Source organism: Faecalibacterium butyricigenerans (genome assembly GCF_020687345.1).
In the GTDB taxonomy this organism is placed as follows: Bacteria; Bacillota; Clostridia; order Oscillospirales; family Ruminococcaceae; genus Faecalibacterium; species Faecalibacterium butyricigenerans.
Genome location: NZ_JAJEQL010000019.1, coordinates 1 through 41,509, shown reverse-complemented (window position 1 = coordinate 41,509; position 41,509 = coordinate 1). Strand labels below are relative to the sequence as shown.

41 protein-coding genes, 2 tRNA genes and 1 pseudogene are annotated in these 41,509 nt (G+C 56.5%); 32 read left to right on the top strand and 12 right to left on the bottom strand.

The annotated features are described in order from the left end of the window. Positions 1-282, top strand: a 282-nt coding sequence (locus tag LKD23_RS08500) for a hypothetical protein (RefSeq protein ID WP_227621268.1), incomplete at its 5' end; no start/stop codon positions are given. A 139-nt stretch (positions 283-421) separates the two neighbouring features. Here the strand turns inward: LKD23_RS08500 and LKD23_RS08495 are convergent. Both LKD23_RS08495 and LKD23_RS08490 read right to left on the bottom strand, forming a co-directional pair. Further along, entirely contained in the window at positions 422-1,105 is a 684-nt protein-coding gene (locus LKD23_RS08495; protein WP_227621267.1) for a gamma-glutamyl-gamma-aminobutyrate hydrolase family protein, read from the bottom strand. A gap of 85 nt (positions 1,106-1,190) precedes the next feature. Next, a tRNA-Ser gene (locus tag LKD23_RS08490) sits at positions 1,191-1,282 on the bottom strand. Between the two features lie 253 nt (positions 1,283-1,535). Here LKD23_RS08490 and LKD23_RS08485 point away from each other — a divergent pair. Together LKD23_RS08485 and LKD23_RS08480 are read left to right on the top strand one after the other, a co-directional pair. After that, a complete protein-coding gene (locus tag LKD23_RS08485; protein ID WP_227621266.1) occupies positions 1,536-2,555 on the top strand; it encodes an alpha-hydroxy-acid oxidizing protein in 1,020 nt (339 codons plus the stop codon). A 5-nt stretch (positions 2,556-2,560) separates the two neighbouring features. Continuing rightward, positions 2,561-3,199 (top strand): nuclease-related domain-containing protein, encoded by a 639-nt coding sequence (locus tag LKD23_RS08480; protein ID WP_227621265.1) that lies wholly within the window; start codon positions 2,561-2,563, stop codon positions 3,197-3,199. A 59-nt stretch (positions 3,200-3,258) separates the two neighbouring features. Here LKD23_RS08480 and LKD23_RS08475 read toward each other — a convergent pair whose 3' ends face one another. Beyond that, a complete protein-coding gene (locus LKD23_RS08475) occupies positions 3,259-4,209 on the bottom strand; it encodes an RluA family pseudouridine synthase (RefSeq protein ID WP_227621264.1) in 951 nt (316 codons plus the stop codon). Between the two features lie 173 nt (positions 4,210-4,382). Between LKD23_RS08475 and LKD23_RS08470 the strand changes: the two genes are divergently transcribed. The 8 genes from LKD23_RS08470 (at position 4,383) to LKD23_RS08435 (ending at position 14,628) form a co-directional block, all read left to right on the top strand. Further along, positions 4,383-5,117: a hypothetical protein gene (locus tag LKD23_RS08470; protein WP_227621263.1), complete on the top strand. Its 735-nt coding sequence runs from the start codon at positions 4,383-4,385 to the stop codon at positions 5,115-5,117. A gap of 420 nt (positions 5,118-5,537) precedes the next feature. Further along, positions 5,538-8,198: an alanine--tRNA ligase gene (alaS, locus tag LKD23_RS08465; RefSeq protein ID WP_227621262.1), complete on the top strand. Its 2,661-nt coding sequence runs from the start codon at positions 5,538-5,540 to the stop codon at positions 8,196-8,198. Positions 8,199-8,371: 173 nt separating this feature from the next. Then, complete coding sequence (locus LKD23_RS08460) at positions 8,372-8,704, top strand: histidine triad nucleotide-binding protein (RefSeq protein ID WP_227621261.1); 333 nt, start codon at positions 8,372-8,374, stop codon at positions 8,702-8,704. 28 nt (positions 8,705-8,732) lie between these two features. Further along, positions 8,733-9,272: a phosphoribosyltransferase family protein gene (locus tag LKD23_RS08455; protein WP_227621260.1), complete on the top strand. Its 540-nt coding sequence runs from the start codon at positions 8,733-8,735 to the stop codon at positions 9,270-9,272. Between the two features lie 87 nt (positions 9,273-9,359). Next, positions 9,360-11,387 carry a ComEC/Rec2 family competence protein gene (locus tag LKD23_RS08450; RefSeq protein ID WP_227621259.1) on the top strand — a complete coding sequence of 676 codons (2,028 nt, stop codon included), beginning with the start codon at positions 9,360-9,362 and terminating at the stop codon, positions 11,385-11,387. Between the two features lie 69 nt (positions 11,388-11,456). Beyond that, on the top strand, positions 11,457-12,485 hold the full coding sequence (holA, locus tag LKD23_RS08445; RefSeq protein ID WP_227621258.1) for a DNA polymerase III subunit delta: 1,029 nt from the start codon (positions 11,457-11,459) through the stop codon (positions 12,483-12,485). After that, complete coding sequence (locus LKD23_RS08440) at positions 12,482-13,099, top strand: ribonuclease M5 (RefSeq protein ID WP_227621257.1); 618 nt, start codon at positions 12,482-12,484, stop codon at positions 13,097-13,099. Before holA ends, LKD23_RS08440 begins: the two co-directional genes overlap by 4 nt. Before the next feature lie 158 nt (positions 13,100-13,257). After that, the gene (locus LKD23_RS08435) at positions 13,258-14,628 is read left to right on the top strand and encodes a sodium-dependent transporter (RefSeq protein ID WP_227621256.1); all 1,371 of its coding nucleotides are present in this window, start codon (positions 13,258-13,260) and stop codon (positions 14,626-14,628) included. Between the two features lie 116 nt (positions 14,629-14,744). Here LKD23_RS08435 and LKD23_RS08430 read toward each other — a convergent pair whose 3' ends face one another. After that, entirely contained in the window at positions 14,745-15,149 is a 405-nt protein-coding gene (locus tag LKD23_RS08430) for a DUF1284 domain-containing protein (RefSeq protein ID WP_227621255.1), read from the bottom strand. Then, on the bottom strand, positions 15,146-15,718 hold the full coding sequence (locus LKD23_RS08425) for a biotin transporter BioY (RefSeq protein WP_227621254.1): 573 nt from the start codon (positions 15,716-15,718) through the stop codon (positions 15,146-15,148). Before LKD23_RS08425 ends, LKD23_RS08430 begins: the two co-directional genes overlap by 4 nt. Before the next feature lie 239 nt (positions 15,719-15,957). Here LKD23_RS08425 and guaA point away from each other — a divergent pair, with 239 nt between their 5' ends. Then, a complete protein-coding gene (guaA, locus tag LKD23_RS08420) occupies positions 15,958-17,508 on the top strand; it encodes a glutamine-hydrolyzing GMP synthase (RefSeq protein WP_227621253.1) in 1,551 nt (516 codons plus the stop codon). 157 nt (positions 17,509-17,665) lie between these two features. Here the strand turns inward: guaA and LKD23_RS08415 are convergent, their stop codons facing one another. Then, complete coding sequence (locus tag LKD23_RS08415) at positions 17,666-18,169, bottom strand: helix-turn-helix domain-containing protein (RefSeq protein ID WP_227621252.1); 504 nt, start codon at positions 18,167-18,169, stop codon at positions 17,666-17,668. A 333-nt stretch (positions 18,170-18,502) separates the two neighbouring features. Between LKD23_RS08415 and LKD23_RS08410 the strand changes: the two genes are divergently transcribed. The 16 genes and pseudogenes from LKD23_RS08410 (at position 18,503) to LKD23_RS08335 (ending at position 31,492) form a co-directional block, all read left to right on the top strand. Beyond that, positions 18,503-18,688, top strand: coding sequence for a hypothetical protein (locus LKD23_RS08410; protein ID WP_015538532.1), 186 nt, complete (start codon positions 18,503-18,505; stop codon positions 18,686-18,688). Between the two features lie 4 nt (positions 18,689-18,692). Continuing rightward, a pseudogene (locus LKD23_RS08405) lies at positions 18,693-19,768 on the top strand (site-specific integrase). Continuing rightward, the gene (locus LKD23_RS08400; protein WP_015538530.1) at positions 19,765-20,094 is read left to right on the top strand and encodes a plasmid mobilization protein; all 330 of its coding nucleotides are present in this window, start codon (positions 19,765-19,767) and stop codon (positions 20,092-20,094) included. Before LKD23_RS08405 ends, LKD23_RS08400 begins: the two are co-directional and overlap by 4 nt. Then, a complete protein-coding gene (locus tag LKD23_RS08395; RefSeq protein WP_227621251.1) occupies positions 20,091-21,215 on the top strand; it encodes an AAA family ATPase in 1,125 nt (374 codons plus the stop codon). Before LKD23_RS08400 ends, LKD23_RS08395 begins: the two co-directional genes overlap by 4 nt. An 85-nt stretch (positions 21,216-21,300) precedes the next feature. Further along, positions 21,301-21,534: a complexin-2 gene (locus LKD23_RS08390; RefSeq protein ID WP_158390751.1), complete on the top strand. Its 234-nt coding sequence runs from the start codon at positions 21,301-21,303 to the stop codon at positions 21,532-21,534. 253 nt (positions 21,535-21,787) lie between these two features. After that, the gene (locus tag LKD23_RS08385) at positions 21,788-23,056 is read left to right on the top strand and encodes a plasmid recombination protein (protein ID WP_227621250.1); all 1,269 of its coding nucleotides are present in this window, start codon (positions 21,788-21,790) and stop codon (positions 23,054-23,056) included. A 211-nt stretch (positions 23,057-23,267) separates the two neighbouring features. Further along, positions 23,268-24,368 carry a DNA cytosine methyltransferase gene (locus LKD23_RS08380; protein WP_227611272.1) on the top strand — a complete coding sequence of 367 codons (1,101 nt, stop codon included), beginning with the start codon at positions 23,268-23,270 and terminating at the stop codon, positions 24,366-24,368. Beyond that, a complete protein-coding gene (locus LKD23_RS08375) occupies positions 24,365-25,300 on the top strand; it encodes a DUF4928 family protein (protein ID WP_227621249.1) in 936 nt (311 codons plus the stop codon). Before LKD23_RS08380 ends, LKD23_RS08375 begins: the two co-directional genes overlap by 4 nt. 48 nt (positions 25,301-25,348) lie before the next feature. Further along, a complete protein-coding gene (locus LKD23_RS08370) occupies positions 25,349-26,401 on the top strand; it encodes a DNA cytosine methyltransferase (protein WP_227611274.1) in 1,053 nt (350 codons plus the stop codon). Then, complete coding sequence (locus LKD23_RS08365; RefSeq protein WP_227611275.1) at positions 26,398-27,450, top strand: DUF262 domain-containing protein; 1,053 nt, start codon at positions 26,398-26,400, stop codon at positions 27,448-27,450. The genes LKD23_RS08370 and LKD23_RS08365 overlap by 4 nt, the downstream gene beginning before the upstream one ends. Further along, positions 27,450-28,136 (top strand): MAE_28990/MAE_18760 family HEPN-like nuclease, encoded by a 687-nt coding sequence (locus tag LKD23_RS08360; protein ID WP_227611276.1) that lies wholly within the window; start codon positions 27,450-27,452, stop codon positions 28,134-28,136. The genes LKD23_RS08365 and LKD23_RS08360 overlap by 1 nt, the downstream gene beginning before the upstream one ends. Before the next feature lie 553 nt (positions 28,137-28,689). Further along, positions 28,690-28,854, top strand: coding sequence for a cation:dicarboxylate symporter family transporter (locus tag LKD23_RS08355; RefSeq protein WP_227621248.1), 165 nt, complete (start codon positions 28,690-28,692; stop codon positions 28,852-28,854). Between the two features lie 49 nt (positions 28,855-28,903). Continuing rightward, positions 28,904-29,671: a threonine/serine exporter family protein gene (locus LKD23_RS08350; protein WP_227621247.1), complete on the top strand. Its 768-nt coding sequence runs from the start codon at positions 28,904-28,906 to the stop codon at positions 29,669-29,671. After that, positions 29,671-30,108, top strand: coding sequence for a threonine/serine exporter family protein (locus tag LKD23_RS08345; RefSeq protein ID WP_227621246.1), 438 nt, complete (start codon positions 29,671-29,673; stop codon positions 30,106-30,108). Before LKD23_RS08350 ends, LKD23_RS08345 begins: the two co-directional genes overlap by 1 nt. Positions 30,109-30,325: 217 nt before the next feature. Then, complete coding sequence (locus LKD23_RS08340; RefSeq protein ID WP_227621245.1) at positions 30,326-30,976, top strand: DNA-3-methyladenine glycosylase family protein; 651 nt, start codon at positions 30,326-30,328, stop codon at positions 30,974-30,976. A 6-nt stretch (positions 30,977-30,982) separates the two neighbouring features. Beyond that, on the top strand, positions 30,983-31,492 hold the full coding sequence (locus LKD23_RS08335) for a methylated-DNA--[protein]-cysteine S-methyltransferase (protein ID WP_227621244.1): 510 nt from the start codon (positions 30,983-30,985) through the stop codon (positions 31,490-31,492). A 47-nt stretch (positions 31,493-31,539) separates the two neighbouring features. Here LKD23_RS08335 and gltA read toward each other — a convergent pair whose 3' ends face one another. The 3 genes from gltA to LKD23_RS08320 all read right to left on the bottom strand — a co-directional run bounded on the left by gltA (position 31,540) and on the right by LKD23_RS08320 (position 34,112). Then, positions 31,540-32,934: an NADPH-dependent glutamate synthase gene (gene gltA, locus LKD23_RS08330; RefSeq protein ID WP_227621243.1), complete on the bottom strand. Its 1,395-nt coding sequence runs from the start codon at positions 32,932-32,934 to the stop codon at positions 31,540-31,542. A 1-nt stretch (position 32,935) separates the two neighbouring features. Further along, the gene (locus LKD23_RS08325; protein ID WP_227621242.1) at positions 32,936-33,781 is read right to left on the bottom strand and encodes a sulfide/dihydroorotate dehydrogenase-like FAD/NAD-binding protein; all 846 of its coding nucleotides are present in this window, start codon (positions 33,779-33,781) and stop codon (positions 32,936-32,938) included. A 112-nt stretch (positions 33,782-33,893) separates the two neighbouring features. Beyond that, positions 33,894-34,112, bottom strand: coding sequence for a hypothetical protein (locus tag LKD23_RS08320; protein WP_227621241.1), 219 nt, complete (start codon positions 34,110-34,112; stop codon positions 33,894-33,896). Here LKD23_RS08320 and LKD23_RS08315 point away from each other — a divergent pair. From LKD23_RS08315 to LKD23_RS08305, 3 genes are all read left to right on the top strand, one after another. Continuing rightward, positions 34,098-34,173: transfer RNA gene (locus LKD23_RS08315), tRNA-Gly, on the top strand. The two genes, LKD23_RS08320 and LKD23_RS08315, sit on opposite strands and share 15 nt — an antisense overlap. Before the next feature lie 198 nt (positions 34,174-34,371). Beyond that, entirely contained in the window at positions 34,372-36,153 is a 1,782-nt protein-coding gene (locus tag LKD23_RS08310; RefSeq protein WP_227621240.1) for an ABC transporter ATP-binding protein, read from the top strand. Next, positions 36,150-38,036: an ABC transporter ATP-binding protein gene (locus LKD23_RS08305; RefSeq protein ID WP_227621239.1), complete on the top strand. Its 1,887-nt coding sequence runs from the start codon at positions 36,150-36,152 to the stop codon at positions 38,034-38,036. Before LKD23_RS08310 ends, LKD23_RS08305 begins: the two co-directional genes overlap by 4 nt. A gap of 50 nt (positions 38,037-38,086) precedes the next feature. Here the strand turns inward: LKD23_RS08305 and LKD23_RS08300 are convergent, their stop codons facing one another. The 3 genes from LKD23_RS08300 to LKD23_RS08290 form a co-directional block, all read right to left on the bottom strand. After that, a complete protein-coding gene (locus tag LKD23_RS08300) occupies positions 38,087-38,647 on the bottom strand; it encodes a GNAT family N-acetyltransferase (protein ID WP_227621238.1) in 561 nt (186 codons plus the stop codon). Between the two features lie 97 nt (positions 38,648-38,744). Further along, on the bottom strand, positions 38,745-39,674 hold the full coding sequence (locus LKD23_RS08295) for an AEC family transporter (RefSeq protein ID WP_227621237.1): 930 nt from the start codon (positions 39,672-39,674) through the stop codon (positions 38,745-38,747). An 18-nt stretch (positions 39,675-39,692) separates the two neighbouring features. Beyond that, positions 39,693-40,688 carry a nucleoid-associated protein gene (locus tag LKD23_RS08290; RefSeq protein ID WP_227621236.1) on the bottom strand — a complete coding sequence of 332 codons (996 nt, stop codon included), beginning with the start codon at positions 40,686-40,688 and terminating at the stop codon, positions 39,693-39,695. A gap of 399 nt (positions 40,689-41,087) precedes the next feature. Between LKD23_RS08290 and LKD23_RS08285 the strand changes: the two genes are divergently transcribed. Beyond that, a complete protein-coding gene (locus tag LKD23_RS08285; RefSeq protein ID WP_227621235.1) occupies positions 41,088-41,465 on the top strand; it encodes a PH domain-containing protein in 378 nt (125 codons plus the stop codon). Positions 41,466-41,509: the final 44 nt, after the last annotated feature.

Here is a 41,509-nt window from a genome sequence, read left to right as displayed (position 1 = left end):
CCCTACCTCTGGACTCCACTCTCCCCGCAACGAGTTAAGGGCTGCTCGCCCTTAACAATTCCAAAGAAGAAGTCGAAGCCCAAAAATGCTAGCCGCTTCGCTAAACGCATTTTTTGTGCTTCTCCTATTTACGGCTCCGCCGAAGATTTCACGTCGTCGCTGAACTTCACGCCCTGCGAAAACGTAACACCAGCTGCGAAGCAGCAAATCGGAGAAACGAGAAAAAAGCGTTTAGCGAAGCGGCTAGCTTTTTTCCGTTTCGACCTCTCCTTCGGGGTCTGAAAGGGGCGAGCAGCCCCTTTCTCGTGGATCCAGCGCGTCGAAATCGCTGGTGCTTTTCTGGTTCTCTTTTGGCACGCAAAAGAGAACATTAGCCTTAATGAAAAAGCGCTTTGCCCCGCGCCACCAGCGCGAGAACCATTTACCCTCTGCAAGCCTCCACAAACGCATCAAACAACCCCTGCTGCACCGGGTCTGCATCGCTGAGCCACTCCGGATGCCACTGGACGCCGAGGCAGAAACGTGCGTCCGGCTTTTCCAGCGCTTCCACGATGCCGTCCTCGCTGAGGGCGGCGACCTCCAATCCGGGGGCGGCGCGGTCGGCGGCCTGATGGTGCTGGCTGTTCACGAGGACGGTGTCCTGCTCCAGCAGGCGGGAGAGCAGAGTGCCCCGCCGCACCGTGACGGTGTGGACTTTCGCCCAGTGGTCGTTGTGGGGGACGTGCTCGAAGGGCTTGATGTCCTGATACAGGGTGCCGCCCAGCACGGCGTTCATCACCTGAATGCCCCGGCAGATGCCCAGCACCGGCTTGTCTGCGGCGAGGAAAGCCCGCAGCAGCTTCGGTTCGGCGGCATCCCGCAGAAGATTCGGCTCACCGCAGGCGGGGATGCGCTCCTGCCCATAAAAAGCGGGGTCCATGTCACCGCCGCCCGGGAGCAGCAGGCCGTCACAGGTCAGCGCTTCGGCCACGGCGGCGTCCGGGTCAGAAAGCTCTACCCAGTGCACCTCGGCCCCGGCCCGGGCCAGACTCTCCAGATATTTCGACTGCGCGGTGGTAAGCTCCGGGTCGGTGCTCATCCGGGGCATGGCGATGCTGATAGACATATAGACTATCCTTTCTGTCCTCTCCCTTTGGGAGAGCCTCTTTCGGAACAAAACAAAAACCCAGAACCATCGGTTCTGGGTTTTGTGGCGGAAAGATGGGGATTCGAACCCCAGAACGCTTTTGACACGTTACACGATTTCCAGTCGTGCGCCTTAGACCAACTCAGCCATCTTTCCACATCTTCAGTTTTCACCGCTTCAGGCCGTGGCCCTCAGCGCTCCACTATAATACCTGAAAGAAGGTCTTTTGTCAAGCTTTTTTTCAAAAAAGTTTGTATTTTTTCAAAAATGACGAAGCAGCGAATGCGGTGGAGCCGAGAGCGTCGAAAAAGCTCTTGACGCAGGCGCGAAACGGGACTATGATGAGGGCAGAGAGTATGCAGGGCGCAGAAGCTCCGCGAAAGACAAGGAAAATCAGGAGGAAAAACAGATGAATTATTCAGATGTTTTGGCCAATGCCCGCCAGTGCATCGGCAAATACTGCAAGGCCTGCCCCGTGTGCAACGGCGTGGCCTGCAAGAACCAGATCCCCGGCCCCGGTGCAAAGGGCGTGGGCGACACGGCCATCCGCAATTATAATAAGTGGGCCGACATCCGGGTGAACATGGACACCCTGTGCGAGAACGGCACCCCCGACACCCACGTCGAGCTGTTTGGCCGCAGTTTTAAGTATCCCTTCTTCGCCGGCCCGGTGGGCGCGGTGAACCTCCACTACTCCGATACCTACACCGACATGACCTACAACGACGTGCTGGTGCGGGCCTGCGCCGAGAGCGGCATCGCCGCCTTCACCGGCGACGGCACCAACCCTGACGTCATGACCATGGCCACCAAGGCCATCGGCAATGCCGACGGCTGCGGCGTGCCCACCATCAAGCCGTGGAACATCGACACCATCAAGGAGAAGATGGCGCAGGCCAAGGCCAGCGGCTGCTTTGCCGTGGCCATGGATGTGGACGCCGCCGGCCTGCCCTTCCTCAAGAACATGACCCCTCCGGCGGGCAGCAAGAGCGTGGCCGAGCTGGCCGAGATCGTTAAGCTGGCCGAGCGGCCCTTCATCGTCAAGGGCGTCATGACCGTCAAGGGCGCGCTGAAGGCCAAGGAGGCCGGTGCCGCTGCCATCGTGGTGTCCAACCACGGCGGCCGCGTCCTCGACCAGTGCCCCGCTACCGCCGAGGTCCTGCCTGAGATCGCCGCCGCCCTCAAGGGCACCGGCGTCAAGGTCCTCGTGGACGGCGGCATCCGCACCGGTGTCGATGTCTTCAAGGCACTGGCTCTGGGCGCCGATGGCGTCCTCATCTGCCGCCCCTTCGTCACGGCTGTCTACGGCGGCGGCGAGGAAGGCGTCAAGTGCTACATCGACAAACTGGCCGGTGAGCTGGCTGACACCATGCAGATGTGCGGCGCGCACTCCATTGAGGAGATCACCGCAGATATGGTGCGGATCTAAAATTTATGATTTGGGTTATTGTGCTTGTCCTGATATGCTATGTCATAGTGAGCTTTGGAGGCCGGAACAGAGGTCAGTGCGGCGAAAACAAAATCTATGACACACTGGAAAAACTAAGCGGCTGTAAGGCGATGCTTCCGAATTGCTATCTCCCGACAGAAAATGGAGACGTTACAGAAGTGGATTTGATTCTGATTCATGAATCGGGAATCTATGTGATTGAATCCAAAAACTACAGCGGTTGGATATTCGGAAGTGAGAATCAGAGATATTGGACGCAAAGCTTTTCTGATGGAAAGGGCGGCAGCCAGAAGTATAAATTTTATAACCCAATCTGGCAGAATGATACGCATATAAAGGCGCTTCAATGGGTTCTGGGAGATACACGAGTCAATATTTACTCTTACATTGTGTTCGGAGACGAATGCAGGCTGATGGATATTAGACAAAATACGGATAACTATTATGTGGTACAAAGAAAAGAACTTCTGTCGAGCGTAAAGGCAAATGCGGAAGCGTACGGAAGCCTATTGTCCGACGAAATGATTGACTGGTACTATCGTGAACTGTATCCCTATACACAGGTATCAGAAGAACAGAAAATGGAACACGCCAGAAAGATACACGAAAGGTATCATATGTAAACAAAAAGCGGCGTCACAGTCTATCACTGCGACGCCGCTTTTGTTTGTATGATCAAAAATTACTTCAGCGTCCCATCCAGCACCTGCTGATAGTACCACGGTTTCGGGGCGTGGAAGGTCTTGCCGCTGAGGAACTCGAAATCGGGCTGATTGAAGTGAGGCATGGTCAGCTCCCACGCGCAGAGGGCCTGATACTTCAGCTTCAGCTCACGGTTAGCAGTATTGTTGCCGTACTTGCTGTCGCCGAGGATGGGGCAGCCGATGCTGGCCATGTGGGCGCGGATCTGGTGGGTGCGGCCGGTGATGAGCCGCACCTTCAGCAGGGCCAGACGGCCCGAGACGGCGATGGTCTCATACTGGGTCTCCACATCCTTTGCGCCGGGCTGCTTGTCCTCCACGATCTTGACGATGCCGCGGTCGGCGTCCTTGAGCAGATAGCCGCCGAGGGTGGCGTCCGGGGGCGTAGGACGGCCAAAGGTGACGCAGAGGTAGGTCTTTTTTACCTCGCGGCTTTTGATGGCGGCGAGGAACAGCTCCTCGGCCTCGGGGGTCTTGGCGATGATGACAAGGCCGCTGGTGCCGGTGTCGAGACGGTGGCAGAGGGCGGGGGTGTAGATGTCGTTCTCCTTATACTCGCCCTGCTGGCTGAGGTAGAGCAGAGCGCGGTTGAGCAGGGTGTCGTCGTCCGGGCCGTCCACAGCGAGGCCGGCGGGCTTGTTGACGATGAGGATCTGAGGGCAGTCGTAGACCACCTGTGCCGGGCCGCGGGCATTCTTCCACGCTGGGCCTTCCACCCGCTTGTCGGCGTCCAGCACATCGTCGAGGATGAACAGCTTGATCTCATCGCCCGCCATGACACGGGTGGAGAGGGGCTGCTTTTTGCCGTTGAGCTTGATCTTGTTTTCGCGCAGGGCCTTGTTCAGCCGACCGGGGTTCAGCGCGGGGAACTGCTGCATCAGATAGTTGTCCAGCCGGGTGGGGGCGAGACATTTTACTTTCAATATTTTCACGGAAGTTTCCTCTCTAAGGTTAAGAATGAGTTAAGATTTGCTTTTATTGTAGCGAATCCAACTTCCTGCGTCAAGTTGGGAGTTTACTTTTTCCCAAAACAAGTGTATACTGTGCCAGTGCAAAACAAGTTAGGCATGAAATACCTATTATAGAAAGGGAAGAAGGTATCGATATGAAGAACGATAAGAAACGGATGCTCCTTGCAGGCGTTCTGGCGCTGAGTGTTCTGACCGGCTGCAGCTCTGCCAGCGCGGCTAGCGTCACCAGCAGTATGGCCGCTTCGATGGCTGCGGCCAGCCCTGCCGCCAGCAGCGAGGCCGTCTCCCAGCCCGAAACGGCGGAGGGCGTCGTCCTGCCCATCGCTCAAGGCAGTCTGGAAGAGATAAAGACCGGCTCCTATCAGTTTGCAGCGAACATCACGAATGTGGATGCCAAAAAGCGCCAGATGGACATGACGGTCTATGCCTATGACAGCTACCGGACCGAAGACATCGACGGGCTGGAAGCAGGCGAGGCCATCCGCATCCATCCGGACGGGGCTGTGGAGGCACAGGACCTGACCGTCGAGAGCATCGAGCGGAACGAGGAGACGGGCATCGTTTCCATCAACGGCGGCATCGAGCAGGGCGGTGTGGACCTGTGGCGCAGCAATGACGTCTACCGCACCGTCACCTACGACGATTACCCGGTCTATTATATGGTGGGCGAGTTTGTCCTGCCGATGGATGAGAACATCACCCTCAGCGACAGCTCTTCCGGCGTGGACGCCGCATCGGTGGAGACCGACGGCACCAACGGCGTGGCCAGCGCCGTCGGTGCGGATCTGGACAGCTGGACGGAGTACAACACCACCGTCTCCACGACCGACGGCAAGGTGAGCAGTATCCTCCGCATCTGGGTGCCGTAAGGGGAGTTTTTTGTAAAACCCGTTGACAAATAGCCTGACTATGCTATAATCTGAAATGAGCGCAGAGGAGCAGGGTGCCCCTTTGCGTGTGAACGGAAATTATGGCAAATGGCAAGGATGGGGCCAGAAGGATGTGTGCCGCCGCCCAGAGAGAACGCCCTTGGCTGAAAGGCGTTCCGGCAGAGCATTTTTTACGCCACCCCGGAGCTTCCGGCGAAACGAACCGGACGCTGCGCAGCGTTACAGCGCACAAAGCGGCAGAGGCCCGGCGGGCTTTTCTGCAATTTGGGTGGTACCACGGAGCTTTTCAGACAGCCTTCGTCCCTTTTCGGGATGAGGGCTGTTTTTTGTTTTTTGTCAGCCTGCCATAACAAACTGCGTCCGGAGGAGGACGCCGATACACGAGGAGAGATAAAAACTATGCAATGGACCGGTTTGAACGAACTGCGTGACAAGTACCTTACCTTCTTTGAGGGCAAGGGCCATCTGCGTCTGGACAGCTTCCCGCTCGTCCCGAAGAACGACCCCAGCCTGCTGCTCATCAACAGCGGCATGGCCCCCATGAAGAAGTGGTTCCTCGCTCAGGAGGAGCCTCCCCGCCACCGCGTGACCACCTGCCAGAAGTGCATCCGCACCCCTGACATCGAGCGCGTGGGCATCACCGCCCGCCACGGCACCTTCTTCGAGATGCTGGGCAACTTCTCCTTCCAGGACTACTTTAAGGAGGAGGTCATTCCCTGGGCTTGGGAGTTCCTGACCAGCGACGAGTGGATGGCCATCCCGAAGGACAAGCTCCACATCTCGGTCTACAAGGAGGACGACGAGGCTTACGACATCTGGACCAAGAAGGTGGGCGTCGCCCCCGACCACATGGTCCGTCTGGGCAAGGAGGACAACTTCTGGGAGCACGGCTCCGGCCCCTGCGGCCCCTGCTCTGAGATCTACTTCGACCGCGGCCCCGAGTACGGCTGCGGCAAGCCGACCTGCGGCGTGGGCTGCGACTGCGACCGCTATATGGAGATCTGGAACCTTGTATTCAGCCAGTTCGACGCCGACGGCAAGGGCCACTACGAGCGTCTGGCCCGCCCCAACATCGATACCGGCATGGGTCTGGAGCGTCTGGCCTGCGTGATGCAGGGTGTGGGCAACCTGTTCGAGGTCGATACCGTCCAGAGCGTGCTGCACCATGTGGAGCACATCGCGGGCAAGACCTACGGTGCTGACCCCAAGGAGGACATCTCCATCCGCGTCATCACCGACCACATCCGCAGCTGCACCTTCATGGTGTCCGACGGCATCCTGCCCTCCAACGAGGGCCGCGGCTATGTGCTGCGTCGCCTGCTCCGCCGCGCTGCCCGCCATGGCCGGATGCTGGGCATCAGCCGCCCCTTCCTCGTGGAGCTGGTGGAGACGGTCATCCAGTCCAGCGAGTCCGCTTACCCCGAGCTGCGTGAGCACGACGCCTATATCAAGAAGGTCATCGGCACCGAGGAGGCAAACTTTGCCCGCACCATCGATGCCGGCATGAACATCCTGAACAACATGATCGACGGTCTGGAGAAGGCTCACCAGCATCTGCTGAAGGGTCTGGACGTCTTCAAGCTGAACGACACCTTCGGCTTCCCCCTCGACCTGACCAAGGAGATCGCCGCCGAGCAGGGCATCGAGATCGACGAGGAGGGCTTCCACGCCGAAATGACCAAGCAGAAGGAGCGTGCCCGTGCCGAGCGCCTCAAGAAGAACATCTCCGGCTGGAGCGAGGACCTGTTCGGCGCTCTGACCGCTGACCTCACCGAGTTCGTGGGCTACGACAGCCTCAAGAGCGACAGCGTCGTCGTGGCTCTGAGCGACGAGGAGAACCTGACCGACGCCATCGCCACCGACGAGCAGGCCAAGGAAGGCGTGCTGGTGGTTCTGGACAAGACTCCCTTCTACGCTGAGATGGGCGGTCAGGCCGCAGACCACGGCGTCATCACCGGCCCTGAGTGCGTGCTGCGGGTGCAGGACGTCAAGAAGACCCCCAAGGGCTACTACGTCCACACCTGCACCCTCGAAAGCGGCATCGTCCATGTCGGCGACCACCTGACCGCCTGCGTGGATAAGGAATACCGTATGGCCATCGCCCGCAACCACACCGCCACCCACCTGCTGCAGGCTGCTCTGCGCGAGGTTCTGGGCGACCATGTCCATCAGGCAGGCTCTTATCAGGACGCCGAGATCACCCACTTCGACTTCACCCACTTCAGCGCAGTCACCCCCGAGGAGCTGGCCCGGGTGCAGAAGATCGTCAACGATAAGATCTACGAGTCGATGAATGTCACCGTCAAGGAGATGCCCATCGAGGAGGCCAAGAAGCTGGGCGCAATGGCCCTCTTCGGCGAGAAGTACGGCAAGGTCGTCCGCGTGGTTGACATCGAGGGCTGGTCCACTGAGTTCTGCGGCGGCACCCACGTCAAGAACACCGCCCAGATCGGCGGCTTCAAGATCGTCAGCGAGTCCTCCGTCGCCGCCGGCATCCGCCGCATCGAGGCCGTCACCGGCCGCAACCTGCTCATCCGTGCAAACCTGCAGGAGGCAATGCTGCACACCGTGGCCAACACCCTGAAGGCCAACAACATCACCTCTCTGCCCATCCGTGCCGAGGCCGTCATGGCCGAGAACAAGGCCATGAGCAAGGAGCTGGAGGAGATCAAGGCCAAGGTCGCCGCCTCCAAGGTGGACAGCCTGTTCGACAATGCCGAGGAAGTCGGCGGCGTGAAGATCGCTTCTGCATACTTCACCGGCACCTCCGGCGACACCCTGCGCGGTATGTGCGACTCCATCCGCGACAAGGCCGTGAACCCCTGCGTGGCGGTTCTGGTCGGCAAGACGGACGATAAGATCACCATGGCTGTCACCGTCAATAAGCTGGCACAGGAAAAGGGCCTCAAGGCAGGCAATCTGGTCAAGGAGATCTCTGCCATCGCAGGCGGCAAGGGCGGCGGCAAGCCCGACTTCGCTATGGCCGGCCTGAAGGAGGAGACCAAGATCGACGAGGCTCTGGCTGCGGTCAAGGGCATCGTGGAGAAGCAGCTGGGCTAAGGATAACCTCTCCGTCACGCCTGACGGCGTGCCACCTCTCCTATCGAGGAGAGGCCTTGGCATTCCGGAAAGCTTTCCCTCTTCGCCAGAGGCTCCCCTCGGTAGGGGAGCTGTCGAGCGATAGCGAGACTGAGAGGTTGACTCATTAAAAAATATTGGAAGGAGCGATTCCCATGGAAGATTGTCTGTTTTGCAAAATTGCAGCGGGGGAGATCCCCTCGAAGAAGCTCTATGAGGACGAGCAGGTGGTGGCGTTCTACGACATCGCCCCGCAGGCCAAGGTGCATTTCCTCGTCATCCCGAAAAAGCACATCCCCTCGGCCGCTGCGCTGACTGAGGCTGACGGCGCTCTGCTGGGCCATGTGTTCGCGGTCATCGCAAAGCTCGCCAAGGAGCAGGGCCTCGACAACGGCTACCGCGTCATCTCCAATGTGGGCGAGGACGCCGGCCAGACCGTCAAGCATCTGCACTTCCATGTTCTGGGCGGCGAGAAGCTGCCTGTCTGATTCCGGAAAATGAAGGAGATCGTTGAATATGGCTAAGACTTATACCCTGAACGTCGCGGGCCTGACCCGTGAGCTGACCATCTGCAAGGTGGACGACCACTTGGACATCGCAGCCTTCATCATGCTGGGCGACGCCGAGCTGACCGTGGCTGCTGCTGCCAAGCTGCTCAAGAAGTGCCCGGAGTTCGACATCCTGCTGACCGCTGAGGCCAAGGGCATCCCGCTGGCCCACGAAATGAGCCGCCAGAGCGGCAAGCCCTACGTCTGCGCACGCAAGGGCGTCAAGCTGTATATGCCCGACCCCGTCGTCGTCGAGGATCAGTCCATCACTACGGCAGGTAAGCAGAAGCTGGTCATCGACCGCAAGGAGCTGGACAAGATGAACGGCAAGCGGGTGCTGGTCGTGGATGACGTCATCTCCACCGGCGGCTCCCTGAAAGCTCTGGATGAGCTGGCCGAGCAGACCCAGTGCACCATCGTGGGTCAGGCCGCCGTTCTGGCCGAGGGCGATGCAGCACAGCGCAAGGACATCATCTTCCTTGAGCCGCTGCCGCTGTTTTTCCACTAAGCTGAGATGCGACGCCCGCTCTGCGCGTTCTGCCTGAGTGCGCTGGGTGTGTTAGCATTGTGCTCATTTTTGCCGCAGACGGGGCTTTTGCTGCCGTCTGCGGCAATTTTTGTTGTCTTCTGCCTGCTGGTCTGGTGGAAAGGCGGGGCTGCACGAGGTTATGCGGTCTGTCTGCTGCTGGGCGCTTTGGTTGGCGTCGGCATCCGGGAGACCACCGATGCCCGGCTGGCGAAAATACAGGGGTCATACGCCGGACAGGAAGCAGTCCTGACCGCAGAGGTGGAGAGCATCGGCCGCGCCTATGGGGCGGGCCGGGTGAGCGCTGTGCTGCGGGTGGAGACGGTAGACGGAGAAGCTGTCCGGTTCCGTGTGGAGTGTGTCAGTCTGCCCCGATGCGAGGCAGGCGGCCGCATCCGGGGCCGCTTCGCGCTGGACCTGCCGGACGCCACCCAGCGCCTCAGCGACTACGCCGACGGCATCGCCCTGAGCGCGGAGTATCAGTCGGGGATGCTGCGGCTTGGGCCGGGCCGAAGCTTCCGTGCCCGGACGGCCCGCCTCCAAGCGGCCCTGAGCCGCGCCTTGCGCGGCGGCATGGCAGAAAACACCGGCGGCGTTCTGGCCGCGATGGCCGCAGGAGACAAGAGCCATCTTTCCTCCGCCCTCCGCAGCGCCTACCGGGGCGCAGGACTTTCCCATGTGCTGGTGGTGAGTGGCCTGCACGTCACCATCTTCTGTGGTCTGCTGGACGCTCTGCCCCGCCGGGAGCGGGAGCGCAGCCGGGCCTATCGGCGGGCGAGGTCTCTGCTCCGGGCCGGGACGGCTCTCCTGCTGGTGGGCATCACCGGTGTGACGCCCTCGGTCCTCCGGGCGGCGGTGGCGGTCTGGATCAGCTCCCTCGGGGTCTGGCTGGGAGGCCCGGCGGACACCCTCACCTCGCTGGGTGCGGCGGGCGTCCTCATGTGTCTGGGCAACGGGTACGCTGTCTGTGACGTGGGCTTTGAGCTGTCCTTTGCGGCAGTGCTGGGCACACTGGCCGGGGGAGTGTGCGCAAAGCGAGGCCGGAAAGTCTATTATAATAAGAAGAAAAGGCAGGGGAAGAAGGCCTCCCGCCCGGTGCTGTTCCTCCGCCGTCTGGCGGGCGGCGTGTGGGATGCGCTCTGCGTCTCCTTCTGCGCCTCGGCGGCGACCTTCCCGGTGCTGGTGCTGCGGGGGATGAGCGCGACGGTCTGGGCCGTGGTGTCGGGTGTGGCGGTCCTCTGGATGGTGGGGCCGATGCTGGGCCTCAGCCTCGGCGCGGCGCTGCTGGGTCTGGCGGCCCAGAATTTCGGATCCCTGCCCTTGTTTGAAATTCTTCGCCGCCCCATAGCCTTCTGTGCCGAGGGGCTGGCGTTTGGGATGAACGAGTGGGCCTTCCGGGTGTCCGGTCTGCCGGGGGCGTCGCTCTGGTTCGATGGTGGGTATGCGGCACTGGTGTGCCTCGTGCTGTTCTTGCTCTGCGCAGCGGCGATGCGGTGGAATGTCCGCCTCCGGGCGGCACTTCCTACGGTCGTTTTACTGACGGCGCTGGCCTTCGGCCTTGAAACGGCCCTGAGCTGGAACGTGGTGAACATTGAGCTTGTGGGCACGCAGGCCGCGCCCGCCGTCATCATCACCCGGCGGGAACAGGCGGTCGTTCTCTTCCGGGGCAGCAGCATCACCCAGCGGGCCGTGGAGACCCAGCTGGAAAAGCGGGGCGTGAAGCGGGTGGAGCTGCTGGTGGACCTGCGGATGCAGCCGGAGATGCCCTGCGATCTGAAAGCCGAAACGCGCATCGAAGCCGCTGCGCTGGCTGCGGACACCACCCGCCGCGCCGCCTGCGGAGGGGTGGACTTGGAGCTTTACCGCACCCGGCAGGGCTGCATCGTCCGGCTGACCATCGGCGGGCAGCGTTTTGTCACGGTAAGCGGCACCGTCCGCCCTGCAAAGCCCATCCGGGCCGAGTGGCTGCTGGCGTCGATGGCGCGGCCGAACAACATCCGGTATACCGACTGCCTGACCCTGAGCCGAAAGTACCGCTGGATGCGGGAGAGCGACGCTGTGCCCGTCTCCCGCCTGCGTCTCCGCCTCGCAGGGTGAGCGCTTTTCAAAGCGGGCGGAGTATGATAAAATAAGGCCATCACCTTAATAGAAAAAGGAGCCGATGATTTGGCAACGGAAACGAAACTCCGGCAGCTGGCCCAAGGGGGCTGTCCGGTCTACTATTTTTATTCCAGTGAGCGGTATCTGGTCCGGCAGGCCGTGGCCCGGGCGTCGAAGCTGCTGGCCGAGGGCGAGGACGAGGAGACGACGGTGCTGGACGGCGCGACGCCGGAAATCGAGCAGCTCATCATGGCGGCAGGCACCATCTCCTTCTTCGGGACGCGGCGGGTGGTGCTTCTGCCCGAGGTGGACCCTGCCGCCTACAGCGACAAAGACCTCGACGAGCTGTGCGCTACGCTGGCCAGCCTCGAAAACGCTGTGGTGGTGCTGGGCAGCGTGTTTGAGTTGGAACGCAATAAGCTCAAGCTGGGCAAGCGGGCACAGAAGCTCGTCGCCCAGTGCACCAAGGTCGGCTTCGCCGAGGAGCTGGCCAAGCCCAAGCCCTACGAGCTGAAGGTCATGATGATGGACCGGGCCAAAGCGCAGGACACCACCCTCTCCGAGGGCACGGCGGCGGCCCTGCTGGAACGCTGCGGCGAAGACCCCTTCCTGTTGGAAAACGAGGTGGATAAGCTCTGCGCCCTCTCGGGTTATCAGACTGTGACCACGGCGATGGTGGCCGAGATGGGTACCGTGAGCCTTGAGGCCGATGTCTTCGAGATGATACGGATGATCACGGCGAAAAACGCTACCGGCGCGTGCAAAAAGCTCCAGACCCTGCTGCGCTTACAGCAGGAGCCGATCCCCATCACTGCTGCCATGATCGGCAGCTACGTCGATCTGTACCGGGTCAAGCTGGGCGCGGCCAAGCGGAAGAACTATAACACCGTGTTCAAGGACTTTGGCTACAAGGGCAGCGACTACCGGCTCAAGCGCTCGGCGGAGACGGCCAGCCACTACACCCTGCCCCAGCTCGAGGCCTGTATGCAGATCCTTTTGGAGCTGGACAAGAGTCTGAAAAGCCAGCCGGTGAGCGCCCAGACCCTTCTGGAAACGGCGCTCTGCCGCTTGGCCATGGCAGGAGGAAGAAGATGAGCGAAAAACAGGAACTGCTGCACACCGACCGTGTGCTCATCGTGGAGGGCAAGTACGACGCCGCCCGCCTGTCTCATCTGACGGACGCCATGATCCTGCTGACGGACGGCTTCGGCATCTATAAAGACAAGAAGCGTCAGCAGCTTTTCAAGTCATTGGCCCGCAGGAACGGCCTCATCCTGCTGACGGACTCCGACGCGGCGGGCTTCCGCATCCGCACCTACATCACGAATCTGGTGGGGGAAAAGAATGTCGTACAGGCCTATGTCCCGGCTATCCACGGCAAGGAAAAGCGGAAGGCTCAGCCCGGCAAAGAGGGGCTTCTGGGGGTCGAGGGCGTGGACGACGCCCTTGTCCTGCAGGCGCTGCGGGATGCTCTGGGCGAAGAGGCCGATACGGCCCCGGTGAAGCCGGAGGGGCGGCAGATCACCTACACCGACCTCTACGAGTGGGGGCTTTCGGGCACGGCAGGCTCGGCGGAGCGGAAGATGAAGCTGCTCTCAGCCCTCGGGCTGCCGCCCCGGCTCTCGAAAAAAGAACTGGTGGAGGCCCTCAACCGCCTCTACAGCTACGAGCAGCTGGACGAAATGCAGGCGGAGCTGCTCAAAGCGTGAGAATACAGTGGATCTTTTCATAAAAACATGAAAAAGATTCAAGCGAAGCTTCTGGAAAATTTGCCGCAAGCTGTGATATAATCAATACACTGTGCGCCCGTCGTCTACGAAGCACGACGGGCGCAGATCTTTGCATGGTGCAATAAAGGAGACAATCAATGGAACGCGAAAAACTCAAATCGAGACTCGGGTTCATCCTCCTTTCCGCCGGCTGCGCGATCGGCATCGGAAATGTGTGGAAGTTCCCCTATATGGCAGGTCAGGGCGGCGGCGGCGCGTTCGTGCTGTTCTACCTGCTCTTCCTCGTGATTCTGGGCCTGCCCATCATGAGCATGGAGTTCGCCGTGGGCCGCGCCAGCCACAAAAGCCCGGTGCGCGCCTATCAGGCCCTCGAGAAGCCCGGCCAGAAGTGGCACATCCACGGCTACTTCACCCTCATCGGCTGCTATCTGCTGATGATGTTCTACACCACGGTGGCGGGCTGGATGCTCCACTACTTCTACATGACCGCCGCCGGGAAGCTCTCCGGTCTGGATGCCGGTCAGGTGGCAGACGCCTTCACCGAGATGCTGGCAAGCCCGCTCATCATGGGCTTCTGGATGGTGGTGGTCGTGGTGTTCGGCATCTTTGTCTGCGCCCGCGGCCTGCAGAACGGCCTTGAGAAGGTGACGAAGGGGATGATGATCGCCCTGCTGGTCATCATGGTGGTGCTGGCCGTCAACAGCCTGTTCATGCCCGGCGCAAAGGAGGGCCTGCGCTTCTATCTTGTGCCCGACTTTGGCCGCATGAAGGAGGTGGGCGTCGTCAACACGCTGGTAGGAGCCATGAATCAGGCCTTCTTCACCCTGAGCCTCGGCGTCGGCGCAATGGCCATCTTCGGCAGCTACATCGGCAAGGAGCACGCCCTGCTGGGAGAGAGCGTCCGTGTCGTGGTGCTGGACACCTTCGTGGCTCTGACCTCCGGCCTCATCATCTTCCCGGCCTGCTTCACCTACGGCGTGGACCAGACCAGCGGCCCCAGCCTCATCTTCATCACCCTGCCCAACATCTTCGCCAATATGTCGATGGGCCGTCTGTGGGGCAGCCTGTTCTTCCTGTTCATGGCTTTTGCGGCCCTTTCCACCGTTCTGGCCGTCTTTGAGAACATCATCTGCTGCGGCATGGAGCTGACCGGCTGGAGCCGTCAGAAGTCCAGCCTCGTCAACCTCTTCCTCATCATCGCCCTCTCACTGCCCTGCGTGCTGGGCTACAATGTCTGGGCATGGGACGGCTTCGCCATCTTCGGCGGCGCAGTGCTGGATCTGGAGGACTTCCTCGTCAGCAACCTCTTCCTGCCTCTCGGCTCCCTCGTCTACCTGCTGTTCTGCGTCACCCGCTACGGCTGGGGCTGGGACAACTACAAGAAGGAAGTCAACACCGGCGACGGCCTCAAGGTGCAGGACTGGATGCGCGGCTATCTGACCTATGGCCTGCCCCTCATCGTCCTGTTCATCTTTGTGTTTGGCCTGTACGACAAGTTCATCGCCTGATCAGATTGGAAAAAGGCCCGTGGTGCGGAAAAGCTCTGCACCACGGGTCTTCTATTATATGTAAAAAGTCCCGTGTTCACACTGTCGTGGGAACATGGGACTTCAGAGCTTGCAGCTTACTTCACATACCGGCCTTCGCAGATGTTCTTGCAGCAGGCGCTGACGGGGAACCAGCAGCAGTCGCGGCAGATGTCGGCGAGGATCTCGGGCGTGGCCTTGGCGTCGATGGCACGGATGAGGTCCTGATAGACATATTCCTTTTCCTCGAGGCCGAAGTATTCCACTGTCTTTGCGTCGTAGCGCTTGACCTTTTCCTGCGTGTCGCAGAGATCCTCGCCCAGTTTGTTGGGGCAGCAGGAACAGAGCGTGTCGGTGGAGAAGGTGAGGCGGATGGTGGTGCCGGGAACATCCCGGAGCTGGTGCACCACATCGGTCATGTGGGCGACAAAATCGTTGTCGTAGCCCTTGCCGGAGTAGCCCTGTGTGCAGAGCAGATGGTGGGGACGAAGTACGATGCTCATGCCTTCAGACCCGGGATACGCTTCCGCAGATTGAGACCGATGGCGCAGGCCAGCACAGCCTTGATGATGGCGGTGGGGATGAAGGGCAGCACGCAGGCAGAGATGCCGACGGCGATGGTGCTGTGGGCCACCACCACGAAGAGGGCGACGCCCACCACATAGTTGACCAGAGTGCCCACCACGACAGCGGTGACGAACGCGCCCTTGAAGGCGTTGCGGTGCTCGACGCCGAGGCCGATGATGTAGGCCATCAGGGGGAAGGAAATGAGGAAGCCGCCGGTGGGGCCGACGAACTTATCAAAGCCGCCGGAGAAGTTGGCCAGCACCGGTACGCCCACGGCACCCAGCGCCAGATAGACCAGCGTAGCGATGGCAGAAAGCTTGGAACCCAGCACCACAGCAGCCAGCGTGATGGCGAAGGTCTGCATGGTCATGGGGACGCCCAGAGGCATCGGAATGGAGATCTGGGCCATCACTGCGATGACGGCGGCGAACAGGCCCGCGTAGCAGATGTCGCGGACGGAAAACCTGGACTTGCTGGCCGAAGCGGCCTGTGTGGTTTGACTCATAATGAATGCTCCTCCTATACTTGCGGCCCCGGGGGCCGGTGTCTGGCCCAAAGCGGCCATACGCCCAGTATGACAGACTGGCGCAGCGGCGTCAACTTGAGAGTTGCAAAAAGGTTTACAATTCAAAATGAAAAACAAAAACAGGAAAATATACAAAAGATGTCGCTTTTGGTTGTGGAATGTGCTATACTAAATCCAGCTATAGAAAGCACATCAGGAACAACAGAGAGGAGAACATCATGCAGCATGAAACCGTGATCGTGCTGGACTTTGGCGGCCAGTACAATCAGCTCATCGCGCGCCGCGTCCGCGAGAACAATGTCTACTGTGAGATCTATTCCTATAAGACAGATCTTTCCATCATCAAGGCAAAGAACCCCAAAGGCATCATCTTCACCGGAGGCCCCAACAGCGTCTATCTGGAGGATTCGCCCACCATCGACCCCGAGATCTTCCGCTGGGGAGTGCCTGTGCTGGGCATCTGCTACGGCAGCCAGCTCATGATGCACCTGCTGGGCGGTCATGTCTGCCGCGCACCGGAGCGCGAGTACGGCAAGACCGAGGTCTTCGTGGACAACAGCAGCAAGATGTTCACCGATGTGCAGCCTTCCACCATCTGTTGGATGAGCCACAACGACTACATCGAGCAGGCAGCGCCCGGCTTCAAGATCACGGCCCACACCGTCAACTGCCCGGTGGCAGCGGCCGAGAATGAGGAGAAGGGTCTGTACGCCGTCCAGTTCCACCCCGAGGTGCTCCACACCGCAGAGGGCAAGAAGATGCTGCGCAACTTCGTGTACAATGTCTGCGGCTGCACCGGCGACTGGAAGATGGACTCTTTCGTGGAGAACAATGTCAAGGCCCTGCGGGAGCGCATCGGCGACGGCAAGGTGCTCTGCGCCCTGTCCGGCGGCGTCGATTCCTCGGTGCTGGCCGCCATGCTGGCCAAGGCCATCGGCAAGCAGTTGACCTGCGTTTTTGTGGATCACGGCCTGCTGCGCAAGAATGAGAAGGAAGAGGTCTGCTCGGTCTTCGGCCCCGGCAACGCCAACGGCTTTGACATCAACTTCATCTGTGTGGACGCTCGTGAGCGCTACTTTGCAAAGCTGGCCGGTGTCACCGAGCCGGAGCGCAAGCGCAAGATCATCGGCGAGGAGTTCATCCGCGTCTTTGAAGAGCAGGCCAAGCAGATCGGCAAGGTCGATTTCCTCGCACAGGGCACCATCTACCCCGACGTGGTCGAGAGTGGTCTGGGCGGTGAGTCCACCGTCATCAAGAGCCACCACAATGTCGGCGGTCTGCCCGACACTGTGGACTTCAAGGAGCTGGTGGAGCCTCTGCGCAACCTGTTCAAGGACGAAGTCCGTCAGGCTGGCCGTGAGCTGGGTCTGCCCGAGTATCTGGTCAGCCGCCAGCCCTTCCCCGGCCCGGGTCTGGGCATCCGCATTATCGGCGAAGTGACTCCCGAAAAGGTCGCCATCGTACAGGATGCCGACGCCATCTGGCGAGAGGAGATCGCCAAGGCGGGCCTCGATAAAGAGATCAGCCAGTACTACGCCGCACTGACCAATATGCACAGCGTCGGCGTCATGGGCGACGAGCGCACCTACGACTACGCTGTGGCCCTGCGCGCCGTCACCACCACCGACTTCATGACCGCCGAGAGCTACAATATGCCTTGGGATGTGCTGGGCACAGTCACCAGCCGTATCGTCAATGAGGTCAAGCACGTGAACCGCGTGTTCTATGACTGCACCGGTAAGCCGCCGGCTACGATCGAGCTCGAGTAATCTGCAAACCCTGAAAAGTATTGATACAATGCGATATTTTGAGATCCGAAAGGCTTTCTGATACTGCTTTGATACTATCAGACGATTATTCATAAAGAGAGACATGAGAATACCCTCTGAGAAACGGTAAGTTTTTCAGAGGGCATTTTTGTGTCTTTTATTCTTTACGCCACTTTTTCTTCGGCTCGTACCGGCCGCAGCCGTCGGCGGTCTGAGGCCAGTTGAGCTTCCATTCCAGATACTCTTCCTTGGTGATCTCGCCCTCCCGGAGCTGCTTCTTACGGAGCTGCCACTCCTTTAAGAACTCATCCAGCAGGCGATAGCGGAAGCTGACCGCCATGTGCTTTTCCGGGAGATCCGGATCGGTGGTGTCTGTGACCTCATAGAGCCGGGTGCCGGGGTAGTGCTCATCCAGTTCGAACAGGGTGTACATTACATCCTCTGCGGCGTACAAGGTAGGCTCATAGAGGGAACGGTAGTTCACGTTCAGTACCTCCGCAATCTTGTGGAGCAGCTCTTCCTTGGGCGTGCGGGTGTTGCTTTCGTATTGTGCGATACGGATGTCTGCGCTTTTCTCCTCAAACCCGATGGCGATGCCCAGTTCCTTCTGGGTCATGCCTCGGAAGTTGCGGGCACGTTTGATGCGGTCACCGACTGCCATGCGATTGCCTCCTGACTTAAACATATTTGTTGAACCTAGTATAGCACAGAAAAATAGGAGGTGCAATAGAAAATAAACAAAAAAGTTTAAGATTTTACCTGAAAACCTCTTGACTTAACGGAATGTGTTTAGTATAATGAGAACGTAAAAAGATAAGCAAAAATGCTTAGTAAAATTGAATGACCGCCAAACTGACCCAAACCGCCAAGACCTTCCGAAAGGAAGCGAGCGCTCCGTAAGGGGACGGCACAGCACCGCAAAGGGAATATGCCTGCCGGAAGTCAGCGAGGATGAAGCGGCACCGAAATGAAACCGACAAGGAAAGGACAAAAAATGGCAAACAGCATTTTTATCAAGGCAGACGAGCTGGCAAAGGAGCTGGACATCTCGCAGGGTCTGGCGTACAAAATGATCGCCCAGTGGAACGAGGAACTGAGAGCCAAGGGCTACACGACCGTGGGAGGCCGGGTAAGCAGGAGGTACTATCAGGAGAAGATCTACGGGGCAGGTGAGGAGTGATAGAATGCCAGCCTACAAGGACAACAGGCAGGGCACATGGTACGCTTCCTTCTACTTCGAGAACTGGCAAGGTGTGAAGCAGAAGAAGCTGAAACGGGGATTTGCCACCAAGAAGGATGCTCTGGCGTGGGAGCGGGAGTTCCTTCTTCAACAGGCGGCAGACCTGACCATGACATTTGAAGCTTTTGTGGAAATTTATATCACGGACAAAAAAAGCGACTCCGGGAAAACACATGGTTTACCAAGGAGCATATCATCCGAACGAAAATCTTGCCGTACTTCAAGGAAAAACGGCTCAGTGAGATCAGGCCGCGGGATGTGATCGCATGGCAGAACGAGATGCTGAACTACCGGGACAAAAACGGCAAGGCCTACTCGCCGACCTACCTCAAGACGCTGCATGGACAACTCAGTGCCATTCTGAATCACGCCGTCCGGTTCTACGGGCTGAAATCAAACGCAGCGGCCACAGCCGGGTGCATGGGGTCGGAAAAGCACAAGGAAATGCTTTTCTGGACAAAAGAAGAGTACCTCAAATTCGCAGAGGTCATGATGGACAAGCCGCAATCCTATTACGCTTTTGAGGTCCTCTACTGGTGCGGCATCCGGGAGGGCGAGCTACTGGCTCTGACTCCGGCAGATTTCGACTTGGACAAGGGGCTGCTCTCCATCACCAAATCCTATCAAAGGCTGAAAGGCCGGGATGTGATCACTGACCCGAAAACACCCAAGAGCGTCCGGGTCATCCAGATGCCGCAGTTTCTGACGGACGAGATCAGAGACTATCTGAAATCCCTCTACAAAGTCCAGCCAGACCAGCGGATCTTTGAGGTGACCAAGAGCTACCTGCACCACGAGATGGACAGGGGAGCCAAGGAGGCCGGGGTGAAGCGGATACGAATCCACGACTTGCGGCACTCCCATGTATCACTGTTGATCGAGATGGGCTTCTCGGCTCTGGCAATTGCAGACCGGGTGGGGCATGAGAGCGTGGACATCACCTATAAGTACGCCCACCTCTTCCCCTCAAAGCAGCAGGAGATGGCGCAGAAGCTGGACATGGAGCGAAAGGATGGATGAAGATGGAACGAGTACTCGACCAGCAAGGCCGCTGGCGGAACAAGGTGGTAGCCTTCCGAATGTCCCCGGAAGAGGACGAGGTTCTGGAAGCCAAAGTAAAGCTCTCCGGGCTGACCAAACAGGAGTATATCATCCGCCGCTTGACCGACCGGGAGATCACCGTGGTAGGCAACCCAAGGGTCTACAAAGCCTTGCGAGACCAGATGAAGCTAATCTATCAGGAATTGCAGCGGCTGGCCGTGGATGAAGAAGTTCCGCCGGACTTGCTGGAGACCCTGCAAATGGTGGCTCTGACGTTGAACGGACTTAAGGAGGAATGCGAATGACGGACAATAGAAAAACGACCGTACCGGGTGCATCTGTTGGCGCAGATGCGGTACAGTCGTCCTCAAAAATCAACACCAATATTATAACAAATTCGGACAAGCAAATCAATCTGCAAGCCGCGAAAAAGTCAAACAATTTCGGGCTGAACACGGTATCAATGACCGAACTGTACGACACGGTGTATCCACCTCGGAAACCCATCGTGAACGACCTGCTGTACAGCGGCACCTACCTCTTTGTAGGCGCGCCCAAGGTGGGTAAGTCCTTCTTCATGGGGCAGCTTGCCTACCATGTGGCGATGGGGCTTCCGCTGTGGGAGTACGAGGTGCATCAGGGCACCGTCCTCTATCTGGCGTTGGAGGATGATTACGCCCGGCTGCAGCGGCGGCTCTCCCGGATGTTCGGGGTAGAGGAGACCAGCAATCTCTACTTCGCAACACAAGCCAAGTCCGTGAGCGAGGGACTTGACCAGCAATTGGAAGGCTTCATCCGGGAGCACCCGGATGTGCGGCTCATCATCATCGACACCCTGCAGAAGGTGCGGGAGATCGGCGGTGGCCGATACAGCTACGCCAGCGACTACGAGATCGTGACCAAACTGAAAACTTTCAGCGACAGGTACGGCATCTGCCTGCTGGTGGTTCATCACACCCGGAAGATGGAAGCCGAGGACAGCTTTGATATGATCTCTGGCACCAACGGCCTGCTGGGTGCAGCGGATGGAGCGTTCATCATGCAGAAGAAGCGGCGTACAGATAATACCGCTCTGCTGGACATCGTGGGGCGTGACCAACCGGACCAAGAGTTGACGTTGGAGTTCAACCGGGAACGCTGCGTCTGGGAGTTTCAGGGAGCCGAAACGGAACTCTGGAAGCTGCCGCCCGACCCGCTTCTGGAAGCGGTGGCAAAGGTGCTCACCCCGGAACAGCCGGAGTGGAGTGGTACGCCCACGGAGCTGCTGGAACGTCTGTCTGGTGTAAGCATACAGGCAAACATCCTGACCCGGAAGCTGAACGTGAGTGCCGACAGGCTCTACAACGACTATTGGATTCGGTGCGAAAGCAGGCGCACCCATGAGGGCAGGGTGGTCAAATTGACGCTGGAAAATTCTGGGGCGTGACGATTCGTGACGGTTGTGACGGTATTTTTGCTACTATGTAAAATACCGTCACAATCGACACAACCGACACGGGATGGTGATAACGATGAAAAATGTGCAGATTTCGCAGGAACTTTTCGTCGCCTTGCTGCATTATCATTTGAGCGGCGAAAATGAGTACGAAGAGATTATTGAACAGGGCTTGGAGCAAAAACTGGATGCGATGCTGCGGCATGAGCTGTATGCCCAGTACAAGACAGCACCCACCGAGGAACAGCGGGAGCAGGCTCGGCAGGAGTATCTGGACAGACGAGGCGTGCCAGAAAGCTTCCGCTGGTGAGTTCCTCTATTGGCAGAGGACAGGAGCGTGTCACGCTCCTGTGAATGCAATCACGCAGGAAGGTGGTGTTGGACAGAGCAGCGGTGAGGTGCAGCGAAACCCCGTCCGCAGACGAAAGCCTCCGGCAGGGCGCAAAGGCATCTTTTGATGGACGGAACGTCTGTCAAAAGTGCTTTTGCGTTACTTTCGACGAAAGTAACAAAGCCTTTGCCGTGTCCGGCACCAGTTACTTCCACAGAGAAAGGACGTGCGATTGAAAAGAACCATTTCCGCAATGCGGGGCTCCGGCTCCCTCAACCATAACCGGAGAAGTTTCACCGCTGAAAACGTAGACCCGAAGCGCAGCAGCCTGAATGTCGTGTACCGGGATGAGCCGATTCAGAAGGTGTACCACGAACTGTTTGACGAGGCAGTGAAGCGTTACAATGCCAAGCAGAAGCGCAAGGACCGCTGTATCACCGACTACTATGAGCACCTGCGGACAGGCAAGCAGGAAAAGCTCTTCCATGAGTTGATCGTCCAGATCGGCAACAAAGATGATATGGGCGTCCTGACCGAGAACGGCGCACTGGCAAAGGAACTGCTGGACGAGTATATGCAGGGCTTCCAAGAGCGGAACCCGACACTGCGGGTGTTCGGAGCGTTCCTCCACATGGATGAAGCTACGCCCCATCTGCACATCGACTTCGTGCCGTATGTGTCCGGCTGGAAAGGCAAAGGACTGGACACCAAGGTCTCCCTGAAGCAGGCTCTGAAGGCCTTGGGCTTTGTAGGCGGCTCCAAGCGAGAATCTGAGCTGAACCAGTGGATCAACACCGAGAAAGAGCAGCTTGCTGCCGTGATGGAGCGGCACGGCATCGAGTGGGAACAGAAAGGCACCCACGAAGAACATCTGTCAGTGCTGGACTTCAAGAAGCAGGAGCGTAGTAAAGAGGTGGCGGCTCTGGAAGCTGCCAAGCAGGAGTGCCAGACCGACCTGACCGAGATGCAGGAACAGCTGGAAACAGCGCAGACAGCCGTAGAAGCCGCTGAACAGCGGGTACAGAAAGCGGAGCTGACCTACCAGAAGCAGAGCCGGGAGCTGAACAAGCTGGCTCCCATCATGGAGGGGCTGGAAAACCTGTCAGCGCAGTACTCCCAGCGGCCAGAAGAATGGGTGCCAGAAGCAGCCACATTTGAGACCGCCAAGAGCTATCGGGAGAAGAAGGCCATGCCGCTGATCCAGAAGCTGGTAAAAGTGCTCTTCGCTATCCATCGGAAGTACTGGGAGGTCAAGGATGAGCGGGATAAGTATTTGCACTTCTATCAGGACGAGAAGAAAGCTACCCATCATCTAAGCCAGCGGCTGAAAGAGGTGGAGGCTGAAAACTCTCAGCTCTATGCGATGAAACGTGATTTCAGGCGAGTGTGGAACTATTTCGGTGCCGAAAAGATGCAGCAGGTCATTGGGCTCATGAGGGAGCAGGAGCAGACCGCGGATAGAAGCCAGAAGAAGAACAGACAGAACAGCGTAGAACTGTAAGATAGGATAGCAGACCCCCGCCAGCGGATATTGGCGGGGGTCTGCTATATGGAAAGTCAGATAATTAAAACGCTCACAGCAAATTGTTTGCAAAAATGACGATAAATGGTTTTGCGTGGACTTGACGTGTTAAATAAAAAATAATATAATCAATACTGAGAGAGTTTAACTATTACAGCATGCTGTACGAACGATAACAGGAGGAAGGAAAATGAATCAGAGCTCCTGCTTTCAAAATAACCTTGTGGATTTATCAAATGCTCCTTGGACAATGCACGAATTCTTTGCGGGGAGTGGATTGGTAGCATATGGTTTGAAAGGTATGTTCAAACCGATTTGGGCTAATGATATTAGTGAACAGAAGGCAGCCGTATACAAAGAGAATTTTGGTGATGGTTATTTTAAACTTGATGATATAAAAAATATAAATGGGAAAAATCTTCCATTTGCGAATCTCTCGTGGGCAAGCTTTCCGTGCCAAGATTTGTCTTTAGCAGGATCTTTAGGTGGAATTCATGCATCACGTAGTGGATTGGTATGGGAATGGCTACGTGTTTTAGATGAAATGCCTAATAAGCCCAAAATTTTACTGTTGGAGAATGTTCTAGGATTGCTGTCAACTAATGGTGGAGACAATTATAGGGCTCTCCATATGTCATTAGTGGAGCGTGGATACCGTTGTGGAGCAATCGTATTAAATGCATCTCATTTTGTGCCGCAATCAAGACCGAGGGTTTTTGTCATAGCGGTTCAAAAGGAATGCGAGATTCCGGAAGAAATAGTTCGGAATGAACCTTGCTGGCTTCATAATAAAGTGGCGGTAAAGCTTGGGAAAAATCTTCCGGACTGGATTTGGTGGTATACAGAGAAACCCGCTCGAAGAAAAATGACGCTTAAAGATGTTGTGGAAGAACAAACTCAATTCGATAAAGATGAAGCGCTAAGATTAGTGCCTCCAAGGCATCAACAAAAACTTGATATGTTAGATACAGTGTATGCTACTGGATATAGGCGCACTCGCAATGGAAAACAACAACTGGAACTTCGATTTGATGGAATTGCGGGATGTCTTCGAACACCAGAAGGTGGAAGCAGTAAGCAATATTTGGTGGTAAAAAAAGATGGAACAGCACATGCTAGACTGTTAACAGTACGTGAAACGGCACGTCTTATGGGAGCACCAGATAGCTTTAAATTACCGGGAAGCCAAAACGATGGATATAAGGCGATGGGGGATGCAGTGGCAAAACCGGTTGCTGAATTTTTGGGAAAGCGGTTTTTAGCTAAGATTGCGGAGGCAGTATATCAATGAAAAGTGCAGAAGATAGATTGAGAGAATTTCAAACACAAAATAATATTGCCACGAAGGGATCACTGTCACTTGTAATACAGTTTACTCGTCTTGTTCGGGATAAAGAATTTCCGTTAAATTCTGATGATTTTCAGACAAGCAGTAAAGGGCAGGTAGCTGGACTTGGTGGGGCAAATTTAAAGAAAATCTTGAAAGAACATGGGATTACACAACAGTTGTCTGCAGAGGGAGGAAGAACAAGCAGAGGCAGCATGGGTCTTATGATAAAATATGTTGACTTCCTCAATGAGTGGCATAAAGAAGAAGCCGTTGATCTCGCTGCCGTAGAAGAATTTTGGGCAGAGCAGATTCGAGAATATTTTAGAAATCAGCCATTTATATTAACAGCGGATGCATCAAAGACAATTGGTGCAAATTTAGATGAATTATTTGAACAGGCAAAGAAGCGACAGAGACAAAACCCCGGAACGCAGTACCTTGGAACGGTGCTGCAACATTTGGTGGCAGCTAAATTGTGTATGGTTATGCCGGAGGGCTCATTTGAAATCCATGGAGCTTCTGTAGCTGATGCACCGACAGACAGAAATGGTGATTTCGTAATTCACAATACAATTGTGCATTGTACGACTATGCCGGGAGCGCTGTTGATAGAAAAGTGTAAAACTAATTTGCGAGCAGGATGCCACCCGGTAATTATAACGATTTTTGAGCGAGTTCATACAGCTTTGAATTTGGCAGAGGATGCTGGATTGGCTGGCCGTGTGGAAGTATGGGATGTTCAGCAATTTTTATCGTCGAATATATACGAACATAGCCTTTTTGATGAAACAAAGCGCAATTCAACTCTTTCAGAAATCATCGTTCGATATAACAAGATTGTTCTTGAAGCGGAGAGTGATCCGAGTTTAAGAATTGAATTTGACGCCAAATAAAGCTGGATTAAGCATCGGCAGTGCTGTTTTTAGAGAGGAAGGTGCATTATGCCGATATCGGCAATAGATTTGTTTTGTGGAGTTGGTGGGTTGACTCATGGACTGCAATTAGCAGGAGTTCCTGTTGTTGCTGGTTTTGATGTTGAAAATTCATGCAAATATGCTTATGAAAAAAATAACACTGCCAAGTTTGTTTTGAAAGATATAACTCAGTTAACAGGAAATGAATTAGAAGGTTATTATCCTCCTAATACTACAGTTAAAATATTGGTGGGGTGTGCTCCTTGCCAGCCTTTTTCAACATATTCATTAAGATATAATAAGCACGGAAGAAAAGACGAGAAATGGAAACTATTATATTATTTCTCAAATCTCATTAAAGAGGTTCAACCAGAAGTTGTTTCAATGGAAAATGTTCCGCAGTTGTCGCATGAAAAAGTCTTTTCCGATTTTTTGGAGGAACTACGTCATTTAAAGTACTATTTAACATGGGAGATAGTAAATTGCGCAGACTTTGGCGTTCCTCAAAATCGAAAAAGATTGGTACTACTAGCATCAAAATACGGAAAGATAAAGTTGATTGATCGTCAATATAATGAAACGAATTACCGGACAGTCAGAGATGCAATCGAAAATTTACCATATTTGGAAGATGGTGGTGTAGATGAGAAAGACCCGCTTCATAGAGCAAGTAAATTGTCAAAAATGAATAAACGGAGAATAGTACAGTCAAAACCAGGGGGAACATGGGAAGATTGGGATGATGAGCTGAAACTCCCTTGCCATAAGAAAGACTCTGGGAAAAGCTATAGAGCAGTATATGGAAGAATGGAATGGGATAAGCCATCGCCTACAATTACAACACAGTACTATGGTTATGGAAATGGTAGGTTTGGACATCCGGAACAGAATAGAGCACTTTCAATGAGAGAAGGTGCACTATTACAGTCTTTTCCAAGTGATTATCAATTTTTGGATCCAGATCATCCAGAGACAAATCGAAGTATTGGTGTGCATATTGGAAATGCAGTTCCGGTAGAGCTTGGGCGTGCTATTGGCTTGAGCATTATGAATCATTTGAGTGAGAGAGGTGTAATATGATGTCGACTCATAAACAAGCGATTGACGATGAGAAGAAAGTGGCAGCTGAAGAACAAATTCGTTCGTTAAGAAAAGAAATTGATTACAATACGAGAGACTATACGATAGACTTCTTGATCCAGCAATTTAGAAATGATGAGTTTTATATACCAGATGAGTACCAAAGACAATATATTTGGAATGAGGAAGATAAAAATAGATTTATTGAATCTATACTGCTAGGACTTCCTATCCCATTGATGTTTTTTTCGGATACGGAAGATGGAAGATGCGAGATAATTGATGGTGCCCAAAGGACTCAGGCCATGGAAGAGTTTATGTCAGGAGATTTGGTTCTAGGTGGTTTAAAGAAGCTGACATCACTCAACGGTTTTTCATACGAAGATGTGCCGGCGTATTTTCGAAAAAAATATGATAAGACGAATATGAGAATAATCGTTTTATCCGATGATACTACGTTGGAAATTCGACAGGAGATATTTAATAGAATAAATACCACTGGAAGAGAAGCAAATCCAAGTGAAATTCGTAGAGGAAGCTTTAGAGGACCATTTATGGATTTCCTAATGGAATGCACGAAAGATCCGGTATTTAAGGAAGTATGTCCTATCAGCGAAACTATGAGCAAGAGATATGAACAATTGGAACTTGTTATTAGGTTTTTTGCCTTTTTAAATCGTTACGAGCAGTTTACACATAGAGTAGATACTTTTTTGGACAAATATATTGAGGATGTGAAAGATTCCTTCGAAAAGGATAAAATGAAAGAAGAATTTGACAGGACAATGAAATTTGTAAAAAAATATTTTCCATATGGATTTGCAAAATCAGCTAACGCAAAATCTACGCCCCGGGTGCGTTTTGAAGCAATTGCTGTTGGAGTGGCATTAGCATTGCGTGAAAATCCTGAATTACAACCGGCATCAATGAAATGGCTTGATTCTAAAGAATTTAAAATTCACACAACAACACATGCAAGTAATTCGCCAGCGAGAGTAAGCGGAAGAATTCTCTATGTCAAAAAAATGCTTCTTACAGGTATGGAATAATGCAAGCTATTTATGATATGTTCAATGAACGTGTTGAAGAAATAAACCTTTATTTCGAGGCTCTTAAAGAATTGGATAGTGAATCATTTCAAAGAACAGAGAATGCACAGCATTATTATAATGATAATTTCATTAAAATCCTTAAGGCAAATACGCTCTTGATGATTTATAATTTGGTTGAATCTACCGTTATGGGAGGAATTCTTGAAATATATGACAGAGTGAGGCAGGAAGGATTGACGTATGCTGGGGTATGTAGCGAAATAAAAGATATTTGGTTTTCTTATAAATTTAGGCAAGTGTATGACCAGCAAGCACATTATAATTCGTATAAAGGAAAAGCGCTTGAAATCGTGAATTCAATACTTACAGGGGAAATAATTGAGTTGGATAGAAAGGCGACAGATATTAGTGGAAACCTAGACGCGCAACAAATTCGAAATGTCTGTAGTGAGCATGGTATACACTTTAGAGCCAAGGAAGGAAGCCATGGAGGGACAGTTCTTGGAACGGTGAAGGAAAAACGTAACGATTTAGCGCACGGAACACTATCTTTTGCTGAATGTGGCAGAGACTATAGCATTGATGAACTGTGGAATATTAAAGAGCAAACAGTACTGTTTTTAGAAGGTCTTCTTGAAGGCATGAAAAAATATTATGATGAAAAGCAGTATAGGGCATCGTAAGGATGACCGTTTTGAATACAGCAGTGGTTTTAAAAGACAGTTGCATCCTGAACGTAAATACGTTATAATACTCACAGAGATCCCGTTGGTTGTGTGATACTATCCTGATACTAAAAAATCAGAAAGCCACATCTAGCACAGCAATCTCATGAAAAAGTGAACATTCAAGAATAGCCTTACTAAACAAATTTGTTTAGTAAGAATTCGAACTTACCGAGCTCGAATAATGGAATATGAGAAAATAAAACGTGCCTACGAATGAAAAATGATGAAGCTTGAAAAAATGACATCACCTGCGGCAAAAAGCACCTGCTGGATGTGCAGGGAAATGGTAGCACGGTTTATTATCGGAGAATAATTTGAAAGCCCCGGAAAGTAACGAGAAATCGAAACTTTCCGGGGATTTTGTGACATCATGACATCAAAATGTGGCTTGTGACATCATCCTATTTCAAGTTGGCCAAGTGACATCAAATTTGAGCAGTCGTTTCCGACCTGTACGTCTGCCAGTTCCTCCAGCCGAGAAACGAGCTCTTGCTGCTTATTGGGGTATATGATCGTTGCTGTCACCACCACTTCTTCTGCCGCCACTCTGCCCATCAAGGTTGCCGGCGAGAAGCTGGGTGTCCCCGAGAACATCTATGGCTTCACCCTGCCTCTGGGCAACACCTGCGCTCATCGCTCGTCAACTGGACAAGGTGGATATGAATGTTTATAATAGCTGATAGGAACAGCCACAACAAGTAACACACGAAAGAGTACGCAAGATGAGAACACCGGAAGAACAGCTGGTCGATGCCAGCCTTGATATGGGAAAAGCCCTGCTTCTAGCAGGCGGCGAGGTGACGCGGGTGGAGGACACCATCACCCGCATCCTCCACGCCTATGGGATGCATAAGGTGGGTGTGTTTACTATTACCTCCCTTATTGAGGTCACGGCACGCACGCCGGACGGCGACGAGATCGTCAAGGCCCGGCGCATCGCCGGAGGCTATGCCACCAACCTCGACCGGGTAGAACAGTTGAATGCCCTCTCCCGCGAAATTTGCGCCACCTGCCCTCCGCCGCAGGACATCATTTCCCGTATAGAGGCCATCAAGTACCCGAAGCCGGAGGCGGCGTGGATCAGCTACATCGGCGCGATGCTGGCGGCGGGAAGCTTCACTGTCTTCTTCGGCGGCAGACTGGCCGATGTCCCGGCGACGATCATCCTCGCCTGTTTCATCAACTGGATGGATCGGAAAGGCATCTACAAAAAGGAGAACCAGCTGCTGTTTTATCTGGTCTGTTCCATCGTGACGGGCTTTCTGGGCTGTATCCTCGTCCGGGTGGGCATCGGTGTCCATCTGGACAAAATTCTCATCGGATGCATCATGCTGACCATTCCCGGCATCCCCATTACCTACGCGATGCGGGATATGCTGCTGGGCGAGAGCATCACAGGTCTGTTCCGGTTTGTGGAATCCCTGCTCATTGCGGCCAGCATTGCGGGCGGCTTCCTGCTTGCGACCGTCCTTGCAGAGGGGGTGCTGTGATGGGGCAGATATTAGCTGGTGCGCTGGGAGGCCTCGGCTTCTCCATTGTCTTCGGTGTGCGCAAAAAGTACATGGTGCTCATCGCCCTCAATGCTGGCTTGTCGTGGGCCGTCTATCTGGCTGTGAACGCGCTGGCCGGGGACTTCGCAGGCAATATGGCGTCGGCCATGTTTTGCAGCCTAATGGCCGCAGTTCTGGCCCGGCGCATCAAGGTCCCTACCGTCGTGCTCCAGATGCCCGCCACCGTGCCCATGATTCCCGGTGGCAGCCTCTACTACACGATGCTCTATGTCTTCTCGGGCGATATGCTCAATGCCAAGCTCTATTTCCTCTCTACCATCCGCGCTATCTTCGGTATGGCCATCGGTTTTGCTGTGGTGAGTGTCCTGCTCAGGACGCTGGCCGAAAAGCGTACCCGCGCCACGCACGGCGCTTGATCTCAGGTCTCTCATGCGGGGAGCTGTATTTTCGGCTGATTTTCTCTATATTTGCACCACATCCCATTCCTCCCCGCGGAAAAGATGACCCGCTCGCTGTACGGCATAACTCTGTGCAGCGGGCGGTTTTTGTGTTGCGGATACGCTCATTTTCTGCTATAATCAAATCGACAACTGAAACTCAAACAAAAAGTTGTAGCACGAAGGGGGCGTCCATATGCATTTCCAATACGGCGAAGCAGAGACGGGATACCTGAGCCGCAGGGACGAGCGGATGGCGGCGGTCATTGCGCAGGTGGGGCACATTGAGCGGGAGGTGGATGCCGACCTCTTTTCAGCGGTGGTACACCACATCGTCGGCCAGCAGATCTCCACCAAGGCACAGGCCACCATCTGGAAGCGGATGCGGGACGAGCTGGGGACGGTGGATGCTGCCGCCGTCCTCGGGGCAGGTGTGGAGAAAATGCAGAGCTTCGGCATGACCTTCCGTAAAGCTGAGTACATTATCGACTTTGCCCGGAAGATCGAGAGCGGGGAATTTGACCTTGACGGCATCTGGGAAAAGCCCGATGACGAGGCAATCCGGGAGCTAAGAGGTCTGAAGGGGGTCGGCGTCTGGACGGCGGAGATGATACTGCTCTTCTGTATGCAGCGGCCCAACGTGTTCAGCTACGACGACCTTGCGATCCAGCGGGGCCTGCGGATGGTGTACCATCACCGGAAAATCGAGCGGAAGCTGTTCGAAAAGTACCGCCGCCGGTTCAGCCCCTATTGCAGCGTGGCGAGCCTCTATCTCTGGGCAGCGGCAGGCGGCGCGGTGCCGGGCCTGAAAGATCACGCGCCCGCGAAACGAAAGAAGGCAGGGTAAGCTGCGATGATGTACACGATGCACTATGATTCGCCGCTGGGGGGGATCCTGCTGGCAGCGGACGAAGAGGGCCTGACCGGGCTGTGGTTCGAGACGCAGAAATACTTTGCGGCAAAACTTGCTCCGGAGCATGAGGAGAAGATGACACCGGCGCTGGACGCCGCCTGCCGCTGGCTGGATGTCTATTTTTCGGGTCGGGAGCCGGACTTCACGCCGAAGCTCCATCTCGTCGGCTCGGACTTCCGGCAGGCGGTGTGGGCGCTGCTGCGGAAGATCCCTTACGGCCAGACCACGACCTACGGCGCGCTGGCGGGACAGCTGGCCGAGCAAAGCGGAAAGCGCGTCTCGGCACAGGCGGTGGGCGGCGCTGTGGGGCACAACCCCGTCTCCCTCATCGTGCCCTGCCACCGGGTGGTGGGCAGCGGCGGCAGCCTGACCGGCTATGCAGGCGGGGTGGAAAAGAAGATGCGCCTGCTGACGCTGGAAAACAGCGAGGCAGCGAAATTTTATCAATAAAAAGCAGGGCATCCCGGCGGGATGCCCTGCTTTTTGGTTATCTGAAATTACTTATTCCGGATGTACTCATCGATGGCCTTGGCGGCAGCCTTGCCTGCGCCCATGGCCTTGATGACGGTGGCTGCGCCGGTGACAGCGTCGCCGCCGGCATACACGCCCTCGCGGCTGGTCTTGCCCTCGTCGCCCTCGGTGACGATGCAGCCGTGCCGGTTGGTCTCGAGGCCCGGCGTGGTGGAGCGGATGAGAGGATTGGGGCTGGTGCCCAGACTCATGATGACGGTGTCCACGTCCATGGTGAACTCGCTGCCCTTCTTCTCGATGGGGCGGCGGCGGCCGGAGGCATCCGGCTCACCCAGCTCCATCTCGATGCAGGTGATGGCCCTGACGAAGCCGTCCTCGCCGGGCAGGATCTCCACGGGATTGCAGAGGGTCTTGAAGATGATGCCCTCCTCCTCGGCGTGCTCGACCTCCTCCTTACGGGCAGGCAGCTCGGCCATGCCGCGGCGGTAGACGATGTAGACCGTTTCAGCACCCAAACGGAGGGCGCTGCGGGCAGCGTCCATTGCCACATTGCCGCCGCCCACGACCGCCACCTTTTTACCGGTGCGGATGGGGGTCTTGCTGGTGGGGAGATAGGCCTTCATCAGGTTGGAGCGGGTGAGGAACTCGTTGGCGGAGTAGACGCCCTTCAGGCTCTCGCCGGGGATGCCCATGAAGCGGGGCAGACCGGCACCGGAACCCACGAAGACGGCCTCGTAGCCGTACTCGCCCATCAGCTCGTCGATGGTCAGCACCTTGCCGATGACCATGTTGCACTCGAAATCGACGCCCATCTTCCGGAGGCCGTCGATCTCCTGCTGGACGATGGCCTTGGGCAGACGGAACTCGGGGATGCCGTACATCAGCACGCCGCCAGCCACGTGCAGAGCCTCGTAGACCGTGACCTTGTAGCCCAGCTTGGCCAGATCACCGGCAGCGGTCAGGCCGGCAGGGCCTGCGCCGATGATGGCGACCTTGTGGCCGTTGGGTGCAGGCACGATGGGAGCAGTGTGGACGTTCTCGCGGTGCCAGTCGGCCACGAAGCGCTCCAGACGGCCGATGCCGACCGGCTCATTCTTGATGCCGCGGGTGCACTTGCCCTCGCACTGGCTCTCCTGCGGGCAGACGCGGCCGCAGACGGCGGGCAGGGAGGAGGAGCGGTTGATGACCTGATAGGCGGCCTCGAAGTCGCCCTCGGCCACATGGCCGATGAACTCGGGGATGTCGATGCCGACGGGGCAGCCGGTCTGGCAGGGCTTATTCTTGCAGTGGATGCAGCGCTTGGCCTCGTTCACGGCCATTTCGGCGGTGTAGCCCAAAGCAACTTCCTCAAAATTCTTGTTGCGGACGTTGGGGTCCTGAGTGGGCATGGGGCACTTTTTGGGGTCCATATTGAAAGCCATCTTACATTCCCTCCTGAGTCTTGAACAGGTTGCAGGCCTTTTCGCGGGCCTTGGCCTCAAAGGGGCGGTACATGGTGCCGCGGGCCATGGCCTCGTCGAAATCCACGAGGTCGCCGTCGAAGTCGGGGCCGTCCACGCAGGCAAACTTGGTCTCGCCGCCCACGGTCAGGCGGCAGCCGCCGCACATGCCGGTGCCGTCGATCATGATGGGGTTCATGGAGACGATGCTCTTGAGGCCGTGCTTCTGGCAGGTCTTGACCACGAACTTCATCATGATGAGAGGGCCGATGGTGATGACGAGGTCGTACTGGTTGCCAGCGGCTACCAGCTCATCGAGGGCGGCGGTGACAACGCCCTTGGTGCCGTAGCTGCCGTCATCGGTCATGATGCGCAGCTCATCGCTGCAAGCTTTGAACTCATCCTCGAGGATGAGCAGATCCTTGCTGCGGAAGCCCACGACGCTGTGGACGACGCAGCCCTGCTCGTGCAGCTCCCGGGCGATGGGCAGAGCGATGGCGCAGCCCACGCCGCCGCCGACGACGCAGACCTTCTTCAGGCCCTCGGTCTCGGTGGCGCGGCCCAGCGGGCCGACGAAATCGTGGACGCTCTGGCCCACCTCAAGGCTGTTCAGCTCCATCGTGGTACCACCGACGATCTGGAAGATGATGTCCACGGTGCCCTTCTCCCGGTCGTAGCCTGCGACGGTGAGGGGGATGCGCTCGCTGTCCTCGAGCGGGCGCACAATGATAAACTGGCCCGGCTTTGCCTTTTTGGCAATGAGGGGGGCTTCAATGACCATCTTTGTAACGGTGGGGTTGAGCGCCACCTTTTCCGTGATCTTGTACATTGCGTTTGCTCCTTTTTCTGACGACATATTCCCATGCATGAAAACACGCCTGATCCCCGGTGCGGCCCGAAGCAGCAGGCGCGAAAGTTCAGCAACGATTTGACAACCTTAATTATAACGGCTTTAAAATAGGAAAGCAATTAAATTTTCTTCGCGTCAGCCCGGACAAACTTGAATGACGGCGCAGTTTTGCGCGCGGCAGGGGGACGGCAACGGCTCTTTTTTCGAAAAATGCAAATTTATGGTTGACAAGGGCAAAAAACTGCGGTATAATAATCGACGTCGCCGGGAACGCCCGGCACGCCACAATGGATCTGCGGCCGTAGCTCATCTGGTAGAGCGCCACCTTGCCAAGGTGGAGGTAGCGAGTTCGAGCCTCGTCGGCCGCTCCAACATGAAGCCATCGTTTGTGCAGTGATGCACGACGATGGCTTTTTTCAACATTTCCGGCAGCAGATGTTGACAACTCTGTGTCCCGGGCCGTATACTGGGGCTGTCGTGCAACAAACAGAGGCGGGCTGACCGCCTGCGGGAGTTCTGCCCGTGGGCGTCGGCTCGCCTCTGTGCTCTGGGAAAAGGAGGGAAAAACAGTGATCTTCGGCAAGTACATCAACCGCTATTACCTGCGCCACGCGCCCACGCTGCTGCTGGGCATCCTGTCGCTGCTGATGGTGGATTACATCCAGCTGCTGGTGCCCCAGCTCTACCGGCTGGTCATCAACGGCGTCAACCTCGGGCAGGTGGTGGTGAAGGGCGAAACGATGCCCTTTACCCGAGAGGTGCTCTTCCAGCACATCTGCCTGCCCATGATCTGGATCGTGCTGTTCATGGTGGTGGGGCGCTTTCTGTGGCGCATCTGCTTTTTCGGCACCAGCATCCGGGTGCAGGCCGACCTGCGGGAGCGGATGTTCGACCACAGCCGCCGCCTGTCGCAGCAATATTATCAGGTGAATAAGGTCGGCAACCTCATGAGCCTCTACACCAACGACCTCGACACCATTCAGGAGTGCTTCGGCGATGGCATCCTGATGTTTTTCGACGCGCTGGTGCTGGGCCTGCTGGCCCTTTATAAAATGTGGCGGATGGACACCCGCCTGACCTTACTGGCCCTCATCCCGGCGGCGTTCATGTTCGCCATCGGAACGGTAATGGGCAAGACCATGACCAGAACGTGGGAGAAGCGCCAGCAGGCGTTCTCGGCTCTGTCCGACTTTGCGCAGGAGAATTTCTCCGGCATTGCGGTCATCAAGGCCTTCGTCAAGGAGCTGAAGGAGCTGATCGCCTTCCGGAAGCTCAATAAAGAAAACGAAGGAGTCAACGTGGAGTATACCCGTATCTCGGTGTTACTTGAAGTATTGGTGACGTTCTTCGTGGAGTCGGTGGTCTGCGTCATCCTTGGCTACGGTGGCTTCCTCGTCTACAAGGGCAATTTCAACGCGGGCCAGCTGGTGGAGTACATCGGTTACTTCGAGGCCATCGTCTGGCCCATTATGGCCATCTCGATGCTCATCGAGAAGACCTCCCGCGGCAAGGCCTCCCTCAACCGCATCACCGAGCTGCTGGACGCCCCCATTGATGTGGCCGACCGGGACGGTGTGCCCGACCTCGAATCCCCCAAGGGAGGCATCGAGTTCCGCGGCCTGACCTTCCGCTACCCCGATGGTGAGTTCGATGTGCTGAAGGACATCTCCTTCACCGTCGCCCCCGGCGAGAGCGTGGGCATCGTGGGCAAGACCGGCGCAGGCAAGACGGCGCTGGTGGACCTGCTTCTCCGCACCTACAATGTGCCCGACGGCACCCTCTTTGTGGATGGGAAGGACGTCAACCGCGTTTCCATCCGCTCGGTGCGACAGGCCTGCGCCTATGTCCCGCAGGACAACTTCCTCTTCTCGGACACCATCGCCCACAACATCGCCTTCGGTGTGGACGAAGCCTCTCCGGAGGACATCGAGCGGGCGGCCCGTCTCGCTGACGTCCGGGACAACATCGTGGATTTCAAGGACGGCTATGAGACCGTTCTCGGCGAGCGCGGCGTCACCGTCTCGGGCGGCCAGAAGCAGCGCATCTCCATCGCCCGTGCCCTGCTGAAGGACGCGCCCATCCTGATCCTTGATGACTCCGTCTCTGCGGTGGACACCCGGACGGAGAAGATCATTCTGGACAACCTGAAAAAGAGCCGGGCCGGAAAGACCACCCTGCTCATCGCCCACCGCATTTCGACGGTGGAAGGACTGGACAAGATCGTCTTCCTCGAGGACGGCAGAGTGGAGGCCGTCGGCCCCCACGACCAGCTCTATGCCTCCTGCCCGGAGTACCGCAGGATGGTCGATCTGCAGAAGCTTGAGGACGAAGTGGGAGGTGGCAACGCATGATGAGTCTGAATCCGCTTCTTCTGGTGGGGGGCGTCATCGGCACCGTGTCGGTGCTGCTGCTCATCGCCTACGCCTGCATCAAGGATAAGAAGACCTCCATGGGCTTTGAGCGCAGCATGGCCGACGGCGAGATCCTGCGCCGCCTCTTCGGCTACGCCAAGCCCTATCGGAACCAGTTCATCGTGGTGGGCTTTCTCGTCCTCTTCTCCATCGCCTATGACATCGCCTCGCCCCTCATCGTGGGCTATATCGAAGAGCTTGTGGGGGGCGATTTCGCGCTCCGGAGCCTCTACGTCAGCGTGGCCGTCTATGGGGGCGTGCTGGTCTTTTCGATGGGCAGCACCTATTTGCAGGCGGTCATCCTGCAAAGGGTGGGCCAGCGCATCATCTCCGACCTGCGCGAAGACCTCTTTACCCACATCGAATCCCTTTCCCATGGCCAGCTGAACGACATCCCGGTGGGCAAGCTGGTCACTCGTGTGACCAACGACACCAACGCCATCTCCATGATGTTCACCAACCTCTTGGTCAACCTGACCAAGAACGCCTTCGTCATTTTGGGCATTCTGGCGGCGATGCTCTGTCTGAACTACGCCCTGACCTTGATGGTGCTCTGCTTCGTGCCCTTCATCCTCCTCTTCACGGTCATCTTCCGCAAGTTCTCCCGCCGTGCCTACCGCAAGGTGAAGGATGCCACCACCGACATCAATACCTATCTTTCCGAGAACCTCTCGGGCATCAAGGTCACCCAGATCTTTGGCCGCGAGGACGAGAAGATGGAGGAGTTCCGCCAGAAGAGTCAGACCCTCGCCAAGGCCACGCAGGAGCAGATCTTCGTCTTCGGCGTCTTCCGCCCGCTGGTGTATATGCTGTACATCAGCTCCATCCTTTGCCTGTTCTATCTGGGCGGCATGGGCCATCTGGACCATGTTTCTTTCCTCGGGCAGACCATTTCCAGCGGCACCATCGTCACCTTTTATATGTACATCTCCAAGTTCTTCACCCCCATCCAGAACCTCGCCGAGCAGTTCAACTGGCTGCAGTCGGCGCTGGCGTCCTCGGAGAAAGTCTTTTCCATCATGGACATCCAGCCCCAGATGACCGACGCCCCCGATGCCATCGAACTGGACGAGGTGAAGGGGGACATCGAGTTCCGCGACGTCTGGTTCAGCTACGTCCCCGGCGAGTGGGTGCTGCAGGGCGTCTCCTTCCATGTCGAGCCGCGCCAGACGGTGGCCTTCGTCGGCTCCACCGGTTCGGGAAAGAGCACCATCCTCTCCCTCATCTGCCGCAATTACGAGTTCCAGAAGGGCGAAATTTTGATCGACGGCATCGACATCCGGAAGATCAAGATCTCCTCCCTCCGCCGCCACTTCGGCCAGATGCTGCAGGATGTGTTCCTCTTCTCGGGCACCATCCGCAGCAACATCGTCCTGCGGGAAGAGAATATCTCCGACGACGAGATCATGAAGGTCTGCCGGTACGTCAACGCTGACCACTTCATCGACAAGCTGGAGCACGGCCTTGACGAGGAGGTGCGGGAGCGGGGCAACAACTTCTCGGCGGGCCAGCGCCAGCTGCTCAGCTTTGCCCGCACCATCCTCCATAAGCCCAGCGTTATGATACTGGACGAGGCTACCGCCAACATCGACACCGAGACGGAGCTGCTCATTCAGGACTCCCTCGAAAAGATGCGGAGCGTGGGTACTATGCTCATCGTGGCCCACCGCCTCTCCACCATCCAGCACGCGGACAACATCATCGTCCTGTCTCACGGCAAAATACTCGAGCAGGGCACCCATCAACAGCTTCTCGCCGCCCATGGCCGGTATTATCAGCTGTATACGCTGCAATACCATAAGGAGCAGATGGAGAACAAATAAAGCAAAAAGCAGGTGCACCCGATTGGATGCACCTGCTTTTTGGTTTGGGGTCAATACGGATACGGCACGACATCCGGCTGGTCGGGCTTGTGCTCGCCGATGATCTTCTCCATACAGATCATATCGTACCAGCGGCCGAACTTGTAGCCGCAGTTGTGGAAGGTGCCTGCGAGGGTGAAGCCAAGATGGGCGTGGAACTGGGCACTGTTTTTTGTGAGGTATTCGTCCTCTTTCTGCGGGTAGCCGATGCGGGCGTAGAGGTTCAGGACGCCCATCCCCTTGAGCCGGTCAGCCAGCGCCTCGTAGAGGGTACGGCCAAGTCCGCCGTGCCGGGCATCGTGGTCGAGGTAGATGGTCAGCTCAGCGGCCCAGTCGTAGGCCGCGCGGCCCACGAAAGCGTGGGCGTAGGCGTAGCCCTCGATGCGGCCGTCCCGCTCGATGACGAGGTAGGGGTACTTCTGCATGACGTCCCGCATCCGACCCTCGAACTCGGCCAGCGACGGCACATCGTACTCGAAGGTGATGACCGTGTGCTCGACGTAGTAGGCATAGATCTCCAGAATGCGGGGCGCATCGGCTAAGGCGGCGTTGCGGATGGTAATATCGGACATGGTTTCTACTCCTTTGAGGAAAGATTTCCCCCGGCCGGGGGAAGATGTCGCGCAAGCGACAAAAAGGGGAATCTGGCGCGAAGCGCCTGAGAGGAAATCAGAACATCGTAAGTGCAAGCGCACACAGCGGCAGGAACAGGATGCTCAGCAGGGTGGTCAGCACGACGCTGCCGGCGGCGAACTGCTCATCGTGGCGGAACTGGACGGCGAACACCGAGGTAATGGCGGCGGCGGGGCAGCATTCCAGCAGCAGCACCACCTGCGTGGCCATGCCATAGCGGAAGAGGCCCAGCGCGGCAAAGGCCGCGATGGTCAGCACCGGGATAAAGAACATCCTGACGACGGTAAGCTCCCAGATGTGCTTGTCGGTGAGGATGCGGCGCAGGTCGCCCGAGGCGATGAGCATTCCGGTGATGAGCATGGAGAGAGGGGTGTTCATGTCGCCCAGAAGCTCCATCGGCTGGGTGATGAGAGTGGGCAGCGGGATCTGGAAGAGGTAGAGGACAAGGCCCACGACGATGGCGTAGATGGCCGGGCAGCGCAGCAGACTTCCGGCTACCTTTTTGGGGTCAGAGCTGCCGCTGACGATGCTGTAGCCCAGCGTCCAGAGCAGAAGATTGAAGATGGTAAAGTAGGCGCTGGCGTAAAGCAGGCCCTCGGAACCAAATAACGCCGAGATGAGGGGAAGGCCCATGTAGCCTGCATTGGAGAAGATGCAGGCGAACCGGAAGATGGGGGTCCGGCTGTCCTTGCTGCGGGCCGTGAACAGCAGGGTGATGACAAGGCCCAGCAGGCTGGACAGGGTGCTCAGGGCGAAGGCAGCCAGAAGATTGCGGAGGATCTCGGGGCTGAAGTCCATCCGGTAGGAGTTGATGATCATAGCGGGCACGACGAGGTTGACCAGCAGATTCGAGAGGGTCTGCTTGCCTTCAGGGCGCAGCAGGCCGGTCTTGGCACCGAGGGCACCCAGACCCATGAGGATGAAAAGCTCCGCCACCTGCTGGGCGGTGATAAGGGCGAGGTCCATGAGGGGGACTCCTTTCTGTTACAGGATGACGTTCTTGATGAGCAGGGAGATGCTGCCGTCCTCGGCGTGGAGGAACTCCACCGCCGAGTCCTCGGAGAGAATCTCGGTGGGGATCTTCACCTCGATGCCGCTGGCGGTGTGGATGCTGCGGCTCTCCATCCGGCGGATGCGGGAGGGCGAGACGGTGACGGGCTGCTGGGCCTGCGCCGGCTCGAGGATGTCGCTCTTTTCCACATAGTCGTCGAAGGGGACGGCGGCCAGCGGATATTCCTCAGCCAGCTGCTGGCGCACCTGTTCTACCGTCACCTTGTTGTCGTTGTCGGCGGCCTGATTGGCGATGAGCATGGCCACCTGCGCCTCGACATGGGGCTCGTCCTGATAGTTTTCCTGCACGGCCTGCACGGCGGCATCCTGAATGGCCTGTAGCTTTTTCTTCTCCGGCTCGGCGGTGGTGTACTGGAAAACGACGGTAGAGAGATAGAACTCCTTGTGGCCGTCGATGTCGAATTTCTTTTCCAGCAGCTTCATGGAGTAGTCGGTCAGGTCCACCAGTGCGCCCTCTTCCACCTTGCCGCTCTGGGTGGGCAGGCAGGCCCGCTGCTGGATGATGGAGTTGACAGGCGCACCGTCCACGCTCTCGGTGTAGTGGGTGTAGCCGTTTTTGTAGTTCAGTTTGAGGACGGCGAGCCACGGCTGACCGTCCCGGGTGAAGTCCACCACGGCGAGGTCGGCCCCGGGGATGGTGGTGTGGGCGTGCATATAGTCGAACAGGACACCTGCGATGCGGCAGGACAGGTCGATAAAGTCCTTGTTCTGCTCCAGCTCGTACCGGAAAGCCGAGTCCGGAAGGGGGCGGCACTGGCGGATGTCGTCGCTGGCCAGCAGTTTTTCGATGTGGTACTGTAAATAGGCTGTCTTTTCGGCGGTCATCTCCATGCAGCTGCCGCTGAGGACAGGTGCGTCCAGCGTGGTGTCCAGAACGTGGAGAATGGCCTGATGAACGATGATCTCCATATGATAAACCTCTTTTCTAAGGAAATAACCTCTCAGTCTCGCATTCGCTCGACAAGGCCGGGTTGCGGCACCCAGCATCCGCAGCACTTCGTTTGCGTCTTGCTGGCCGCTGCCCCAACAGCGACTCCCTGTTTCCGCCATTGGCGGCGGTCGTCGTTGTTGCCCCTACCGAGGGAAGCCTCTGGCGAAGAGATTAGGCTTTACGTACTGCCAAAGCCTCCCCTCGATAGGGGAGGTGGCATCGCGCCAGCGATGACGGAGAGGTTGAAACTCTAAATCAGCTCTCAGTATAGCACAACCCGGCCCAAAAGGCGAGAACGACTTGAAGCGGAAGGGTAGAAATGCTATACTTAGCCCAGAATACCCTATTATAAAGGATAAAGGAAGGGGAGACGCTGTATGGAATTTCGGGAAAAGCCGATGCAGAACCTTATGCGCATCAAGGAGAAGGAGATCTGCAAGAATGTGCAGGCGCTCCTGCTGGACGGCGAGAGCATCGTGGGCGCATACAAGACGGTGCGCGATCAGGCCGTTTTCACGAGCCACCGCATCTTTATCGTAGATATGCAGGGCGTCACCGGCACCCGGCAGGAGATCTTCGTCCTGCCCTACCGGAGGATCGTCCATTTCGGCATCCAGACCGCCGGCTTCGGCGACCCGCTGCAGACCTCGGAGCTGACGGTCTGCTACGCCGACGAGCACGAGATGAAGTTCGGCTTCATCGGGCAGGAGGAGCTTCTGGCCGTGGCCCGCGCCATCAGCCGGTGCATCCTGTGACATCAAAATAGGACAAAACGGGACGGCCCGCTCTGACAAAACAT

Excerpts from the sequence above, each read along its gene's own strand:
- LKD23_RS08495 (WP_227621267.1), bottom strand. The coding sequence starts at position 1,105 with ATGTCTATCAGCATCGCCATGCCCCGGATGAGCACCGACCCGGAGCTT.
- LKD23_RS08485 (WP_227621266.1), top strand. The coding sequence starts at position 1,536 with ATGAATTATTCAGATGTTTTGGCCAATGCCCGCCAGTGCATCGGCAAA.
- LKD23_RS08480 (WP_227621265.1), top strand. The coding sequence starts at position 2,561 with ATGATTTGGGTTATTGTGCTTGTCCTGATATGCTATGTCATAGTGAGC.
- LKD23_RS08470 (WP_227621263.1), top strand. The coding sequence starts at position 4,383 with ATGAAGAACGATAAGAAACGGATGCTCCTTGCAGGCGTTCTGGCGCTG.
- alaS (WP_227621262.1), top strand. The coding sequence starts at position 5,538 with ATGCAATGGACCGGTTTGAACGAACTGCGTGACAAGTACCTTACCTTC.
- LKD23_RS08460 (WP_227621261.1), top strand. The coding sequence starts at position 8,372 with ATGGAAGATTGTCTGTTTTGCAAAATTGCAGCGGGGGAGATCCCCTCG.
- LKD23_RS08455 (WP_227621260.1), top strand. The coding sequence starts at position 8,733 with ATGGCTAAGACTTATACCCTGAACGTCGCGGGCCTGACCCGTGAGCTG.
- LKD23_RS08440 (WP_227621257.1), top strand. The coding sequence starts at position 12,482 with ATGAGCGAAAAACAGGAACTGCTGCACACCGACCGTGTGCTCATCGTG.
- LKD23_RS08435 (WP_227621256.1), top strand. The coding sequence starts at position 13,258 with ATGGAACGCGAAAAACTCAAATCGAGACTCGGGTTCATCCTCCTTTCC.
- LKD23_RS08430 (WP_227621255.1), bottom strand. The coding sequence starts at position 15,149 with ATGAGCATCGTACTTCGTCCCCACCATCTGCTCTGCACACAGGGCTAC.
- LKD23_RS08425 (WP_227621254.1), bottom strand. The coding sequence starts at position 15,718 with ATGAGTCAAACCACACAGGCCGCTTCGGCCAGCAAGTCCAGGTTTTCC.
- guaA (WP_227621253.1), top strand. The coding sequence starts at position 15,958 with ATGCAGCATGAAACCGTGATCGTGCTGGACTTTGGCGGCCAGTACAAT.
- LKD23_RS08415 (WP_227621252.1), bottom strand. The coding sequence starts at position 18,169 with ATGGCAGTCGGTGACCGCATCAAACGTGCCCGCAACTTCCGAGGCATG.
- LKD23_RS08410 (WP_015538532.1), top strand. The coding sequence starts at position 18,503 with ATGGCAAACAGCATTTTTATCAAGGCAGACGAGCTGGCAAAGGAGCTG.
- LKD23_RS08400 (WP_015538530.1), top strand. The coding sequence starts at position 19,765 with ATGAAGATGGAACGAGTACTCGACCAGCAAGGCCGCTGGCGGAACAAG.
- LKD23_RS08395 (WP_227621251.1), top strand. The coding sequence starts at position 20,091 with ATGACGGACAATAGAAAAACGACCGTACCGGGTGCATCTGTTGGCGCA.
- LKD23_RS08390 (WP_158390751.1), top strand. The coding sequence starts at position 21,301 with ATGAAAAATGTGCAGATTTCGCAGGAACTTTTCGTCGCCTTGCTGCAT.
- LKD23_RS08380 (WP_227611272.1), top strand. The coding sequence starts at position 23,268 with ATGAATCAGAGCTCCTGCTTTCAAAATAACCTTGTGGATTTATCAAAT.
- LKD23_RS08375 (WP_227621249.1), top strand. The coding sequence starts at position 24,365 with ATGAAAAGTGCAGAAGATAGATTGAGAGAATTTCAAACACAAAATAAT.
- LKD23_RS08370 (WP_227611274.1), top strand. The coding sequence starts at position 25,349 with ATGCCGATATCGGCAATAGATTTGTTTTGTGGAGTTGGTGGGTTGACT.
- LKD23_RS08365 (WP_227611275.1), top strand. The coding sequence starts at position 26,398 with ATGATGTCGACTCATAAACAAGCGATTGACGATGAGAAGAAAGTGGCA.
- LKD23_RS08360 (WP_227611276.1), top strand. The coding sequence starts at position 27,450 with ATGCAAGCTATTTATGATATGTTCAATGAACGTGTTGAAGAAATAAAC.
- LKD23_RS08355 (WP_227621248.1), top strand. The coding sequence starts at position 28,690 with ATGATCGTTGCTGTCACCACCACTTCTTCTGCCGCCACTCTGCCCATC.
- LKD23_RS08350 (WP_227621247.1), top strand. The coding sequence starts at position 28,904 with ATGAGAACACCGGAAGAACAGCTGGTCGATGCCAGCCTTGATATGGGA.
- LKD23_RS08345 (WP_227621246.1), top strand. The coding sequence starts at position 29,671 with ATGGGGCAGATATTAGCTGGTGCGCTGGGAGGCCTCGGCTTCTCCATT.
- LKD23_RS08340 (WP_227621245.1), top strand. The coding sequence starts at position 30,326 with ATGCATTTCCAATACGGCGAAGCAGAGACGGGATACCTGAGCCGCAGG.
- LKD23_RS08335 (WP_227621244.1), top strand. The coding sequence starts at position 30,983 with ATGATGTACACGATGCACTATGATTCGCCGCTGGGGGGGATCCTGCTG.
- gltA (WP_227621243.1), bottom strand. The coding sequence starts at position 32,934 with ATGGCTTTCAATATGGACCCCAAAAAGTGCCCCATGCCCACTCAGGAC.
- LKD23_RS08325 (WP_227621242.1), bottom strand. The coding sequence starts at position 33,781 with ATGTACAAGATCACGGAAAAGGTGGCGCTCAACCCCACCGTTACAAAG.
- LKD23_RS08320 (WP_227621241.1), bottom strand. The coding sequence starts at position 34,112 with ATGAGCTACGGCCGCAGATCCATTGTGGCGTGCCGGGCGTTCCCGGCG.
- LKD23_RS08305 (WP_227621239.1), top strand. The coding sequence starts at position 36,150 with ATGATGAGTCTGAATCCGCTTCTTCTGGTGGGGGGCGTCATCGGCACC.
- LKD23_RS08300 (WP_227621238.1), bottom strand. The coding sequence starts at position 38,647 with ATGTCCGATATTACCATCCGCAACGCCGCCTTAGCCGATGCGCCCCGC.
- LKD23_RS08295 (WP_227621237.1), bottom strand. The coding sequence starts at position 39,674 with ATGGACCTCGCCCTTATCACCGCCCAGCAGGTGGCGGAGCTTTTCATC.
- LKD23_RS08290 (WP_227621236.1), bottom strand. The coding sequence starts at position 40,688 with ATGGAGATCATCGTTCATCAGGCCATTCTCCACGTTCTGGACACCACG.
- LKD23_RS08285 (WP_227621235.1), top strand. The coding sequence starts at position 41,088 with ATGGAATTTCGGGAAAAGCCGATGCAGAACCTTATGCGCATCAAGGAG.